Source organism: Mesorhizobium sp. M0140 (assembly GCF_040322475.1).
GTDB lineage: Bacteria > Pseudomonadota > Alphaproteobacteria > Rhizobiales > Rhizobiaceae > Mesorhizobium.
In genome coordinates, this window is the sequence record NZ_JAMYTM010000029.1 from 1 (window position 1) to 53,533 (window position 53,533).

The following is a 53,533-nucleotide window of genomic DNA, read 5'->3' on the forward strand; positions in this document are numbered from 1 at the left end:
GCCTCCAATCCAGCCAGCATCTTGAATCACAAACATCCGGCTTTGGGAATCCTACGATTCTCTCAAAATAGGAATCGCTCTAGCACCCGCGCCGCCGTCCGCCCGTGCCACAGATGGCGAGAACGTCAGCACGACCGGTGCAGCCATGGCGGCCCCCAGCGCGCTCGCGCATAGAAGACGGGTCAGAAGGGCCACGCGTGGACCGTCAGCTTGCCGAGGGCGGGTGAGATTGCGTGACGGCACCCGATGCGTCGGTTGCGAGACGGCAAGGGGGGCGCCCAGGCGCAGGATCTTTTCCTTACCCTTCTTGATGAGTTCAGTGGTTTCTTTCCGGCCCATGTCAATCCCATCGTGTCCGGCACAACCCGATTGCGCTGGAATCTCTCCAGCCTGCAGCATCCCGCGAAAGCCCGGCTCGCGATATCGTTGAAACTAGCTATGCCGGGGCTCAAGGCGGTTCGTCGCCTGCGGCAATGTCGAACCGCCTATCTCCTCGTTTTCACGCGAGTGCGAGCGGAAAACCGTTCATGCCATTCCTGGAATTGCGTCGGCGGGCACCCGCAGGGCCAGCACGGTTTCGCCGTGCCGCGACCGCGTTTCGAGCGTGCCGCCCAGCCGTCCGGCCCGCGCCCGCATCGAGCGCAGGCCGGTGCCCGGGACGGGCGCCTCCGAGGCGGCATCGAAGCCGACGCCGTCGTCGTGGATCATCAGGCTCAGCGTCTCGCCGCGCCGGTGCAGGTCGATGACGACGCAGCTTGCCTGGCTGTGCTTGAGCACGTTGGTCAGGCCCTCCTGCAGGATGCGGACGAGATCGAGGCTTCGCGCGAGCGACAGGTGGCAGTCCTCCAGCCCGGTCAGGTTCCACACGCAATCGATGTCGCGGCTTTCACATGCCAGCGTGTGGCGGCGGCGCAGCGGTGCGATCCACTCGGCCAGAGACTGGCCGCCCGTCTGGTCGTCGGCGGCGGTGTCGATGATCACCCGCAACTCGTCGCGCAGTTCCTTGAGGACGGACAGGAAGCGATCGGCCGGCAGGTTCTGCGGCGCATGTTCCAGCATGGCGATCGAATTGACCAGGGTGCCACCCATGCCGTCGTGCAGATTGTGCGAAAGGGACACGCGCTCGGCCAGCCTGGTGTTGGCCAGAATGACCTCATGCTGCTGATGCAGCGTGAGGGCGAGTTCTTTCCTGGCGGTTTCGATCTTGGCCGTGAGCTCATCGTTGAACCCCTCGATGCGGCGCATGTTGGCGACGAAGTTCCAGGCCAGCACCAGCGCCATGCCGACCATCTGGAACTGGGATGTCAGCGTGACGTAGTAGACATTGCCAAGAAGTATGCCGAGATATGTCATCAGGTCATGCAGGATGGCCACGATGGTGAACGCGTTGACGATATGGAGGACGATGTGGTCCAGGCGAGCGCTGCGCCAGGTCAGGCCGATCGACAGCAAACAGGCGCCGATATAAAGCAGCGACCAGGACAAGGCCAGCAGGTTGAGCATCGGGCCGAGCTGGGAATGCGGCGTGGCAAACAGGGCTGCGGCACCGATCGCCAGCGCGGTCCATAGCACGGCTTCCCCTTGGGGAAAGCGGCGCTCGGCAAAGCGGATGACAAACAGCACGAAGGCGGCGGCCATGACCATGAAGGAGAGCATGATGAAACGCTGCCATGTGTCGGTCGCCCCGAACGGCCAAGGGCTCGTCACCACGAAATTGAGCGAATAGCAAAACCACGCAATCGTCATCAGGGCGAACCAGCCATAGGCCTTCAGGCTTCGGCGCAGCAGCCAGACGACGAAAAAGAAGGTGCCAAGCGCCGCGGTGACGCCGAGATAGAAGACCGGCAGCTCGCGGCGAATCCAGAATTGCTGGACAAAATGAGCACGCGTCGCCGAAGGCGGGCCGATCAGGACCGGACCAAGGCCTGGCTGGTATGGCGCCAGGCCCGAGACCCTGATCAGCAGCGTGTTGGTGCCGGCATGCAGAACCGGGGCCGCGAGCTGCCAGTAGCGGGGCACGTTCCATGAGCGCGTCAACGGCTCGACGAGGAATTCGTCGCGGCCGAGTTCCGCGCCGTTGACCGAGATCGATCCGGCCAGTGTCCAGTAGTTCAGCGCGAGGCCCAGCGGTTCGGCCGCGTCGGGCCTGTCGAAGGTGAGGCGATACCAGACCACGCCGTCGAAACCGGGCCAGCGCGTCGTCCAGTCGTCGGGCAAGGTCACGCTGGTCCAGCCGGTGGCCGGCGGCGCGGCGGCGTCCCAGCCGGATCTCACGGCCTCGATCGTCTTGAACGGCACGGCCCCGCCGGCGGCAAAGGCGATGCCGCCCGGCACGAGGAGCAGGAATATCAGGGCAAGAAGCCTTGCGACCGCGCCTCGAAGATCGCTTCCGTCCGGGATTTGACCGACAGCTTCTTGTAGATGTTGCGAATGTGGCATTCGACCGTGAGCCTGGAGAGGGAAAGGACTCCCGAAATCTCTCGATTGGTAAGCCCCTTGGCAACGAGGTTGAGGATCTCGATCTCGCGCGGCGTCAAGGGAGGCGGCGGCGCAAGCGCGGGCTTGCCGCGCCCCGGCCTGTCGGTGGAAGGACGGGCACGCCCGGTCGGCGCCGGCGCCGACACCAGTTCCAGGATGCGCCGGGCGATGAAGGGATCGATCGGCGCGCCGCCGCGGATGGTGCTGCGGATCGAAAGCGAAAGCTCGATGTCGTCGCGCTCCTTCAGGAGGTAGCCGGTCGCGCCGGCACGTAGGGCCTCGAGGATGGTGTTTTCGTTGCTCCAGGCCGAGATGACGAGGATCGGCAGCGCCGCGTCATGCTCGTGCAGGGAGCCGATAAGGTCGATGCCGTTGCCATCGGGCAGGCCGACATCGACCAGCGCCATGGCAAAGGCTGGTCGACGAGCAGGGTCCTGGCCTGCGCGATCGACCCGGCGAAAAACAGCTCCTCCTGAGCATAGCCAAGGCCCTTCAGGATCGAGCGCAACCGCACCTGCATCATCGGCTCGTCCTCGACGACAAGCAGCGGGCTCGGCAGCAGTGCTTCCGATGGGGGCAGGTCGATGGCGGGATATTCCTTGTACGACATGAACCTCGACGCGAATGGCGGCTTTCACCGGTAGCAGCCGGGGCGGAAAATACCCAGCCGATCGTACCAGTCTGCCATGGATCGGTTGACGCCGACATAGCTGGGATCAGGTAGAGCGAGCCGGGGATGGCCGTTTGTAACAGGGGCCATGTAGCGGACCCGTTTCGCGACATCCGCCGGTTGCCTCCATGCCCGATCCTGCTGCAATCGGAGGAGAGACAATGCGTCAACATCTGCTGAACGGTTGGCTCGTGGCAGCCCTGGTGGCGACGACATGCCTGCTCGGCGTGACCGCTTACGCGGAGGTGAAGGAAGATATCTCGCGCAGTGCCTGCACGCATGGGGAACAGGCTCCCGGCGAGCAGGGCGCACGGTGTGATACCTGTGCCGCCGCGCGATGCGATGTCCGCACATCAGGAGCCTGAGCGGCAGCCGTCAGCGGACGGCATGAGCGGGAATCCACCAGCCAAAACGGCGCGTGCATTCGGGCAACGATCCGCGCAGCCGAGATAGAATTTCCGATCAGGCAAGCCGGATGTTGCGTGCGGGTCTGAAACCCTTGCAGCGCAAGGGTTTCAGACGCGGGCGTCGTCGAATTTTTCGCGCGCCGCCTTGACGCGCATGGTGTTCGCACGCGCCCATTCGCTCAGTGCGCTGACGGGGATCAGCAGCTCGTGGCCGAGTTCGGTCAGCTCATAATCGACGCGCGGCGGAATGGTTGGAAACACGGTGCGGGTGACGAAGCCGTCACGCTCCAGCCCGCGCAAGGTGGTGGTCAGCATCTTCTGCGAGATGCCGCCGACGGCAGCACGCAATTCGTTGAAACGCAGCGGTCCGTCGCCCAGCTTGCCGACGACCAGAACGGTCCATTTGTCGCCGACGCGCTGCAGGATTTCCGAGATGGCGCGGCAGTCCTCGGTGCGGTGTGGGTGCCTCGGTAACAAAAAAGTGCCTTCTTGTGCATCGCGTTTGCAGTATCTCATATAGCGCAGGTATCCAAATGATACCAGTACTTCGTGCAAGGAGAGCCCTTATGTCCAAACCCAAAATTGCTATCGTCGTCGGATCGACGCGCGCCGCTCGTTTCGCCGATGTGCCAACCCAGTGGATCGCCAAGATCGCCAAGTCGCACGCCGACATCGATGTCGAGATCGTCGACCTGCGCGACTTCCCGCTGCCGTTCTTCGACGAGGTCGCATCCTCCGCCTGGGCGCCGTCGCAGAACGAAGTGGCACAGCGCTGGCAGAAGAAGGTCGCCGAATTCGACGGCTTCATCTTCACCGCCGCCGAATACAATCATGGCCCGACGGCCGTGCTGAAGAACGCCATCGACTACGCCGCCAATGAATGGAACAAGAAGCCGGCCGGCTTCGTCGGTTATGGCAGCGTCGGCGGCTCGCGTGCCGTCGAACAGCTTAGACTGTATGCCGTCGAATTGCAGATGGCGCCGGTCAAGTCGGCCGTCCATATCGCCTGGGGCGATTTCCTCGCCGTCCGCCAGGGCGAGAAGAAGCTGGAAGACCTCGAGCATCTGAACCAGGCCGCCACCGCGCTGGTCAACGATGTTGCGTGGTGGGCCAAGGTGCTCAAGGCAGCGCGTCAGGCCGACGCCGTTGCCGAGGAAGTCAAGGCGGCCTGACCGCCAATTCGAATTATCCTCCCAAGGATCCGGGGCGGCGCTTGCGCCGCCCTTTTTCAATTATAGCGGCTCGAATTGAAAGCTGGCGCCGGATCGGACGACGCGGCCGATGCCGGGCGAATCCAGATGCGCGCCGGCGACGAAACAATGATCGTCGGCTGCAAGCGCCAGCAACCGCAACCGGCTTTCGCGCGCCTGGTCCTGATCGGCGTCGAATTCCCATGTCACCTCAGGTCGATCGAACTGAAGCGATGGGACGTGAACGGTGTCGCCCCAGATCAGAATGCGTTCGCCGCCGGCAGAAACACGAAAGCAGCTGTGTCCCGCTTCATGGCCATGAGCGCCGACAATGTCGACATGTGTCCCGATACGGTCTCCGGCTTCGAAGGGTTCCGCCATGCCGTGAAATCGTTCGAGCCGCGCTTCGGCGCGAAAAAAGCCGAGTTCTTCCCCGGGAACGAGCAAGCGCGCCAGGCGCGGGAAAGCGTCGCGGCCGTCGGCAAGCACAAGACCATGGATGTGGTCGAGATGCGTGTGGGTGAAGCAGACGGTACGGACTCGTCCTGCATCGATGCCAGCTTCGTCCAGCGCCTCGGGAAGTCGGCCCATGGTGGGATGCCAGGCGTTCGAGGCGCCGGTATCGATCAAGATGATCCCGTTTCCATCGTCAATCGCGAAGGCATTGACGGAAAGCCTGAGTTGACCACCAACCAACGCGACTTGTTGCGGCAATTCATCGCCAAATGGCTTGTCGCCGCGTTGCCGAAGCCGTCCGATCGGCATGTCGACATAGCCATCGCGCAAGGAGGTGATGCGCAAGTCACCAAGATCGTAGGTCTGATAAAGATCGCCTGAAGCTATGCGGCGCATTTTTTCGATCCGTTCTGTGGACATCGACAACCTGCGACGGGCAGCCCGCGTCGCCCCGTCAATTCGATTTATGCCATTTGTGCATGCGTCGCCTGCCTCGGCCGTATGATGCAGTCTGCGAGGCGGTTCGTCTCGTTCAACTCGTCGGCGTGGTGCTGGCCCCATTGGCAGAGCGCCAGCAGGATCGGCTCGAGGCTGAGGCCGAGGCGCGTCGCCGAATATTCGACGCGCGATGGCACTTCGGCGAAGATTTCACGGCTGACCAGGCCGTGCTCTTCCATTTCGCGCAGCTGCTGGATCAGCACTTTCTGGGTGATGCCCGGCATCAGCGTCTTGAGCGCCGACAGGCGCCGGGGACCATCGAAGAGATGGTAGAGGATAACCGCCTTCCAGCGACCCGCGATCACTTTCAGCGCCCGTTCCGCCGGCAGCATCGGCAGTCTTTTGATCGGCATTCTCTTGGGATCTGGCATGGTCACCTCCTGGTCAGCAGGGGACAAATGAGTGTGTAGTCGAGGCTCCGCAGATAGTGGCAAACCGCTGCCGATGCCAGTGCTATCGGAGTTTGCCATGAAAGCCATTCAACTCAGCCGCTTCGGTGGTCCCGAGGTGCTGGAGGTGGTCGATCTGCCGGCGCCGGTGCCGCAGTCCGGCGAGGTGCTGATCCGTGTCCACGCCGCCGGGATCAACTTCTTCGAAGTGCTGATGCGCGCGAACCGCTACGCGGTGACGCCGCAACTGCCGATGATCCCGGGCGTCGAGGCGGCGGGTGTCGTCGAGGCCGTCGGGCAAGGCGTGGATGCACAATTGCTGGGTCGCCGCGTGGCCGCGCCTTTGTTCATGTCGCAGCGTCCCCACAGCGGCTATGCGGAGCAGGTGACGATGTCAGCCGATCTCGTCGTGCCGCTGCCGGATGCGCTGCCGTTCGAGGCTGCCACGGCGCTGATGGTGCAGGGGCTGACGGCCCTTCATCTGCTTCGGCAAAGCCCGCCCGATGACAAGGCGGTGCTGGTGCCGGCCGCATCGGGCGGTGTGGGAACGCTGCTTGTCCAACTGGCTAGGCTGAAGGGCGCACGCCAGGTGATCGCAGCCGCCGGCGGCAAGGCAAAGCTGGATTTCGTCTTGTCGCTCGGCGCCGATGCCGCAGTCGACTATACCAAGCCGGACTGGCCCGCTCGCGTCCGCGACCTCACCGGCGGGGAGGGCGCCAACATCATCTACGACACAGTCGGCGGTGCGCTGACCGCTGCCTTGCTTGAGGCCTTGGCGCCTGGCGGCGAACTGGTGTTTGCTGCGCTCGGGCGCTTTGGGCTCGCTGCGTCCGATCTGGAGCAGTTGATCGGCCGCAACCAGTCACTCAGGGGTTTCGCGCTGCTGCCGCTGCTGTCTGCCGATGTGCTGAAAGCCAGCCTGTCCGAACTGTTCCAAATGGCGGCAAGCGGCCGGCTGCAGGTCACGATCGGCGGCCGATTCCGGCTCGACCAGGCCGGCGAAGCGCACCGGTTGCTGGATGAGCGCCGGTCGACCGGGAAGGTGGTGCTGATACCCTGATATGGCGATAGCCGCGAACACGACGCCAATCGGGGTTGGACTGCTACATCGACGGGACTGCCATCTGGTCGCGCCCTGTGGCCTGATATATCCGGCTGCAATCCGTCACATGAGTGAAGCCGTGAAGACATCCAGCCTGACCGGCGCCGTTTCCCCGATGATCCCGGTGCTCGTTTGCGCGCTTGCGATCTTCCTGCTGTCCGGGATGGATGCGGCGATGAAGATCCTGGTCATCGCGGTCGGCGTCTACAACACCTTGCTGTGGCGCAGCATGGTCGCGACCGTGGTCGCGGGCGCGGCCTGGTTGGCGGGACCGCGCCTAACGCCAACCGTTCCGGTGCTGAGGCTGCATGCGCTGCGTGCCGCGATTGTCGGCATCGTCCTGATATCCTTCTTCTGGGGCTTGGCCAGGCTGCCGCTCGCGGAGGCGATCGGGCTCAGTTTCGTGGCGCCCTTGTTTGCCCTGTTTCTCGCCGCGCTGCTGCTGGGCGAACGGATCCGGCGCCAGGCTGTGTGGGCATCTTTGGCCGGCATTGCCGGTGTCGCCATCATCATGGCCGGCCAGTTCGGGAAGGCAGACTATTCGCAAGATGCCATGCTCGGCACGGCAGCGGTGCTCGTGTCGACGGTGTTCTACGGCTACAATCTGATCCTCGCCCGGCAACAGGCGCAGTTGGCCAAGCCCATCGAGATCATGCTGTTCCAGAACCTTTGCGTTGCCATCCTCCTCGGCCTCGCAGCACCCTGGCTTGCCGTCGCCCTACCGAGCAATCTTTGGCTTCCTTTGGCCGGGGTGACGGTGCTGTCGCTTGCCGGGCAGTTCCTGATGAGCTGGTCCTACGCCCGCGCCGAAGCGCAATATCTGATCCCGACGGAATACTCGGCCTTTATCTGGGCGGTCGCGCTCGGCTGGTTCTTCTTCGGCGAGGAGGCGACCTGGACCACCTTGACCGGAGCGTGCCTGATCGTCGCCGGCTGCCTGATCGCCGCGCGGGCCAATCCCAGGCTTGCCGAGCCCATCGAAGTGGCGGTTTGAGCGCCGACGTTCAGCGCCCGGCAGGTTCGCGAAATACCCCAGTCTCCACCTCGTGGATGAAGTGAGCGATGAGAGCCGCGCATTGGCGATGATGCGTTTCGAGAAGCATGTGTCCGCTCTCAAAGACATGGATTTCGACTGCGTCGAGGTCGCGGCTGTAGGCCATGATCTCGTCCAGCGCGAAGAAGGCGTCGTGCCGTCCCCACAGCACGAGGCATGCTGGCTGTTGGTCGCGGAGATAGGCCTGGATGGCCGGGAAGCGGGCGATGTGCGAGCCATAATCGGTGAAGAGTTCGAACTGAATGTCGGTGTTGCCGGGCCTCGCCAGACGCTCCGTATCGAGATACCAACCCTCGGGCGGAAACAACACCTTCAGACGCTCGGGGAGACCGCCGATATATTGGTTCCGGGTCCCCTCGAAATTCATCCAGTCCGGCAGTTTGGCGCGGTTTTCTTCAGTCGGTTCGGCGAAGAACGCCTTCGGCGCGTCCCATTCCGGTCCCAGCCCCTCGTCATGAGCGTTGCTGTCCTGCGCGATCAGGCCGAGGATGCGATCCGGCCGCCGTGTGGCGAGATGATAGCCGACGGGCGTGCCGAAGTCAGTGATGTAGAGGAAGAATCGCTGGAGGCCGAGGGCCTCGATGAAGGCTTCTATCGTGTTGGCCAGGTTCTCGAACGTGTAGTCATAAGCATCGATGGAAGGGGCGGACGAAAAGCCGAAACCGGGCAGATCCGGCGCCACCACATAGGCTGTCTCCGCCAGCGGTTCGATGACATTGCGATAGACGTGCGACGAAGTCGGATATCCGTGCAGCAGCAGGATTGCCGGTCTGCCGGGATCGCCGGCATGACGGTAGAAGATGTCGAGGCCGTCGACATTGATGGTTTCGTGGCGGGTCTTGTAACGATTGCTGCACATCCTCTCTCTCCCAGGGGTTCCGCGCCGATCTGGGGTGGCTTTGACACCGTATATCGGTGTGATAGTGATTCATCTTGTAACCGTATAATGCAAGTAATGAGGTTATGTTCCGTGAGCCATGCACACACCGAATGGGTGCCGGATCACTTCATAGGCGGGCATCCCGCTTTGGACCTGTCGAACGCCGTGTTCGACCGGCGGGTGCCAGCAGCTGATAATGAACTGTTTAAGTCCGTCCGGGATGTTGCGAACTGGTTCAACGCCTCAGGGCTTGCCGACGATCGCCAGGCGCAGGCCGTCGCCGAGATAGCGGATGGGCGGTTCGTGGAACGGGTCCGCGAAGTGCGGGAGGCGTCATTTCAGGTTTTCGAGTCAATCGCCGCCGGCAAACCGTCCGCGGTCGAACCGCTAGATCATTTCACCGTTTCACGGAAACGGCGAGCTGCTCTAACTCTTTGTTTTGACGCAATCCCGGACGGAAAACCGCTTCACACTTTTCCTGGAATTGCTCTAGGCGTGTTATTCTCGCGCACGGCAAGCTCGCTTGCCGCCGGCTCTATCGAGCTGGATCGCACCAGACCGAAGCTTGCCCTTGCCCGGTGGCGGGACCCGGATGCCGTCACCGCCTTGCTGGCCATGCTGTCCATCGAAGCGTTCTTCACCCTGCCGCGCGACAGGCTGCATTCCTGCCCTCGCTGTGGCTGGCTTTTCCTCGATACGTCGCGAGGCGGCAAGCGGCGCTGGTGCAGCATGCGCACCTGCGGTAACCGCGAGAAGGTCTCGCGCCACCGAGATCATGCCCATGCCTAGATCCGGGTTAGCGCACCACTTCGCCTTTGCCACGGGCAGGCCGGATGCCGGCGCGTCACTCCGGAAGACCGGCCTTGCGAAAACCATCGACGAAATGCTCGAGCGTAGCGGCGTCGCGGAATGGCTCGGTCGTCGCCCAGTGATGGGTTGTGAAATGCGGGTTGCCGACGAGAAACAGCTCGGCCTCCGCGCGCGCCTCATCCAGCCGGCCGAGTTGCGCCAGGCTTGCCGCCAGGAAACGGCGTGAGCTTGTGCGATAGGTCTCGTCACGGCGCAACGTCTCGATAGCGGCTTGATAGTCGCGCGCCGCATATTGCGCCTGGCCGAGCGTCAGATAGTACCAGCTCGCCGGAAACGGGTTCAGCCGGAACGCCTTGCGAATGTGCTCAAGGCCCTCTTCGACCCGGCCGGCCAGAACCGCGATGTCGGACAATGCAGCCCAGGTGTCGGCCTCGTTCGGGTCGAGCTCGATCGCCTTGGCGAATTCGGCATCCGCCTCGGCGAAGCTGCGCTCATAGGCAAGCAGGTAGGCCAGGATCCAGCGACAGCCAGCATCGTTGGGATCGATCGCCACAGCCTTGCGCGCCAGCTCCAAGGCAACGCTGCGGGCAGCTTCGGTTGGTCCGCCCCAATGCACCTGTCCCATCCAGTGGTTCATGGCAAGCCAGCGATAGGGCTCGGCGTATCCGGGATCGAGCGACACCGCGCGCGTCAGCATCAGATGCGCTTCCTGCGCCATCTGCGGCGAGTCGTCGATCAGCTTGCGCGCCCGCACGCAGAGATCGTAAGCCTCGAGATTGCTGGGCCGGTTGCGCGGCGGCAGCGTGCGCAGACGGCCAAGCAATGCCTCCACGATCTTGGCCGTCACCTCGTCCTGAACGGCAAAGATGTCGTCCAGGCCGCGATCGAAGCGTTCCGCCCACAGATGATCGCCGCTCACCGCGTCAACCAGCTGTGCGTTGATGCGCACGCGCCCCGCGGCGCGTCTTGCGCTGCCTTCCAGCAGGTAGCGCACGCCAAGGTCCCCGGCGATCTCGCGCACGTCCATCGCTTTTCCCTTGTAGGCAAAGGTCGAGTTGCGGGCGATGACGAACAGGCCGGAGATCCTGGACAGGTCGGTGATCAGGTCTTCGGTCAACCCGTCCACGAAGGAATCCTGCTCGGGATCGTTGCTGAAATTTACGAAGGGCAGCACGGCTATCGATGGTTTGTCGGGCAGCGGCAAGGGTTTTCGCTTGGCCTGGCCGAGCTGTTCGACGGCCCCCGTGAAACGGTAGCCGACGCGCGGAACGGTGGATATCCATTCGCCGTTCTCGCCGACAGGACCAAGCAGCTTGCGCAACTGCGCGATCTGGACGGTGAGGTTGCCTTCCTCCACGGCCGTGCCCGGCCATGCAGCGTCCATCAACTCGGCCTTTCCCAAGATTTCACCGGGCCGCCCGACGAGTGCTGCAAGCAGGCTCAGCCCGCGATAGCCAACGGCAACGGGGACGTCGTTCCGAAGCAGCGTTCCCGCACCCGGATCAAGCACGAACGGACCAAAGGCAAAACGCGATCCCATAGACGCATCTATAGAGCAATTCCAGGAAAAGTGTGAATCGGTTTTCTGTTCGGAATTGCGTCAAAACAAAGGGTTAGAGTAGGTTACCGGTTCCGTGAACCGGTGAACTGCTCTAGCTCGTTTGGAAGTTTTGAGAACTATTTGGGAGGGCTTAATTACGGCGCCGTCCGTATCCTGCAGAATTCAACCTCATCGAGAGCCCTAGGCCCTCAAACCATATGGAGGTTGCCATGACCAATACACTTGCATCAGCCCAGCGTTGTGCAGCGCGACCGGGAACGCCCGTGCGGCCGGCATCGCGCCGGCTCCTGAAGACCCTGCGAAGCATCATAGCGAGCTGGCACGATCGGACCTGGCGCGAACGGATACGCTTTCGCTGGCAACTCAGGCAGATGTCGAAGGACAATCCGCATCTGATCGACGATATCGGCCTGACGATAGAGCAGGTCGAGGGAGAGATCGCCAAGTCCTTCTGGGAACGATAGAGCGAATGCCGCAATTGCTCGGGCGTCAGCGCACCGCCTCGCGATGGGCGCCTGCCAGGCGGGATGCGGCGGCCGTCGAGATCGCCACCTCGAAGCGCCAGCCCTGCGCGTCGACGCATTCGCCAGTCGCCGGCATGATGCATGTGCGCCAGCACATAGCCGGCGACGGAGCCCGGTGATGGGAGAATGCCGGCCGTTGTGGCGGTGCGAAACGGTAGTACTCGTCATGGACCAGCACCATCGGAACGCCTTTAATCTCGACAGGACATCGAGCGCGTCGCACCCCTGAAGCGTGTCCCGTACGAACGGGTTCAGGCGACCCGTTTTAGGTCCTCGTTTTTATGCATGTCGTTCTCCCAAACCGAGGTCGCTTTGGGCGACATGCATCAGAGGGCATCCATATGTACGCCATTGGCAATCTGAGTGCAGCCGGGCAGGCCGAATTGCTCGGCCCACAGACATAGTGAACCTGCTGCTGCGTTGAGCGCCGCGCCGCGTTCTGTCAGCGAATAGACTACCTTCGCTGGAACCACGGAAAAGACTTTACGGTCGACAAGGCCGTCGGCCTCCAGTTCTCGCAATTGTTGCGCCAGCATCTTTTCACTGATGCCAGAAAGCGCCTGTTTCAATCGACCAAATCTGCGCGACGCCGTTCCGAGCTCGCAAAGGATATCTACTTTCCACTTTCCTTCGACCATTCTGACGGCCGCTGCAAAGCCATTGTCCGCGGAATTGTTCATCGCGCGTTCCTTACCTTCTGGTGACCACTTACGCCCGGGTGCGTATCGCGCGCCGCTCGTTTTGACATACCTCTCAAGACGATCACAGCAAAACGCGGTCTGACGCCGCCAATTGATATGGAGTGTGGAATGAAGCTTTCAATCACGGTCATTGGAACGGGCCGTATGGGCTCGGCGCTCGCCGGCAGCCTGCTTCAGTCGGGATATCCGACGACTGTCTGGAACAGAACCAGACAGAAGACCGATCCACTCGCCAGGCTGGGCGCAATCGCCGCGTCCTCCGTGGAGGAAGCCGTGAACGCAGGCGAGATCATCATTGTGAATGTCAGCGACTATGAGGCGACAAAAGCGCTTCTCCACAGTGACGCCATCGCCTCAGCCATTCGCGGCAAGCTGATCGTGGAGTTGACTTCGGGGACGCCGAGTGGCGCACGGGAAGCCGCTGAATGGTGTACGAAGCACGGCGCAAACTACCTTGATGGCGCGATCATGGCGACGCCGGATTATATCGGCACGGACGCCGGGACCATCCTGCTTGCCGGGCCAAGGGAGGCTTTCGACACGAACCGCGATGTGTTTCGCGCCTTGGGTGGCAATGTCCAGCATGTTGGCGAAGAACCAGGGCGTGCGAACGCGCTCGATAGCGCACTACTGGCTATCATGTGGGGCGCTCTGTTCGGGACGCTCCATGCGATCGCCGTGTCGCAGGCCGAAGAGATCGAACTGGGTGAACTGGCGCGGCAGTGGTCCGCGACGGCGCCGGTCATTGACGGCCTGGTGACCGACCTCATCAAGCGGACGAGCGCTGGCCGATTTGCCAGCGATAACGAAACGCTCTCGTCGATCTCGGCGCACCACGGCGCAATGCAGCATCTGTTGGAGTTGATGCAGTTCCGCGGAATCGACCGTTCAATAGTCGATGGTTATGATGCGATATTCAAACGGGCCATAGCGGCGGGCCACTTGCACGATGATTTCGCCGCGCTCTCGCATTTTCTGGCGACAGGGAAGTAGCATGCCTTTGACGCATCTCATTGATAAGTATTGTGCATCGTGGTCCACCGAAAACGCCGAGAAGCGGCGGGCGTCGCTGCTATCGGTCTTGAGCGATGGCGCGACGTATACAGATCCAACCGTTCACGCTGTTGGTGCCAAAGAACTGCTAGCCCACATTGCAGGAATTCAGAGCAAGCATCCTGGTGCCTGCATTCTGCGGACCAGCAACGTGGATGTTCATCACGGCGTCGCGCGCTTCGCGTGGAAGTTTGTGATGCCTGACGGTTCGTCTTTACCCGAGGGCCTGGACATCGCTTTTCTAGATGAGGAGCAGAAACGGATAACGCGCATCATTGGCTTCTTCGGTTTGTTGAAACCAGTTCGACCTCTGGCAGAGGGCGGCGTCAGCTAACCGGTCAAAAGCTGACATTCGAACATGTCAGCGCACCGCCTCGCGGTGGGCGCCGGGCAGGCGGGTGGCGATCAGCTTGTCGATGCGGCGGCCGTCGAGATCGACCACCTCGAAGCGCCAGCCCTGCGCGTCGACGCATTCGCCAGTCGCCGGCAGATGGTGCATGTGCGACAGCACATAACCGGCGACGGTTTCGTAATCGCGGTTTTCCGGCAGGTCGATGCCGAGAATGTCGGCCATCTCGTCGGCCTGCATGTAGCCGGCGAGCAGCCACGAGCCGTCCTCGCGCTTGACCGCGTTCTCCTCGTCGCCGGCGTCTGTGTCCGCGCGGAACACGCCGGTGATGGCTTCGAGGATGTCGGCCGGGGTGACGATGCCTTCGAAATGGCCGTATTCGTCATGCACCAGCGCCATCGGCACGTCGGATTCCTTCAGCTTCTGCAGCACATCCAGCGCGTCGGCCTGGTCGTAGACGATGGGGGCTGCGCGAACATGCCTGCGCGGGTCGAGCACGCGGCCGGCAAGCAACGCCGCCAGCACGTCACGCGTCTGGACGACGCCGATCATGACATCGACGCCGCCGTCACCTGCCGGCAGGCGCGAATGCTGGGTTTCCATGAGCAGCTTGCGGATGGCCGCCTCGTCGGATTGCAGATTGATCCAGTCGACCTCGGTGCGCGGCGTCATCACCGCGCGCACGGCGCGGTCGCCAAGCCGCATGACGCCGGCGATCATGCGCCGCTCGTCGGATTCGATGGTGCCGTGATGCTCGGCCTCGGCGACCAGCATCTTGATCTCCTCATCGGTGACCTTCTCCTCGCTTTCGCCGCGCTGGCCGAGCAGCCACAATATGGTGCGGCCGGAGAAGTCGAGCAGGAAGACCAGCGGCGCCGAGATGGTGGCGAGGATGGTCATTGCCGGAGCGACCCTGGCGGCGACCCGCTCTGGGTCGCGCAAGGCAATCTGCTTGGGCACCAGCTCGCCGACGATCAGCGAGAAATAGGTGATGATGGCGACGACGATGCCGACGCCGAGCGGATCGGCGACGGTCTCGCGGATGCCGGTCGAGGCCAGGAACTGCGCCAGCCGTTCGCCGAGCGTGGCGCCGGAAAAGGCGCCGGAGAGGACGCCGACCAGGGTGATGCCGATCTGCACCGAGGAGAGGAACTTGCCGGGATTCGAGCCAAGCTCGAGCGCGCGGCCGGCGCCATTGATGCCGCGGTCGATCATCGCTTTCAGCCGGGCCGGTCGCGACGAGACGATGGCAAGTTCGGACATCGACAGAAGGCCGTTCACACAGATGAGGACGACCACGATAGCGATTTCTACGTATAACATGAGCGGTCAATAGCATTGCGGCGCGGTCTTCGAAAATAGTCTGACGTGATTTTTGAGAAATGACCGGCATTTCGGTCACGCGGCATCCCAGGGCGGCGTCGAAAAATGTTCGACGAGGGCGTCGACGACAACCCGTACCTTTGGCGTGAGCGCGCGCGTTACCGGCCAGACGGCATGCACGACGATGTTCTCGACCAGGCAGTCCGACAGCACCATTTCGAGATCGCCGCTTTTGAGGCTGTCGGCGGCCAGCCATGTCGGCAGGAAGGCGATGCCGCAGCCGGCGAGCGCTGCATCCAGCATCGGTTCGCCATGGCCGAGAACGAGTCGCGCCTTGGGCATGAAGGTTGCGAGATGGCCGTCGGAATGCCTGATCACCCAGGGACGGACGATGCCCTCGCGACCGTAGCCAATGACGCTGTGATCGGCGAGATCCTCGACCGATTGCGGCCGGCCATGCCTGTCGAGATAGTCGGGAGCCGCGCATATGGCCGAGCGCTGGGCGTAGAGGCGCCTGGCCGCAAGCGACAGGCTGTCGTCGAGTTCGCCCATGCGGATCGCCAGGTCGATGCCCTCCTCGATCAGGTCGACGCGGCGGTCATTGAAGGAGACTTCCACCGTCAGGTCCGGAAATTCCCTCGAAATCTCGAACAGCACGGGGGCCACGCAGCGTCGGCCGAAGGCCAGCGGCACGTCGATCCGAAGCCGGCCAGACGGGACCTGCCGGCGCGAGGCAAGCAGCGACTGTGCGGCTTCGATCTCGGCAAGGGCCCGGACGCAAGCTTCATAATAGCTGACGCCTTCGCTGGTCGGACTGAGGCTGCGGGTGGTGCGGTTCAGCAAGCGAACGCCGAGTCTCTGCTCCAGCTGCGCGATCGATTTGCCGATCGCCGACTTCGTCACATGCAGCCGCTCGCCGGCGCTGGTGAAGCTGCCGGCCTCCACCGCCTGAACGAACGCGACGATGCCTTGCAGGTCGGCCGTTTCCATGGCGATTTCCTATTGTCGACTTTTAGTCCGCAATCAGTGTCAAATTATACCGCACGAAAGCACTATTTTCTATAGTCGAAAGGCATAAATGTCTCGCCTGCATCAACGCACGGAGCGCGACGCGACATGAGCACCCCAATCAACAGATCCTGGCAGATGAGCGGTTTTGGCCTGTCGAGGCTAAGCCAGGTGGAAGGCAAGGTACCCGAGCCAGGGCCGCACGATTTGCTGGTGCGGACCAAGGCCGTGTCGCTCAACTACAAGGACAAGATGATCGTAGACGGCGTGCTGGTCCCCGATCTTGCCTTTCCCTTCGTGCCGACATCCGACGCGGTGGGTGAAGTGGTGGCCGTCGGCAGTGCGGTCAGCCGCTTTCAGGTCGGCCAGCGCGTGCTCGGCCAGGTGATCGCCGATTGGCCGGATGGCGACGCACCGCCAGTGCTGCATAAGCACACGCTGGGGTCGTCGCTGTCGGGCATGCTTTCCGATCATGTCATCTTCGGCGAGGACGCCGCGGTGCTGGCGCCGCCATCGCTCGGCGACATCGAGGCCGCGACATTGCCGATCGCGGCGCTGACGGCCTGGTTCGCCATGGCCGAAGCGACCAGACCGGTGCCGGGCCAGACCATTCTGATCCAGGGCACCGGCGGCGTGTCGCTGTTTGCGCTGCAGTTCGCCACCGCGTTCGGCCTGCGCGCCATCGTCACCTCAAGCAGCGACGAAAAGCTTGAGCGGGCAAGAAAGCTCGGCGCCTGGCAAGGGATCAACTACCGCACGCAACCGGCCTGGGACGAGGCCGCGCGTGAGCTGACGAATGGGCTGGGCGTCAACCACGTGCTGGAAATGGTCGGCGGCGACAATGGACGGCGATCGCTGAACGCGCTGGCCGCCGACGGCCGGCTGTCGATCATCGGCCTGCTGGGCGCGATGGAGCTCAGCTTCCCTATCGTGCCCTTCATGCGCAACCGCATCACCGTGCAGGGCCTGTCGGTCGGCCATCGCCGCGCCTTCGAACGTATGAATCAGGCGATCGAGGCGCTGGCGATCAAGCCGGTCATCGACAAGGTCTTTGGCTTCGACGAGGTGCCACAGGCCTTGCAGCATCTGGAGAAAGGGCCGTTCGGCAAGATCGTGATCACCACGAACTGACTTTTGCGATGGGTCATGGCAGCTGCTTCAACATGCCGACAATCGCCTCGCCGTCCGTGAAATAGGGATCGCCGCCGCCATTGCGGCCCGTACTGGTGGCGCCGACGCCCGATATGTCGCTGGTCGAGATCAGCGTGCCGGCGGTGGCCAGGTCGCGCACCAGGAAATCGCGCTCGGCGTCGATGTCGGGGCCGATATGGTGGGTGACGGCGCCGGTGTCGTGGCTGAGGCCGACGCCGCGATCGAAGCTGGCCGAGCCCAGCCACAGCGGCCGGCCATCGTCGCCGCTTGCCTCGGTCTGCCAGAAGCGCACATGATGCCGGCGGTCGGCGCTGAGGCCCTCCGGCTTTTCGAAGGCGAGATCCTGGGCGCGGCCATCGAACAGCAGCCTGCTGACCGGCGCATCGGGGTAGGGGTGGTCGAACAGCACGCTTTCACCGATTTCGATCGCGGTCTTCAGGGTCACGGCGTCGGCGGTGTCCCAGCCGGCGATGGCGAAGGCGTGGACTACTTCCTTTCGCGTACCGACAAGACCGACATTGATGGGATCGCCCGGAATGCCTTGCGGCGTGTGCGTCACCATCTCGAAGCTGTGCTTGCGAAAGCCGCGATCGTGAAACGTCCAGAATTCCGGTGCGGCGAAATAGGCGAGCGCCAGATAGGCGGCCAGCAAGGTCGCCACCCAGATTGCAACGCGTCGCCGAAAACTTCGCTGGCTCATGAACGCCGCCCGATCCGTGCGGTATCTTTTGCCCGAGGGACCCTGGAAATCAATGGCCAGCAGCGCGCCGCCGCTTTATCGTGGGCCATCGTTTCTTCGTGGGGGCAGCAATGGAGCGGAAGCTGGCAGGCCGCAAGCCAATGGCGTTGACCGCCGAGCTTGTCGCGCAAGTTGAGCGTGTCGAGCCTGATCCCGGGCCAGAGCCCGGAACCAGCGAGCACACCGATGCGGAGTTCGATGGCCTGGTCGAAAAGCTGCTTTCGCAGCATCGTCCCGACACGCTTTGGGTCTTTGCCTACGGGTCGTTGATCTGGAACCCCGAATTCGCCCATGTCGAGCAGCGCCCGGCCACGGCGCCGGGATGGCACCGCTCGTTTTGCCTGAAGCTGACCCGCTGGCGCGGAACCCGTGATTTGCCGGCCCTGATGCTGGCGCTCGATCGAGGCGGCAGTTGCAACGGCATCGTCTATCGGCTGCCCGCGGAAGACCATTTCGGGCAACTCGGCCAGTTGATGCGCCGCGAGATCGATGCCAACCCGCCAACCAACGTGCCATGCTGGATAAAGGTCAAGACCAAGGACGGGCCGCTGCATGCCTTGGCCTTCGTCGCGGCGCCGGATGGCAGGGCCTATGCCGGCCGGTTGCCATTGGAGCAGGTTGCCGACACTCTGGCACGGGCTGCCGGTCATTGGGGCTCTTCGGCGCAGTATTTGTTCAGGACCGTGAGCAAGCTTGAAGAGAGCGGCATCCGCGACCGGAATCTCTGGCGCATCCAGGACTTGGTCGCACGGCAAATCGCCGCTTCAACCGGTGGCGCCGACTAGGCTGATCTCTTTCTAACGGCAGGCGCGATAACCGTTCTTGCGGTTCTTGATGTCGAAATGGAAATGGTTGCGGTGGTCGTAATTGTAGCCGGGGCCGAGCACGGTGGTGAAATACTGGCAGCCGTCGGCGCGTACATTGTTGAGGAAGCCCCGGGTGCGGAAGGCGAACAGGCCGGGCTTGCGCACGTCGATGTCGTCGCCATTGTTGAGTTCGATGCTCATGACGTCGAGCGCATTGCCCTTGCCGTGCTCGGACAGTACACCTTCGCCGGCAATCCTGCGGCAGGAATAGCTGGAGCCCTGGTGGATGGTCTTGACACCGGAGAAATAACGCCAGCGGGCGGAGGGGACGAGCTCGTTCTTCGTCCAGCCGGCAAAGGTGGCGGCCATGTCGCAGGTGAGGGTCGCGGCGGGTTTCATCTGGATGTTGCCGATGGCCGAAACCTTGACCGGATAATCGATGCCGCACTGGCCTTCATGGATCGGCGCCAGGTCGGTGTAGGCGACATCGAGGCGCTTCAATTGCTGCCGGCAGTCGGTTTCGCTGGCCGGCATCTGCTCGACGGGCGACATCGGCTCGTCCATGCGCGGATAAGCGGCCTGCGTCATGTACGGATTGGAAGGGACAAGCTTCTGCATGCCGGCATATTGCGGCACGGCAGCCGTCTGCGCGCCGACGTCGACGGCCGGCTCCAGCGACAGCACACTGCCGGTGTTGCAGGCGGAAAGCGCCGCCAGCGCCAGGCCGGCGGTCAGCATTGCTGGATATTTTGACTGGCGCGCGGTGGCGAAAAACACGGCCCGAAATTTGCCGGCCATTGGCGGAATCCCGTTGATGGATATCCGGCATTTTAACGATCAAGGGTAAAGGAAAACTCAGCGCCCGCGTTCATGCCTGCGGCCGAATTGCGGCACGCGGCTGGATCAGCCATGTTCACTGGCAGAACGTCCCGCCGTGCCGGCGCGGTTCGAGATCGAGATGGAAATGCAGGGAATGATCAGGATCGGCGCCCGGACCGAGCACCGTCTTGAAAGGTCCGCAGGCCGCCTTGCGCACGGCATTGAGGAATTTAGCGTCTTTCTCCGGCGGCGCTGGGCCGACCTCGATCTTCTTGCCGTCCGACAGCGTGAAGCTGGCGATGTCGAGTGCGTTGCCGAACGCGTGTTCCGACAGTTTTCGTGTGCCGTTGCGTGGCCGGCAGACAAAAGCCGACGCCTGGCCGATCGATTTCAGGTCCGCACCGAATTCGGCTTTCGCAGCCGGCTGGATGACATCGGCGGCAAAACGCGCCATTGCCTCGGCCATCTTGCAGTTGAGCTCGGTGGCGGGGCCGATGGCGACGGACTTTCCAAGGGTCTTCAGCACGATGGGATAGGGGATCGAACAGCCGATTTCGGCCTGGCTTTCCGCCTTGTGTTCTTCGAATTCGACGCCGAGCATCTTCAGCCGTTCGCGGCATGCGACTTCCTCGGCCGGCATTTTTTCATCGGGCATGTCGGCCGAGCGCGGGTCTGGCAGCATCTTCTCGTCGTCTGCATCGGCCGGCTTTTGCGACGGCTGCGGGCCAATGTTGGGCGGCTGAGCCTCGGGCTCCGCGATGTCGGGTTTTGGTGTCGGCGTTGGCGCGACCGCGGGCGGCTCCGGTTCGCTTTCCGTATCGGCTGAGGGTTCGGGAGCCGGCGGCTCGGGAAGTGCCTGCTTTTCCTGGCGGGATTTTTCTTCATTGGAACGGTCGGGCGCGCCGGCGGTGTTCGCAGCGTCCGCCGGGCGTGGTTCCGGCACTGGAATGGCGGGTCCGGATCCCGAAATGCCGGGTCTGGGCATCGGCACATCGGCAGGCAAGGGTAGCGGCGGCAGCGTTTTCTGCTGTGCCTGCTTCGGCGTCACCGACCGGTGTCTTCGTGGTTTCAGGCGCTTTCCGCCTCGCGGTTTAAGGGACTGTTCGGCTCTTGGTGTCAACGGCTGCTCTATCCTCGGTGTCAACGGCTCGTGATGCCGATGGCGATGTCTCGCCTCGGCCGGCATCACCAGCAAGACCGTGACGGCCATGACGAACGCGATCCTGCATATTCGGGAAAAGACAATCGACCCCATCGCCGTCAACGGCGCCGACGCGAGGAAAGTTGCCTTGGCCCCATCACGAACGGTAACCGCGTCGTTACGCACCGATCGCTTCCAGCCCTTCCTCCAGCCAGTCGGCGAGCAGCGGCATGCCGAGCAGGTATTTCGCGGTGCGCTTGTTGGCGCGTTCGCGCGCTGCCGCCAGCGCGTCCGCCCATTCGGTGGCGTCGTAGTCGCCGCGACCGACCCAGGCCAGCGCGATCAGCTCGGCTGCTTCATCGACATTGAGGTCGTTTATCAGCTCGCGCAGCTCTTCCTCGGTCAGATTCTCCGAGCTTTCCTCGGCAAGGCCGTCATGGTGATGGTTGACATGGGACTCGCCGTCGAGTTCGACCTCGTGCTCGGCGCCATCTGCATAGTCTTCATTGACGGCCGCACTCAGCGCCTTGGCCTTGAGGATGAACAAGCGCACCGTGTCGGGGCCGATCGAAAGCTCCCAGTCCTTTTCAAGCCGCCGCTGCAAGGGCCGTCTCCCTCAGGTCGTTTGCCGGATGATAGCGGATTCGCAGCATCCGTCACCTGATGTTCTCCCGCACGTAATTTTCCGGGATGAAACGCAAGCCGACCGGCGTTAGTGTTGCATTCTCACCCCTCCAGGAGGTTTCGATGCATAAAAGAGTGCTGATCCAGGCGGCGACTGCCCTTGTCGCGCTGCAGTTCCTTGCCGTTCCGGTGTTCGCCGCCGGCGGTGACAGTGGCGGCAGCGATCAGACCGTCACCCAATGCAAGAAGGGCGAAGTCTGGGATAAGAAGAAGAAAAAGTGCGTCGCACCCCAGGAGGGCATGCTCGACGACGACAGCATCTATGATGCCGGCCATGCGTTGGCGATGGCCGGGCGCTATGACGAGGCGATCGCCGTGCTCAGCCTTGCCGCCAACAAGCAGGATCCGCGCATCCTCAACTATCTCGGCTATTCGCACCGCCATTCCGGCCGCGTCACAGTCGGCCTCGGCTATTACGAGGAAGCGCTGCGCATCGATCCGGACTACACGCTGGTGCGTGAATATCTCGGCGAAGCGCATCTGCAGATCGGCGATCTGGCCGGCGCCCAGCAACAGCTGATGGAAATCGAGAAGCGGACCGGCAAGGGTTCGCGCGAATACGGCATGCTGGCCGAGCAGATCGACCATTTTATGCGAAGCTGAAAAGATTCCAGGGCTCTTTTAAGCGGCCGCGAGCGATCGCGGCCGCTTTTGTTGCCCCCAGTCTCATTCACCGCCCCCGGCTGATGAATGCGGGGATGATTTTTACAAAACCGATTTTTGGGCGTGAAAAACCCGCGAAGATTGCTATATTCAGGGAAATTGCGGTGAAACGGTTCCGTTAGCCCGAGGCTGCCGGACCCGTTTTCTTTTTGTACCATCGACAAGGCTTTCCCCGAAACGCGGGGGTGGCAGCAGGAAAGGTCAGGCATCATGAACAAGGTCCCGATGACAGGCGAGGGGTTCGCGTCATTGAAGGAAGAACTGCGCTGGCGCCAGCAGGAAGAGCGGCCGCGCATCATCGAGGCGATCTCCGAAGCGCGCTCGCATGGCGACCTGTCCGAAAATGCCGAATATCATGCCGCCAAAGAGGCGCAGAGCCTCAACGAGGGCCGCGTCAACGAGCTTGAAGATTATATCGCGCGGGCCGAGGTGATCGACGTCAGCAAGCTCAGCGGCGACAAGATCAAGTTCGGCGCCACCGTGGTGCTGGTCGACGAGGATACCGAGGAAAAGAAGACCTACCGGATCGTCGGCGACCAGGAGGCGGACGTGAAGTCCGGCCGCATTTCGATCTCCTCGCCGATCGCGCGTGCGCTCATCGGCAAGGAAGTCGGCGACGCCATCGAGGTCAATGCGCCTGGCGGTGCCAGGGGGTATGAGATCGTCCAGGTGCAGTTCATCTAGGGAATTTGAGGGGGGAGCGGCTGCGACTTTTAAGCTGAGGTTTGCGCCGCCCCTCATTGCCCTGCCGGGCATTTCTCCCCGTATAGTGACGGGGAGAAAGATGCTCTCATCGACGATTTCGCCAATTTTCAACGTAGCAGAATAGACGCTGGCCTTGCGTTCAGATCCCTTCTCCCCGTCGTTATACGGGGAGAAGGTGCCGGCAGGCGGATGAGGGGCAGCGCCAGCCTTTCCGATTGACTTCAGTTCTTGCCAGCGTTGGCCTTGCCAAGGACCTGGAGTCCCGCCAGCCTTTCTGCCTCCGCCACCACCTCCGCCGGCATCACACGCTTCCCGGGCGGGGCCAAGAGCGTCGACGCATATTGCCCGCGAGGCCCCGTCAACCCTGGCTCGGTTGCCAGGAACACCGCAACCGTCGGCAGCCCGAAGGCGCTGGCAAGATGGGTCAGCCCGGTGTCGGCGCCGATGACCAGCTCCGAGCGGCCGATAAATGCAGCGATCTCGGCCAGCGGTGACTTTGGCACCACAACTGTTAACGGCACTGCCTTGGCAATGGCTTCGGCCACGGCCTTCTCGCGCTCGTTCGCCCATGTGGTGACCGGCGTCATCCCACGTTCAGCCAGCAGGCGGGCGGTTTCAATCCAGTCTTCGGCCGGCCATTTCTTGTCTTCGCGGCTGGTGCCGTGCAGCAGGAAGGCGGTTTTTCCAGAAGGGCCCGCCAGAGTGCCGGCGGGCGGCACGATGCCGGAGTCCAGGGTCGAAAGATCGGGCTGATAGCCGAGCGCCAGCCCGAACAGCCGCCGTGTCCGCTCGATGGCGTGCAGGTCGCGCGGCACGGGATAAGTGGCATCGTAGAACAGCGTCGCAGAAGGTTCGCGCGCGCTCGAACGGTCGAAGCCGGCAATGGGGGAGCCCACCTGTCTTGCCACCAGAGCCGATTTCAGGAGGCCTTGCGCATCGATGACGAGGTCGTACCGGCAATCGCGCAAGGTCCGCCGCAGGGCGGCCGCCTCGCGCCAGGTGGCGCCGTCGAGCAGCGCCTTGCGCCAGCGCCGGATCGCCACTGTATGAATCCGGTCGATCGCCGGGTGAAGCGCGACGATGCCGGCAAATGCCTCTTCGACGCACCAGTCGAAGGTCAGGTCCGGGCGGTTGCGACGGGCATCCTCGACGGCCGGAAAGGTGTGAATGACGTCGCCCATCGATGACGTCTTGACGATCAGCACCTTCATGCCGCTGCCGGGATGTCCAGCAGCCGCTCCGCCGCTGCCGCGACCTGGCCGACTTGCAGCGTCTTCAGGCAGTTGAGGTGGCCGAGCGGGCAGACCTTCTGGTGGCAGGGCGAGCACGACAGGCTAAGCCAGACCAGTTCCCGGTGCTCGGCCAGCGGTGGCGTGTTCTCGGGCGAGGTCGAGCCGTAGACGGCGACGATCGGCGTGCCGACGGCGGCCGCGACATGCATCAGCCCGCTGTCGTTGGACACGGCCAGCCTTGCGGCGGATATCAGGTCGATGGCGTCCTCCAGCCGCGTCTGTCCGGCGAGATCGACGACGCCGGGCGCCAGGGCCGCGATCTCCGCCGTCACGTCGCGGTCGTTCTTCGAGCCGAACAGAGCGACCTTCAAGCCTTTGCCCATGAAATCGCGGGCAAGCCCGGCATAGCTTTCGCTGGGCCAGCGCTTGGCCGGGCCGAATTCGGCGCCGGGCATCAGGGCCACGAATTTCTGCGGCGCTAGGCCGAACCGGCCGAGCAGGTCGACCTGGTTTTTCGTGTCCACGCTAAGCCGTGGCGCTCGGAAACCACCGCCCTGGGCAAGGCCGAAATAGGCCTGCGCGGTGCGTCGTTTGATGCTGTCGGGCAATGGCACGATGTCGGTCAACAGGCCATAGCGCATCTCGCGCAGGTTGCCGACCCGGCGCGGAATGCGGGCAAAGAACGGGATTAGCGCCGACTTCCAGCTGCCCGGCAGGACATAGGCGATGTCGTAGCGGCCGCGCAGCAGGCGGCCGAAGCGTCGCCGATGGGTGAATTCGAGCGCACCGGGTTTGAGCGGAAAGTCGATCTGCTGGCGGATTTCGGGCATGCGGTTGACCAGCGGCGCTGCCCAGGTCGGCGCCAGCACATCGATGGCGGCGTTGGGATGCAACTCCTTCAGCGCCGAAAACAGGCACTGCGCCATCACCATGTCGCCCACCCAGCGTGGGCCGATCACGAGGATCGTTGGGCTTTCAGCCATTCGACATAGTCTCTGACACCGGTTTCCACTGTCCGGAATTGGCCATTGTAACCGGCCGCGCGCAAACGGGACATATCAGCTTGCGTAAAGCTCTGGTAGCTGCCCTTGAGATGGTCGGGGAAGGTGATGAACTCGATCTCGCCCTTGCCCAGCGTGTCGATCACTGTTTCGGCTATGGCGCGGAAGGGCTGGGCACGGCCGGTGCCGCAATTGAAGATGCCGCTTGAGCCCTGTTTCCACAGCCACAGATTGACGTCGGCGACGTCGCCGACATGGATGAAGTCGCGGCTTTGTTCGCCGGGCCCGAACCCGTCATGGGCGCCGAACAGTTTCGGGTTCTCGCCGCGTTCGACCTGGTTGAACAGATGGAAGGCGACGGAGGCCATGGCGCCCTTGTGCGCCTCGCGCGGGCCATAGACGTTGAAGTAGCGCAAGCCCACGACCTGTGAATGGTCGGTATCGAAGGCGGTGCGCCCGGCGAACACGGTTCGCCTGACGAAGTCGTCGAACAGCTTCTTGGAATAGGCGTAGACGTTGAGCGGCCGCTCGAGCGCCGGATCCTCGCGAAACTCCGAGCCGCCGCCATAGACGGAAGCCGAGGAGGCGTAGAGGAAGGGCACGCGCAGCGCCTGGCTTGCGTGCAGCAGCCGTTTCGAGAAGGCGTAGTTCACCTCCATCATGAACTTGCCGTTCCACTCGGTGGTGGTCGAGCAGGCGCCCTGGTGGAAGATGGCCTCGATGCGGCCGAGCGAGCCTGCCTCCATGCGGTCCAAGAAATCGTCCTTGTCGAGATAGTCGGCGATCTTGAGATCGGCAAGATTGGCGATCTTGTGACCGTCGGTAAGGTCGTCGACGACGAGGATGTCGTCATGCCCTTCGGCATTCAGCGCGGCGACGATGTTGGAGCCGATCATACCGGCGCCGCCCGTGACGATGATCATGAAGGGCCTCTGGTTGCTTGCGATTCCGGCCCTTATAGGGGAGGCTAGGCGGGCTGTCGATAAAGCCAGGCATGTGCCTGTCCTGCCATTTTTATGGGCTTGTCTGTTTTGTCTGTTTTGTCTATTATGGACAAAACGGGACATCCCATGAAAAACTATCCATCGACCGATCTGAAACAGAATCTTGGAGATGTGCTTGCAGCTGCCAGCCAGCAGCCGGTCTCCATCACTCGCCACAACAAGCCGAGATACGTCCTGATGAGCATCGAGGCCTACGAAGCGCGCTTCGGCAACGACAGCCGCCGCGTCTACGCTGCGGAGGATGCCCCGACCGAACATGTCGAGATGCTTGAGGAGTACGCCGCGGAATTGGACCGTGATTAAACCCGCCGCTGCGGACGTCTGGCGATATCCATATCTTTGGCATCGCCAACACGGAGACGGCGAGACCGAAGGCCGGAAGTCACGGCCTGTAGCCTTTGTGGCTGTCCTTCCTGGGAAAGCCGGCGGTACGAACCTCTTCATCCTTGCAATCACTTCCACGCAGCCGGGCCGTGATCGCGTTGCCGTCAGCATCCCGGAAATTGAACGCCACCGTGCGGGCCTCGACCCTATGCCCCTTTGGGTCATGGTCGACGAGTACAATCATGATATCCTGGAAGCGTCAGCCTATTTCGAGCCGGGTGCGCGAATCGGCGCGTTCAGCCCGTCATTTCACAAGAAAATTATGTTCGCTTTACTGCGGTTGTCCGCACGGGTCAGTCCAAAGCCATCCCGCCCCGCGCGCGGACTGAATCGACAGAACAGAGCATGATCGTGAGGGACCAAAAATGCCATCGACCGAACTGCTCATCGCGTTTTTCGCCACCACGGCGATCTTCGCCTACATTCCAGGCCCGGCCATGCTCTATGCCGCCGCGCAGACGATGGCGCGCGGCCGCTGGTCCGGCCTGACGGCGGCACTTGGCATCCATCTGGGCGGCTACGTGCATGTTTTCGCCGCGGCTGCCGGGCTGTCGGTGCTGTTTCATGCCGTGCCGACGCTCTACCTGGCGGTCAAGCTGGTCGGCGCGCTCTATCTGATCTGGCTTGGCGTCTCGCTGTTTCGCAAGCGCGCAGACGGCGATGCGGCGCTGCCTGCCATCGAGCGCAAATCAGCGCGGCGCGCCTTTTTCGAGAGCATCACCGTCGAGGTGCTCAATCCGAAGACAGCGATCTTCTTCATGGCGTTCCTGCCGCAATTCATCGACGCCTCGGCGGCGTTTCCGGTCTGGCTGCAGTTCGTCGTGCTCGGCACGATCGTTAATCTGATGTTCTCCTCGGCCGATATCGTCTGTGTGTTCCTGGCGGGCGCCGTGATCGGCCGTTTGCGGCGTTCGAGCCGGGCACAGCGGCTGATGCAACGGGCGGGAGGGGCCGTGCTGGTCGGGCTGGGCGTCCATGTCGCCCTGCAGAAGAGCTGACCGCCCGAGCCTGCCGGGATCATGCCTGCCGTTGCGCTGCGTGAATTTGCGGTATATCGGCTTTCGCCATGAGCGATCCGACCAGTCGATTGATGAGCACTTATGAGATTGAAATCGGCCTTTTCCCTGTGTTGCCAGTGACATGATCAAGCACAATCCGCCTTCTCCCGAACCGTTGCACCGCGCCATTGCGCGGTTCGGCCAGGCCACCGTGCTGGTGGTCGGCGACTTCATCCTCGATCGTTTCGTCAACGGTGTCATCGAGCGGATCTCGCCGGAGGCGCCGATCCCGGTGCTGCACGGGCGCGGCGAGACCTCGACCATGGGCGGTGCCGGCAATGTCGTGGCCAACATCGTTTCGCTTGGTGCTGCCGCTGTTCCCGTCTCGGTCATCGGCACCGATGTGGCAGGCGATAGCCTGGTGCGGATGCTCGGCGAGCTTGGCGCCGATACGGCGGGCCTCGCGCAGGAGCGTGGTCGCATGACCTCGTCCAAAAGCCGCTTCAGCGCGCTCAACCAGCAGGTGCTGCGCTTCGACGAGGAGGAAATCAAGCCGTTGGGTGCTGCGGAGCGAGCCGGCCTGATCCGGCATTTCCGCGCCGCACTGACGCGCGCCGACATCGTCATCCTGTCCGACTACGGCAAGGGCATCCTGCTCGACGGCGTCGCCGGCGACTTGATCGCCATCTGCCGCGAGGCTGGAAAGCCGGTGCTGGTCGACCCGAAGGGCCGCGATTATGCGCGCTATGCCGGGGCGACCGCCATCACCCCCAACCGCAAGGAACTCGGCGAGGCCGTCGGCCATGCGGTGTTCGCCGATGACGAGATCGTGGCTGCCGCACGCGAGCTGATTTCGGCACATGGTTTCGATTTCGTCGTTGCGACGCGCAGCGAAAAGGGCATGAGCGTGGTCGGTCCCGACGAGGCGCGCCACATCGCCACCCAGGCGCGCGAAGTGTTCGACGTTTCGGGCGCCGGCGACACGGTGATCGCGAGCTTCGCGCTGGCGCTGGCCGTGGGCGCCGATACGGTCATGGCCGCTTCGATCGCCAATGCCGCTGGTGGCGTCGTGGTGGGCAAGCGTGGCACCGCGCGGCTGACGGTCGAGGAACTCACCGGCGCGCTGTTCCGTTCACATGGGCCGACCGCCCACAAGGACGCCATCCTCGATGCCACATCGGCCGCCCGCATGGTGGCGGCGTGGAAGGAAGAGGGCCTGAGCGTCGGCTTCACCAATGGCTGCTTCGACATCCTGCATGCCGGCCATGTCAGCTTGCTGCACGCGGCGCGCAGCCAGTGCGACCGGCTGGTGCTCGGCCTTAACAGCGATGCCTCGGTGCGGCGACTGAAGGGCGCCGGGCGCCCGGTCAACGACCAGCACGACCGCGCCTGCGTGCTGGCAGCACTTGCCTCGGTCGATGCGGTCGTGGTGTTCGAGGAAGATACGCCGCTGGCGCTGATCGAAGCGCTGCTGCCCGACATACTGGTCAAGGGGGCCGATTACACGGTCGACACCGTGGTCGGCGCCGATGTGGTGCAGAAGGCCGGCGGACGCGTCGTGCTGGTCGATCTGGTCGCCGGAAAAAGCACCACCAACACCATTGGCAAATTGCGCGCCGGCGGCACCACAAACTGAGGGTTTCATGTCCGAGTTGAACGATTATCTTGTCCGCTCCGCGGCTGCCATATCAGCCATGGTCGAACGGGACCTGACCGGTGAGATGGGGCGGGCAGCGAGCGCGGTGGTGACGGCGCTTTCGTCGGGGAAAGCCTTGCTCATCGCCGGCAATGGCGGCTCGGCCAGCGACGCCATCCACATTGCCGGCGAACTGGTCGGCCGCTTTCTCAAGGAGCGCAAGGCCTACAATGTCATCGCGCTGCCGGCCAATGCAGCGGTGCTGACCGCCTGGGGCAACGACTATGGATTCGACACGGTTTTTTCGCGCCAGGTCGAGGCGCATGGCGCCGCCGGCGGGGTGCTCCTGGCGATCTCGACCAGCGGCAATTCGCCGAGCATCCTTGCCGCCGCCGAACAGGCGCGGAGGATGGACATGACGGTGATCGGCATGACCGGCGACACCGGCGGCAAGCTGAAGCCTCTGTCCGATATCCTGCTCAACGTGCCGTCGACCTCGACGCCGATCATCCAGCAGGGGCATCTGTGCCTTTACCATCATTTGTGCGAGGTGGTCGAAGCGCGCCTCAGCAATGGCTGATCCCCCGACCTCTGGCCGCTATCCGCTGGCGGAGCCTGGCCTATGGGTCGAGCAGGTCGGCTCAAGGCTGTTCGCCGCCGGCTCGCCGGCGCTGTTCCTCGATCGCGACGGCACCATCAATGTCGATACGGGCTATCCGGATGATCCTGCCGAAATGGTGCTGCGCGCGGACATAGCCGCGGTGATAGCCGCCGCCAACCGGGCCGGCATTCCGGTCATCATCGTCACCAACCAGTCGGGCATCGCGCGTGGCTATTTCGGCTGGGGCGATTTCGCTGCCGTCAACGGCCGCGTGCTCGAGCTGCTGCGCGCCGAAAATGCGTTCGTCGATATGGTCGTCGCCTGCGCCTATCACGAAGCTGGCACCGGTGTGCTTGCGGTCGCCGATCATCCGATGCGCAAGCCCAATCCGGGCATGTTGCTGGAGGCGGCCGGGCGCCTCGGGCTCGATCTGCGGCGTTCGCTGATCGTCGGCGACAAGGAGGCCGACATGGAGGCGGGACAACGCGCCGGCCTCGCGCAGGGCTGGCTGGTAGACGGGCAAGCAGCTGTCCGATCGGGCTTCACAATTCAGCCTTGGTGCGCCCGCGCGGATTTCGACGGCCTGCTCGCCGCAATAGCTGCGCTTGGCACCGCCTCGGGCGCGCCGTGACGGCTTACATCCGATCTTTGTCTCGCCAGGCTTCATAAAGCTTGGCCTCTGTCGCGAACGAATACAGCATCACCAGCATCGAATAGACGAATCCGTGCCGGCCGCACAGGAAGTAGCGCTTGGCCAGGTAGAACTTCAGGAAGTTGCCGAGAGGCGACAGCACCAGTCTTATCAGGCCGGGCTTCTTGGCTCGTTCGACCAGCGTGGCAACCTTGAGGCTGGAGTAGGTGTTGGCTCTTGCCAGATCCTCGGCAATGGTCATTTCGCGGCGATGCAGCAGCACGCCATTTTCTATCGTGCCGGTTTCGCCTGGCACCTCGAACGACTCATGGACCCGCAGATTAAGGTCCATCGTGGCCTTGTCGCGGCGGAAAAGACGCAGCAGCCTGTTGTGAAGCACCCAGCGGTGCGCATAGCCATAGCCCTTCAGCTTGTCGCGGCGTCTGATGTACCATCCGTCGAAGGCGTCATTCCCAAGCTGGGTCACATTCATGATTGACTGCCTGAGCACGTCGTCGATGGCCTCGTCGGCTTCAATCGAAAGGCACCATGGTTGCGTGGCCTGATCGAGCGCGAATTGCCGCTGACGAGGAAAGCCCGGCCAATCGTTGTGAAACAGCCTTATCGGGTAGCCTTTGGCGATGTACCCATTGACGACGTCCAGAGTGCTGTCCGTCGAGCCCGAATCGACGACGATGATCTCGGCGCAGAAATCGACGCTTTCCAGGCACTCGCCGATCATATCGGCCTCGTTCATGCAGATGACCAGCGCCGAAACCGGGCTAGAAAATCGAGTCATCGTCCCACCCCACGGCACACTGTTCTCGGAATTGGGCTGCCCTGCGCCACCTGTTTACGCAATCCCGAAAGCGCTATGCGCTTTTCCCGGGAAAACCGTTACATACTTTTTCTGGAATTGCTCTAGGAAACCAACAAGACGGCTACGGCAGAAATTCCGGCTTCACAGGAGAGCTATCGAACGCCAAAGCGGCGCTGATATGGCGAGGCGTTCAAGCCGCATCGGCGAAGCCCGCTGCGGTTCAACCGGGTCAAGGCTGTGCGAACGAGACCAGCCCTTCGTCCTTGACCCGGCGGATGGTGAGCGCTGTTCGCACCGTGTCGACATTCGGGGTCGAGGTCAGTTCCTCGATGACGAAGGTCTGGAAGGCGCCAAGGTCGCTCGCCACGCAATGGAGCAGGAAATCGGATTCGCCCGACACCATCCAGGCGTCGCGTACGATCGGCCAGCCGCGGGTGCGCTCGGCAAAGATGCGCAGCTCGGCATCGGCCTGATGATGCAGGCCGACCAGGCAGAAGGCAACGACATCGAGGCCGAGCGCTGGCGCATTGAGCAAGGCGCGGTAGCCACGGATGATGCCCGCTTCCTCCAGGCGCTTGACGCGGCGCAGGCATGGCGGAGCCGAAATGCCGACGCGGTTCGACAGTTCGACATTGGTCATGCGGCCGTCGCCCTGCAATTCGCGCAGGATCTTCCAGTCGATGGCGTCGAGGTCGGCCTTGAGCGGCATGGGGGTTCTCGATCATCAGGGGCAATACGCAAGAATCTTGCGTGATTTTGTAATTAAACGACTTCGCTGTCCATTCCTCCTTCGCCCGGAATATTTCACGGGATCAGCGGGCGACAGGTGTGACAAAGCTTTCCGGGGACGAACTCCAACTTGCCTTGCTGGCGTCGTGGGCAACACTTACATTACGCGCGACAATGATCGAGTTTTCCATGCCGCAATTGCCGGCAGCCCTCCGCAGAGGCTTTAGATGACCACCAAGCACGCGCCCGTTCTCATCATCGGTTCCGGTCCGGCCGGCTATACGGCGGCGGTCTATGCCGCCCGCGCCATGCTGAAGCCGATGCTGGTCGCCGGCCTGCAGCAGGGCGGGCAGTTGATGATCACCACCGATGTCGAGAACTATCCCGGCTTCGCCGACCCGATCCAAGGTCCGTGGCTGATGGAGCAGATGCTGAAACAGGCCGAGCATGTCGGCACCGACATCATCAACGACATCATCACCGAGGTCGACCTCAACGTGCGACCGTTCCGTGCCAAGGGCGATTCCGGCACCACCTATACCGCCGACGCGCTGATCATCGCCACCGGTGCGCAAGCGAAATGGCTGGGCATCCCGACCGAGCAGGACTTCATGGGTTTTGGAGTCTCGGCCTGCGCCACCTGCGATGGTTTCTTCTACAGGGGCAAGGATGTCGCGGTGATCGGTGGCGGCAATTCCGCGGTGGAAGAGGCGCTCTATCTGTCCAATCTCGCCAAGAGCGTGACGGTCATCCACAGGCGAAGCGATTTTCGCGCTGAACGTATCCTGCGCGAGCGGCTTCTGAAGAAGGACAATGTCCGCATCATCTGGGACACGATCGTCGATGAGATCACCGGTCGACCCGGCAAGACGCCGCTGCCGCCCTCGGTCGAGGGGCTGAAGCTCAAGCATGCGGTGACCGGCGAGGTGTCGCACCTCAAGGTCGACGGCGTGTTCGTGGCCATCGGCCATGCGCCGGCGGTTGAACTGTTCGCCGGCAAGCTCAAGCAGAAGCCGAACGGCTATCTGTGGACGGCGCCGGATTCGACCCGCACCGATGTGCCGGGCGTGTTCGCGGCCGGCGATGTGACCGACGATATCTACCGCCAGGCGGTGACGGCAGCGGGGCTCGGCTGCATGGCCGCGCTCGAGGCGGAGAAGTATCTGGCCGGCATCGAAGTGCATCGCGAAGCGGCCGAGTAGAGAGTTCAGAGAGCGGCTTAGAAACGCCGTGTAAAAGCCTGATTTTTCATTCAGACGCCAAAACAGAACGAGGGGAATCATGGCGTTGGACTGGGACAAGCTACGCGTGTTTCACGCTGCGGCGGAGGCGGGGTCGTTTACCCATGCGGCCGAGACATTGCATCTGTCGCAATCGGCGATCTCGCGGCAGGTCAGCGCGCTCGAGCATGATGTCGGCGTGCCGCTGTTCAACCGCCACGCCCGCGGGCTGGTGCTGACCGAGCAGGGTGAGATGCTGTTTCGCACGGCGCATGACGTGCTGATGAAGCTGGAGACCATCAAGTCCCGGCTGACCGAGACCAAGGATCGCCCGTCGGGCGTGCTGCGGGTGACGACGACGGTGGGGCTGGGCGCCGGCTGGCTGACCGAGCGGGTACAGGAATTCATCGAACTCTATCCCGAAATCAGCCTGCAGCTGATCCTCGCCAACGAGGAACTCGATCTCACCATGCGCCAGGCCGATTGCGCCATCCGGCTGCGCCAGCCGCAGCAGCCGGACCTGATCCAGCGCCGCCTGTTCACCGTGCATTTCCACCTCTACGCGGCCCCATCCTATGTCGCCAAGCATGGTAAGCCGTCTTCCGTCGCCGAGCTGAAGGCCCATCGCATCGTCACCTTCGGCGTGCCGGTGCCGTCGCATCTGTCGGAGCTGAACTGGCTGGAAACGGTCGGTGATTTCGAAGGCGGACAAAGGGTGCCGACGCTGCAGATCAACGACATATTGTCGATCAAGCGTGCGGTGCAGGGCGGTGCCGGCATCGCCATGCTGCCCGACTATGTGATCAGCAAGGACTCCGATCTGGTGCAGCTGCTGCCGGAGACCGAGGTGCCGTCTTTCGACACCTATTTCGCCTATCCCGACGCGATGAAGAACCAGGCCAAGCTGCATGTGTTCCGGGACTTCATCATCGCCAAGGCCCGAAGCTGGTCCTTCTGAGGGCATGCCGATATTCAAGTGAGGCCGGCCCGCGAATGGCCGCTTCCTGCGCTTCCCCGTCTACCGCATCGCGGTAGAACTGTGCTCACGTACTTAAGTACGCTCCGCTCCGGTTCTCGGCAGCCACCATTCTCGACTCGGCCTGACCTGAATCTCAACGCGCCCTGCGATGGTGGCTCAACCACGCCAGGGCGACAGTCGAGGCAGCCAGCCCGGGACGTTGCGGCGGTAGGTGTCGTATTCGGCGCCGTAGCGGTGAGCCAAGGTCGGCTCCTCGTAGAACCGCACGAAAGAGCCCATGACGATCGCGCCGATGACTGCATAGGCGACAAGCGCCCAGCTCGAGAACAGCAGCGCCTGGCCGAGGATGATCGACAGCACGGCGACATACATCGGGTTGCGGACATGGCGGTAGATGCCACCGATCACCAGCCTCTCGGTCGGGGCGACCGGTGCGGGTGTGCCCAGGCCCTCAAGCGCAAAACGGCCGAAGGCATGCAGGAGTGCCGCGACCGCGGCGACGATCAGAAGCCCGCCGACAGGGACAAAGCCCGGCAGACCAGACCACGGCAAGCCCCAGCGATCGGTCAACAGCCAAGGCACCAGCCCGGCAACCACGCAGGGCGCCGCGATGAAGAAGGCCGCACTGCCCGCGATCGCCGAAAACGTCCGCATTGGCTGCTTCCTCCCCGATTGCCTTAGAAATGCACGCCTGCTGCCCGCTTCCACATCATTGCCCAGTTTTGGCATTTCGAGCCGACAGCCAGCCGAGATTGGCGATTCTGTAGTTGCAATTGCCCGATTCAGCGCTCCATTTCGACGATTTTGCTGGTCCTATTGGCTTCTGGAATGGGTTAGACCACAGCCTGCGTCTTTTTGCATGTGTGTGTTGCAAAATAGATGCTTGTTTCTTGGGCATGATGAGCACATATATAGATCATCTCCTGGGCGCGTTCTCCTCCCATTAGCGCCCTCGAGTGTTCCCCTCTGGAGGTTAGCCTTAACAGGCACTCCAATCAAACTCAGCCGGATCTTCATTGATCCGGCTTTTTTGTTGCCTGTGCCCTGCTGGGCCGGCCAAAAATTCCATCACAATTGCCACGTAACGGTGACATGTAACCTCTGGTAACATATCCCGGACGCTCGCGACCTGCTATGTAGATCATAGGACGCGGTGTGGTTCGGACGGGAGATGGGGGCATCACTCGTACGGCCCGGGCTCAGGCGGCTACCGCGTCCGAACCGTTTTTCCGCCGAACACGGCGGTACCAAATGCGGCGGACCTGACGTTTTACCTCCCAAGGAAACGGTCCGCGAACAAAACGACGTCCGGCCCCGCCGGACGTCGTTTTCTCTTGTTCCCCCGAATCAGGTTCGAGAGGAACGCCACGCCATCAGGCAGCCTTGCCGTTGGTGTTCATCGCCTCGTCGGCCAGACGGCCGGTGAGTTCGGCCATGTGGTCGAAGACGGCACGATAGCTGGCAACGCCCGCGGTCGCGGAGCGCAACTCGATGATCAGGTCGCCGATCTCGGCTTGCGGCATGGTTGCCTCGACGACATCCCATCCCGGCCAGTCGGGCCGCGCGTCGTAGCCGAGGATCTGACCGCGCCGCTGCGGGATGAGAGCGATGATCTTCGAGGTGGCGTCGGAGGGGGTGACGATCTCGACCTTCATCACGGGCTCCAGGAGCACCGGCAAGCACGCGGCCATGCCTTCCTTCATCGCCAGCCTGGCCGCCATCTGGAAGGCCATGTCGGAGGAATCGACCGCATGATAGGAGCCGTCCGACAGGTTGACTGCGACATCCACGACCGGAAAGCCCAGCGGCCCGAATTTCAGATAATCGCGCACCCCGGTCTCGACCGACTGGATGTAGGTCTTGGGCACGACGCCGCCGGTAATTGTATCGGTGAACTGGAAGCCGGAACCGCGCGGCAGCGGCTTGATCTCGATCACCACGTCGCCGAACTGGCCATGGCCGCCGGACTGTTTCTTGTGACGGCCGCGCTGCTGCGCCGATTTGCGGATCGTCTCGCGATAGGGCACCGCCGGCGGATGGCCTTCGACCGGTATCTGGTTCTTGCCTTCCAGCCGCTCGCGCACCACGCGCAGATGCATCTCGCCATGGCCCGACAGCACGGTTTCGGCCGAGTCCTGATTGTGGCGCAGGCTGAGCGAGGGGTCCTCCTCGGCCAGCCGCTGGATGGCAGCCGACATCTTCACTTCGTCCTTGCGCTCCTTGGGGCGGAGCGCGAAGGCGAAGACCGGCTGCGGCGGCTCGAACTGGACGAGCGGCTTGGTGCCGCCCTTGGCCGAGCTCAGCGTCTGGCCGGTCTTGACCTCGTCCAGCTTGCCCAGTGCCACCGTGTCGCCGGCCTTGGCGATGGAGAGCTTGGACTGGTCCTTGCCGAGCATCCGGTAGATGCCGGAAACCTTGGCGGTGTCGCCGCCGGGCAGCCAGAGTTCGGAACCGTCGACGACCTGACCGGAGAGGATGCGCGACACCGACAGCTTGCCGCCATGCGAGGTGTGGATGGTCTTCATCACCTGGACCAGGGTAGCCGCGCCGTCGGGTGCACCGAGCCGTTTGCGGGTCGCCTCGATGTCGGGCGCGTCGTGGCGAATCGCCTTCAGGAGGCGCAGCACGCCGTTGCCTTTCTCGGCGGTGCCGATCAGCACCGGGATCACCGCACCGTCGCGCAGGTCGGCGGCGAGGTCGTCGAAGATCGCGTCCTTGGGCGGCTCGATCTCCTCGAGCAGCTGTTCCATCAACTGGTCATCATGGTCGGCCAGCGTTTCCAGCATCGAGAAACGCGCTTCGAGCTCGCGCGCCTTGTCGTCGCCGGGAATCTGCGCCACCTCGCTTTCGGCATATTCGCGATAGATGTAGGCGCGCTCCAGCGCCAGGTCGATCGAACCAATGACGACGCCGTCCTTGCGCAGCGGAATCTGGCGCAGCAGCAACGGCACGGCACTGGCCGGCTGCAGCATCTTCAGCGTGTCGCGCACACCGATGATTGCCTTGTCGACCTTGTTGAGGAACAGAATGCGCGGCACGCCGAGATCGTCGAGCTTGCGCATGATCAGTTGCAGGGCAGGGATCTTCTTTTCGTCGGCCTCGGCTACGACCACCGCGAGGTCGCAGGCGGCCAGCACCGGCTCGGCCTCGAAGGAGAATTCGATGGAACCGGGACAGTCGACGAAGGTGATCTGCTCGCCCATGAACTCGGTCGTGGCGACCGTCGCCTCGACGCTCATGGCGTGGGCGCGCGCCTCGGGCGAATGATCTGAAACGGTGTTACCTGATGAAACGGGATTTTGTCGGGGAATTGAGCCCGTACGGGCCAATATGGCTTCGAGAAGTGTCGTCTTACCGCTTGCGAAGGGACCGACTATGGCAATGCATTTCGGTCCCGTGCGTCGTCCTCCGGCGCGAGTACCCATGACTGACCTCCACTCAGGCGTTTCCCGTAGGACCGACTGGCATGTATGGTTCAGGCTTGGTCAATCGGTCCTGAGCGGCGGCCGGCCTGTTCGACCGTCGCGGGCGGGTTCTTTTCAAGTGCCACCTGCCCAAAGCCATCGTCCCACTTGTTTGCCGGCAGGGCAAGAAAAATAGAAACCCTTTGCTCGGCCGTGGACCGTGCGGATCATATGCTGGGCTGGCAGCCGGAAGCTGTTGCACGTCGACCGATATCGGCCGAAACTGAAAACAGGCGATCCGTCGCCCGCTGTTTGAAGGACCATCGACCCATGAAGATCATTGCCTGCGGCAGCGTGCCGACCGTCATCGCACCGGAAAAATACTTTACCGGCCGGGTGCTGCAGACGCCGATCATCGAGAAAGAGGCGCCGGCGCGGCTGCGGGCCACGCTGGTCAGCTTCGAGCCGGGCGCGCGCACCCACTGGCATACGCATCCGCTTGGCCAGACGCTTTACGTGACGGTGGGCGCCGGGCTTGCCCAGACGTGGGGCGGCCCGGTCCAGGAGATCAGGGCCGGCGACGTCATCTCGTTCGCGCCTGGCGAAAAACACTGGCATGGCGCGGCGCCGAAATCGGCGATGACGCATATCGCGATGCAGGAGGCGCTCGACGATGTCCATGTCGATTGGCTGGAGGGGGTGACATCGGAACAATATGGCGGCTGAATGCTCAGTCCGCAGGAAGCCGGCTTCTCTTCCAGCCGCTACATTTTTAGAAGAGGGCGACTCGCGGCGAGTCCCGTATCGTGGCGCAGGCCATGCTCAATCGCCGGATCGACAGCGCCATGCCGCCCGTTCAACTGACCGTCGGTCAGTGATGATTGCGAAACTCACGTCCGGACGTAGCCATGTCAAAGCACCGTCTGCCCCTGGTCGCCGCTGTCTATCTTGGTTCGTTCGTGGCTCTGCTCGACGTCAGCATCGTCAATGTCGCGCTGCCGACCATCCAGCAGGCGTTGCAAACCGATTTCGGCGGCCTGCAATGGGTGGTCGACGCCTACACGCTGTGCCTGTCCGCCTTCATGCTGTCGTCCGGCCTGATCGGCGACCGCTATGGCCGCAAGCGCTCGTGGCTGGCCGGCGTCGGCATCTTCGTGGCCGGCTCGCTGATCTGCGCCGTCGCGCCCAATCTGCCGGTGCTGCTGGCCGGCCGAGTGGTACAGGGCATCGCCGGCTCGCTGCTCATTCCAGGCGCGCTGTCGATCCTGACGCAGGCCTTTCCCGATGCGCGCCAGCGCGCCGGCGTCATTGGCGGCTGGGCGTCGTTCGCTGCCATCTCTCTGCTCGTTGGTCCCGTCCTCGGTGGCATCCTGGTCGAGACCGTCGGCTGGCAAAGCATCTTCCTGATCAACCTGCCGCTTGGCTTGATCACGATCGCGCTCGGTGCTGCTTCGATCAACGAGACGGCGCATCCCGAACATGCCCATCTCGATCTCGTCGGCCTGGCTCTCAGCATCCTGTGGCTGGGGGCGCTGACCTTTGGCCTGATCTCGGCCGGCGAGAATGGCTGGGGCGAGCCAAGGACGGTCGCGGCGCTCATCGCCGGCGTCGTCGGCCTGGCTGCTTTCCTCGGCTTCGAGGCGCGCACGGCACGGCCGATGCTGCCGCTTGGCCTGTTCCGTGACGTTCGCTTCGCCGTCGCCAATGTCGCTTCGTTCGCGCTCGGCTTCACCTCCTATTCCAGCGTCTTCTTCTTCTCGATGTTCCTGCAGCAGGTGCAGGGCTGGTCGCCGACGCAGACCGGCCTGCGCATGGCGCCGGCCTTCATCGTTCAGATCGTGGTGTCGCCATGGATCGGCAGGCTGAGCGCGCGCTATGGTCACTCCGCGCTGATGACCATCGGCTATGTTGCTATCGGCCTGTCCATGCTCGGCATGTGCTGGGCCGGTCCTTCGACGCCCTATGCGATGCTGTGCCTTCTGTTCGCCATTGGCGGCCTCGGCAATGCGCTTGCAATCCCGACCGGCAGCGCTGCCGCCATGTCCTATGCGCCGCGCGAACGCTCGGGCATGGTGTCGGCGGTCATCAATGCCACCCGCCAGAGCGGTCTTGCCATCGGCATCGCCTTGCTCGGCGCCTTGATGAGCATGCGGGCGACCAACCTTTTGACCGGGTATCTCGGCGACGCCGGTGTCGCCGACGCGGAAGCGGTGGCTCGTGCTGCAATTTCGCGGCATGATTTCGCAACCGATGCGGCGATGGGCGAAAGCGGCGTGCATGAACTCTATGCTGCCGCCTATGCCGGCGGCTTCCACGCCGCGATGCTGACGGCAGCGATCGGCGCGTTCCTCACCGCCGCACTGCTGGTTGCCGTGTTGGCGCCGGCCGAGGCGCGCTCTGCCAAAGAGACCAAGCACGAGGCGTGAGGCTGACGACCCATTAAAAACGGCGGTGATGAACTGACCCCCGAAAGTTGGATACAACCTTCGGGGTTTCGCGTTCATAGTGCGTCGGTCAGGTCAGCGAAGCCGTAAAACGCTGGATGCGTGTGCAGGCTTCTTCCAGAAGCCTCTCCGAGGTCGCGTAGGAGATGCGGAAGTTGGGCCCAAGGCCGAAGGCCGAGCCGAACACCACCGCGACGCCCTCGGCTTCGAGCAGTTCCGAGCAGAAGGTCTCGTCGGTGTCGATCAGCCTGCCAGCTTTGGTCTTCTTGCCGATCAGCTGGGCGCAGGAGGGATAGACATAGAAGGCGCCTTCCGGCGACGGACAGGTGATGCCGCGTGCCTGGTTGAGCATCGACACGACAAGGTCGCGCCTGCCTTGAAAGATCGCCTTGTTTTTGGCGATGAAATCCTGCGGGCCATTCAGCGCCTCGACGGATGCCCATTGCGCAATGGTGCAGGCGCCCGATGTCTGCTGACCCTGGATCATGTCCATCGCCTTGATCAGTTGAACCGGACCCGCCGCATAACCGATGCGCCAGCCGGTCATTGCATAGGCTTTCGACACGCCGTTCATGGTCAGCGTGCGCTCGTAGAGCTTAGGCTCGACCTCGGCGATGGTTTTGAAGACGAAATCGCCATAGGTCAGGTGCTCGTACATGTCGTCGGTCAGCGTCCAGACATGCGGATGCCTCAACAGCACGTCGGCCAGTGCGCGCAGTTCGGCCTCGGTATAGGCAGCGCCGGACGGGTTCGACGGCGAGTTCATCAGCAGCCATTTGGTCTTCGGCGTGATCGCCTTTTCCAGCACGGAAGCGGTCAGCTTGAAGCCATCGTCGATCGAGGTGTCGGCAAACACGGAGGTGCCGCCGCAGATCGCCACCATCTCGGGGTAGCTGACCCAGTAGGGGCGAGGAATGATGACCTCGTCGCCGGGGTTCAGCGTCGCCATGAAGGCGTTGAACAGGATCTGCTTGCCGCCGGTGCCGACTATGGTCTGCTCGGGCTTGTAGTCGAGATTGTTCTCGCGCTTGAACTTTTTTGCGATCGCCTCGCGCAGCGGCACGATGCCCGAAACCGGCGGATACTTGGTTTCGCCACGGTGGATTGCCTCAATCGCCGCATTCTTGATGTTGTCTGGCGTGTCGAAATCCGGTTCGCCGGCGCCAAGCCCGATAATGTCACGGCCGGCATTTTTCAGCTCGCGCGCTTTCTGCGTCACCGCGATGGTGGCGGAAGGCTTCACGCGGGAAAGGGTGTCGGCAAGAAAGGCCATGAGCTTGACGTCTCCATGGAAGATCGGCGCGGCCAGGAGCGACCGCGGCGCTTCTCATGTCGCATGATTTCGCGCAACGCAAGCATTGTCGGCTGATCCAGGTCTCAAGGAGCCGTGATCGGGACCCGGTCGGCAACAATAAATTCATTAACGAGCGGTAGAGGCTTGAGTGGCAGGATCGCAGACCAATTGCGGAGCGAGGAACCGTGTCGCGCAGCGTCGGGCTTGCCCACATCATCCGTCAGGACGACGGCACCTCCACCGGTGTCTGGGGCATCTACACGCTGCAAAGCGCCTTCCAGCCGATCTTCGCCTTCAAGGAAGGCAAGCTGTCGGTGGTCGCGTTCGAAGGGCTGATCCGACCGTTCCGCGACGGCGAGCCACAATCGCCGATGAATTTCTTCTCGACCTGTCCGGCCGCCGACCGGCTGCATATCGAGGCGCTGACCAGGACGCTGCATCTTCTCAACGCCGGTGCCTGCCTGCCGCGGGAAGCGTCGATCTTCGTCAATTTCGACCCGTCGGTGTTCACCGAACGCACTGTTGCCGACGCTGCCTTGCGCGACATGCGGCTCGTGCTGCACGAGGCCGGCATCGACCCGCGTCGCGTCGTCTGCGAGGTGACCGAGCAGCGGTCGGCGTCGCAGGAAGCCTTGCACGGCTTCGTCGCGGCACTGAGGGCCAACGGTTTTCGCATCGCCGTCGACGATTATGGCGCCGACGATTCCGACATCAATCGGGTCAAGGAGTTGAAGCCGGATATCGTCAAGTTCGATGCCTACTGGATCACGCAGCTGATGGAGTCCGGTGCCGGCTTTGCGTTGCTGACCGCCATGGTGAAGAACTTCGAGGAGCAAGGCATCCATACGGTGTTCGAAGGCATCGAGGAGGGCTGGCAACTGGAGCTCGCCGAGAAATCGGGTGCGTCGATGGTGCAGGGTTTCGTGCTGGCGCGGCCCGAATTGGCGCCGACCAGCTTTGGCGTCTTCGACAAGGCCAGGCAGGCGCCTGTCGCTGCTGCCGTCGACACGGTTCCTGCCGTGGCAACGCCTTCGGCGCGGCCGGTCAAGGCCTTCGGGCGCCGTGTGGCGACATGAGAGATGATCGGCGGCGCAATGTCGGCGATGCGATCCAGGTCGACGAAGTCGGCATCGAATACGGCATATATGGCGAGTTCCGGCTGCGCAGCGCCTACCAGCCGATTTTCGCGCCGCGCGGCCGGTTCCTTCACGCGGTCGCGGCCGAAGCCCTGATCGAGCCGCACCGTGCCGGCCGCCCCGGCGCGCCGAAGGTATTCTTTGAAAGCGTTGCCGTCTCGGACCGGCTGTTTGTGGAAACCATGTGCCGGGCGCTGCATCTCAGGAATTTCCGCAACATCGGCGTCGACGGCCTCGACCTGTTCTTCAACTACAACCCGTTGATCAACGACCATGCCGGGCGGGCACTGGCCGAAATTCGCCTGATGACCAGGCATCTCGGCGAGTTCGGCCTGGCGTCGGCCATGCTGGTCTGCGAAATCACCGAACAGGCGGCCGACGATGCGCTTCTCACGCGGCTGGTGCGCGAAATGCGGCGCGACGGCATGCGCATCGCCATCGACGATTTCGGCACCGGGCACTCGACCGAGGAGCGGGTGAGCCTGCTCAAGCCCGACATCGTCAAGATCGACGGCACCTGGTTCGCGGAGTTCTGCCGCCACGCTGCCGCCGAACGGTTCTTCCGCCCGCTGGTTTCCAGCCTGCATGACCGCGGCGCCAAGGTGCTGGTCGAAGGCATCGAGCAGCCCACCCATCTGCGCGTCGCGCTCGAAGGCGGCGTCGACCTGCTGCAGGGTTTTCTCCTCGCCCGTCCCGCGCTTGCCGGCACGGTATTCGAGGAAAAGCCGCTGGTCATCGATGCGCTGCTGGGCCGGGACAGCAAGGTCGTGCCCCTCTTTGGCTAGGGCATGCCGACAATTGGTGCCGTGAGCGTCCTTGGACGCTTTGCATCAGCGGCGCTGATCGTCGTACCAAAACAAATCATTGGTTGAGGCCGCCGCCGCTGCGATAATCGCGCGGAGACAGTGCTCCGGAGAACAGCCATGATACTCTACGGCATGATCGACAGCGGCAATTGCTACAAGCCGCGCCTGCTGATGGCCAAGCTTGGCCTTGCCTTTACCAATGTCGGAGTGAGTTCGCACACAGGCGACACACGCAAAGCCGATTTTGTCGCCAAGAACCCGAACGCCATGGTGCCGCTGCTCGAGTTCGACGATGGCCGGCGGCTGGCCGAATCCAACGCCATCCTGCTCTATCTCGCCGAAGGCACACGCTTCCTGCCGGCGGACAGGTATGAGCGTGGGCTCGCCTATCAATGGCTGTTCTTCGAACAATACAGCCACGAGCCCTACATTGCCGTGCGCAAGGCGCTGCTGACCTTCCCCGAACGTGCCGGGGATGCGACCCCGGAGCGGCTGGCGGTGACGCTGGAGCGCGGCAACAAGGCGCTCGGCGTGATGAACAGGCATCTGGAAAACAATGCTTTCTTTTCCGGCAGCACGCTCAGCGTCGCCGACATCGCGCTGTATGCCTATACGCATACGGCGGAGCAGGGTGGTTTCCAGCTCGACGCCTATCCGGCGGTGGCGGCCTGGCTTGGCCGGGTAGAGGCCGATCCGGGGCATGTGCCGATCGATTGGGTGGAGTAAGTAACGCCGGTGGTCGTATCGCCTGCGGCGCCGATCTCCAGACAGCAAAAAGGCGGGATAAATCCCGCCTTCCATGCTTGGTAGCCTGATCGGGAGCGTCGGGTCCGGGCTGGCAGCTATCTGCTGATCCAGCTTGTCGGGTCTTTCCGCTCCAGCGCGCTTCTCGCGCGACTGTCAGTACATCCGTGACTTGCCGCGCGCCCCGAGCTCTCGCCCGGCGCGCGCACTTCGCAAAATCAGGCTGCCTTGCTCAGAGATCCCGCGGACGACTTGCCAGTGCGGCGGTCCTGCTCGATCTCGAAGTTGATCTTCTGGCCTTCGACCAGGGTCGACAGTCCAGCACGCTCGACAGCGGAGATATGGACGAAAACGTCCGCGCCGCCCGCGTCAGGCTGAATGAAGCCGAAGCCCTTGGTGGCGTTGAACCACTTGACCGTTCCTGTTGCCATTTTAGATAGTCCTTCAACATTTGCTTTAGATTGACCGGACCGAAGTCCAGCCGGTGTGCATCGAGATTTTGGAGATAGACGTCAGCAAACGCGAAGATCGCGAGGCCCGGATCGATCGGCCGAAATATCAATGGAAGGCATATAGGCTGGTTTCGCATAAAATACAAGACTGCGTGAGAAAGCCGTGATCGAGCGCTGCCCAACGGCTGCCCCAATCTGCTGAAAACGTTGCGGCAGATCACGCTGTTCTCGAGCGGCGGATCAGGGGAGACGACCATGAAAATCATTCTGCTTGCCGCCTGCCTCACGCTTGTCGCCGCTCAGGCGCAGGCGATCTCGCGCTACGACCCGACGCGTATGAGCTGCGGCAAGGTTCAGGGGACGATCGCCCGGCAAGGGGCCGTCATCCTGCGCTATCAGTCGAAGCGGGTGCCTGGGCTGCCGCTCTACGACCGCTATGTACAGAGCCAGCGATTCTGCAGCATGGGCGAGGTGAGGACACGGGCCTACGTGCCGAGCGCCGACACAAAGTCCTGCCCGGTCTACAACTGTAAGCGGCCGGACAATGACCGGCATTTCCGCCGGCGGTTCTTCCACAACAACTAGCGCTTATCGACCGGCAGCCATTGCTCTCTATCCCGGATGTGTTCTGTGAGCATGGACACAAATTGCGTCACCTTTTGCGGGCGAAAGCGCGCTGCCGGATAGACCACGTGAATGCCGCCGGAGGGCAGCACCCAGTCGGGGAGCACGTGGACGAGGCGGCCTTGCGATAGGTGGTCGACGACCAGATAGTCCGGCAGAACTGCCAGTCCGCCCCCGGCGAGCGTCGCTTCCAGCACAGCCGGCGTCGAGTTGATGGAGAATGCCTCGCGCAGGGTGATGGTGCGCGGCTCGAAACCGCCTCGGGTGAAGTTCCAGGTGAACGGCTTGCGAAGCACGGCATTGGCAACGAGCGGTAAGGAAGAAAGGTCTTCTGGCTTGTCTACTCTGATCCCGGCGGCGAAATCCCGCGACGCGACCAGGATTTGCCGGAAGGTGCCGATGCGGCGCGCCTGCTGGCTGGAGTCCTCCAGCCAGCCGACCCGGATGGACAGGTCTATCTTGTTGTCGATCAAGTCAATTATGGCATCGGAAATGAGCAGTTCGACGCCGCAGGCAGGAAATTTCTGGCGAAAGCGGGCGGCGATCGGGGCCAGCACGATCGCGCCATAATCATTGGACGCGGAAACACGCAGCACACCGGCCACCTCGGCGTTGGCCTCGCCAACCTCGGCGATCGCTTCTTCGACATCCCGCAGGATCAGAACGCAGCGTGCATGCAGAAGACGGCCTGCTTCCGTCGGCTCGACCCTTCGCGTCGTGCGCACGAGAAGCGTGGTTCGCAGCTCAGCCTCAAGGCGCGCGACCTGTTGGCTGACAACTGTTTTCGTGATGCCGAGCCGCTCGGCCGCGCGGGTGAAGGAACCCGCGTCGACCACCGTGGCAAAATAGGCGAGGCGATTGAGGTTTATCGATTCCACCACGAAGGCTCATTGTAAGCTTTCAACATACAGTTTGTATTATTATAGCCAATTTATTGATTAATCCAAAGAGCCTACCGTGCCGTTCCACCGTCCGTCCTGCGGCCGGCGGGTGCGCAGCCGCATCCGATCCCTTTCATTCAACGGAGATATTCCATGTTCACGAGGAGACAGATCATGAAGACCTCATTGGCCCTCGGCGCAACCGCCGCTTTCGCTCCCATCGACAGCGGCCGAGCCGCCGGCGCCAAGCTTGGCTGGAAACACTTCCCGGCGGGTCCAAACGGCTTCTTCCGTGCGCCGGTGCTGCTGTCGGGGCCGAGCGAAGCCCTGTTGATCGATGGCGGCTTCACCTATCCGGACGGCAAAGCGCTCGCCGATGCCATCAAGGCCAGCGGCAAGAAGCTGACCACCATCTACGTCACTCAGTCCGATCCCGATTACTACTTCGGCCTGAAGCCGGTGCGGGACGCCTTCCCGGAGGCGAAAGTGATCGCCGCCTCCGCCACGCTGGAAGCCATCAAGGGCAATGTGGAGAAGAAGCTCGCCGTCTGGGGTCCGCAATTGAAGGAAAATGGCCCGCAGGCGCTGTCCGACATCGTCTTCCCCGAGGCATTCGACGGCGCAACGCTGACCGTCGATGGCGAGACTGTCGAGATCGTCAATGCGGAAGAAGGATTGGCCAACCGCCGCTATCTGTTCGTGCCGTCGCTCAATGCCGTTTTCGGCGGAGTGATGATCTTCTCGGGCGTTCATGTCTGGACCGCCGACACGCAGACCAGGGAGAGCCGCGCCGCTTGGATCAAGACGCTGGACGCGATTGCCGCCCGCAAGCCCGCTGTCGTGGTGCCTGGCCACATGGCCCCCGATGCCGCGATCGGTCCTTCGGCGGTGGAGTTCACCAAGTCCTATCTCATCACCTTCGAGGAAGAACTGGGCAAGGCGGCAGACAGCGCCGCGTTGAAGGCGGCCATGGAGGCCCGCTTCCCCGGCCTCGGTATGGGCGTCGCCCTCGATGTCGGATCCAAGGTCGCCAAGGGCGAGATGAAGTGGGGCTGAGATGGCGACGAACCTCGATTTGATCCGTAGAACCTACGAGGGAACTTCCGAGGAGAACGGCCGCAATCTGCTGGCCGTTCTTTCCGCCGACATCGAATGGACCGAGGCGGAAGGGTTTCCCTATGCCGGCACCTATATCGGCGTCGAGGCCCTGATGCAGGGTGTTTTCAAGCGGCTCGGCTCGGAGTGGACCGGATACCACGCCGCCGTGCACAGTTTCATTGCCGATGGCGACCGGGTGGCGGCCTTCGGCGTGTATTCCGGTACATACAAGGCGACGGGAAAATCCATGACGGCCCCCTTCGCTCATCTCTACGAACTGCGGGACGGCAAGATCATCCGCATGCGGCAGTATGTCGATACGGTCCTCGTCGCGCGCGCACTGACCTGACACCGACGCAACCAGGGAGACATCCATGCTGCAACTTAAACCCGACGATGACGGACGGTCGCGACTCGGTCAGGCAGCTTCTGGAAAAGATGGGAGTTGCCCATTGGCCGAAACAGGCGGTCGACTTCAAGCGGGTGATCGCCCAAGGCGATCTTGTCATGCCCCAGGTCGTTCAGCCGAAAACGGCTGACACGCCAGAGACGGTCATCGTGATATTTTCCGCCGAGCATTGGGACGTGATGCAGCCGGTGCCCGCCAACCCGGTCAACAGGCGATCGATGTACTGATCCCGGCTTACTGCCAGCACCGGCCGCCGTTCAAAACCCGAACGACACCTGCGCCGGTGGCAGCGGGCCGACGCGCACGCCTTCCATGGCCAGCATCTTCTCCTTGGTGATCGATCCGCCGGGCGCCGAGAAGCCGCCGATCTTGCCGCCGGCGGCAAGGATGCGATGGCAAGGGATGACCAGCGGCACCGGATTGGCGCCAAGGGCGGCCCCGGTTTCGCGGGCGAGCCCGGCATGGCCGGCGGTTTTGGCGAGCTCACCATAGGTGGTGGTTTCGCCGAAGGAGAGTTTTCGCGCCGCGTCGTAAATGGCGAGGCGGAAATCGTCGACGCCGTCGAGATCGACCGGCACGGCGGAGAAATCGATGTCCTCGCCCGCCGCATATGCCTTGATCGCTGCGATCAGCTCGACCACCCATGGCGGCTGCGCCGTGGAGGTGGAAACGCCGCCATGGCGCAGCAGGCGCCGCTCCACCGCTTCGCGGCTGCGTTCGGGCAGGCAGAGCCGGATCAGGCCCTTTTCGCTCCAGGCAATGCCCATGAAACCGATCACTGTTTCTAACACTGCGTGGCCGGCCGTGATCGAAGCTGTCGTGACCATGATGCGTTCCTTCCCGCAAAGTGGCGAAATCCGGGATTCGTCCCAGTACATATCCGGAACAATATGGCACCACCGCCTGCGTCTCGCCACCCGAAAACCACCTGATCGCCCCGATTGCCCGGCCTGAATCGCTGGTGTAAGGGATTTCTTAACAACCCGACAAACCGGACCCGAGCGCGGCTTGCCAGCAAAACTCAACCTTATCGCGATCGGCGTGATCCTGGCCGCCGCCGGCATCAGCGGCTGCACGTCGACCTCGCAGATGAAGTCCGCGCCTGCTCTCACCGAAACAGCGACCGTCGCCGGCACTGACGCCGGCTTCACCGTGCCTCTGCCGGAGACGGTTTCGGTGCTGCCGGAATCATCGGGAATCGCCCCCGCTCAGACGGCCGAACTGCCGCTCGATCCCGCCGCACAGCCGGCTGCCGCGACCGCCGCTTTTGCCGGATCGACACCGGCGGCACCAGCCGTGCCCGCGGTGATGACCGCCAATGCCTGGCAGGCGCCGCCGCCGGCAAAGGCGAGCGAGCCGGTCAAGGCGGCCGAGACCTATACGACCGCGGGGCTGGTCATACCGGCAACCGCCAAGGGCGATCGCATGCCGGGCGTCCAGCAGGTCGCCTATGTCGTGCCGCAGAACCCGGCGGCCCTGGTCCAGTTCCCGGCAGGGCCCGTGCAAGAAGAACACACGACGGGCGTGCGTGGCGATGTCGAGCGGCTGATCGAGAAATATGCGGCGATCTATCAGGTGCCGGTGGATCTGGTGCGCCATGTCGTCAACCGCGAGAGCACCTTCAACCCGAAAGCCTACAACAACGGCCATTGGGGACTGATGCAGATCAAGCACGCGACGGCGCGCGGCATGGGCTATGACGGGCCGGCCAAGGGCCTGTTCGACGCCGATACCAATCTGAAATACGCGGTGAAATATCTGCGCGGCGCCTGGCTGGTGGCCGGCGGCAACGCCAAGAAGGCCGACTGGCTCTACCAGACCGGCTATTATTACGACGCCAAGCGCAAGGGCCTGCTCGAGGCGACCGGCCTTGGCCGCGACCGCCAGCGCCGCCGCCTGCAGCCCGACGCCTGAGCGCGATGCCTGAACCGCGCCCGCCGGCTTTGAACGACATCCGGCTGCGCAAAATCCTCGACGAGACGCTGGTTCCGCCGCACTGGCCGGAGGGTTTTGTCATGCGCAGCTTCGAGCCCGGTGACGCGCCCGCCCTGCATGCGCTTTTGACTGAAGTGTTCGATGACGACGCCGATGGTCCGTTCGACGAGTGGTGGCCGCGTATCGCGGACGATCCCGAATTCGACCCGGCGCTGTGCTTCCTCGTCATCGACGTCAAGGGCCGGCTGGCGGCGGCGGCGTTGTGCTGGACCCGCGGCTTCGTCAAGGACCTCGCCGTTCATCCCGAGGCGCGCGGCAGGGGTGTTGCCGAAGCGCTGATGTGGCACGTCTTCGCCGTTTTTCGCGAACGCGGCGCCGATCATGTCGACCTCAAGACCAACACGGTCGAGAATCCCGCCGCCGTCCGGCTCTATGAGCGGCTGGGGATGATGCCTGTCGCCTGGGAAGGCTAGGTGTGCGGATATTCAGATGATGCCGGCCTGCAAGCGACGGTTCCCTGCGCTTCCGGCCTTCGCCGGCCGAAGCACCCATAGTTGCCTGACCTGAATCTCAACACACCCTGATGCATGTCGCCCAAGCCGGAACGGCATGATTTGGGAACCCAAAAGCGCCGCTTCGCATTTAATGGGAGGTGAGGGCCTGACAAGCTGCCGGCGCGTGGGAGGATTTTCCGTCACCGGCTGCGGAGGGACATCCACCACCATGAAGTTTTCTCACGCATTCCTTGCGGTCGGCGTCGCTGCCATGCTCGCTGGCACGCCAGCATGGGCCGTCGATCTGTCGATCGTGTCGGGCGATACCGGCGATGGCATCAAGGTGCTGCGCGAGATCCTCGACCGTTACGAGAAAGACAGCGGCAACAAGGTCGGCATCGTCGTCATGCCGACGTCCGGGACCGACCAGTTCGGACAGTACCGGCTTTGGCTTGCCGCCGGAAACAGCGACATCGACGTCTACCAGACGGACGTGATCTGGGCGCCGCAGCTCGCCAGCCAGCTCGTGGATCTGACCGCAGCGACCAGGGACATCGTGGCTGAGCATTTCCCGTCGATCATCCAGTCGCAGACCGTCAACGGCAAGCTCGTCGCCTTGCCGATCTTCACCGATGCGCCGGCGCTCTACTACCGCAAGGATCTCCTCGACAAATATGGCGCCAAGGTGCCGGCCACCTGGAAGGAACTGGCCGACACCGCCAGGCTGGTCATGGACAAGGAGCGTGCGGCTGGCAATCGGGATATCTGGGGCTTCGTCTTTCAGGGCAATGCCTATGAGGGGCTGACCTGCGACGCGCTCGAATGGGTGATGTCGAATGGTGGCGGCCAGATCATCGAGCCTGACGGCTCCATCTCCATCAACAATCCGAAAGCGGCGGCGGTGCTCGACATGGTCAAGGGCTGGGTCGGGACCATCGCGCCACCCGGCGTGCTCGCCTACCAGGAAGAGGAATCGCGCGGTATCTGGCAGACCGGCAACGCGGTGTTCATGCGCAACTGGCCCTATGCCTACGCGCTCGGCAACGGCGAGGGCTCGCCGATCAAGGGCAAATTCGACGTGGCGCCGCTGCCGGCCGGCACGGGCGAGGGCGCCCGACCGGTCGCGACCCTGGGCGGCTGGAATCTCGCCGTCTCCAAATATTCGAAGCATCCGGATGCCGCGATCGAGCTGATCAAGTTCATCGCCTCGCCCGCGATGCAGAAATACCGCACGCTGAAGACGTCCAACCTGCCGACCATCCAGGCGCTGTATGACGATGCCGACATCGCCAGGCAACAGCCGATCGTTCCGCGCTGGAAGCAGATCTTTCTCGATGCGGTGCCGCGCCCCTCGGCCGCGACCAGGATCAAATACAACGAGGCGTCGAGCCAGTTCTGGAACGCCGTTCACAACACGCTGTCGGGCGACGGCACTGCCGCCGACAATCTGGCCGACCTCGAAGCGATGCTGAGCAAGTTGAAGGGCCGAGGCTGGTGACGATACTGGGACAGCCACCCGGCGGGACCGCAACGAGCGGAGCGAGATGACAGGGACGGAACCGGAAACAGCCAGGGCCGCGCACTCGCAGTTGACGGCGCAGCGCGTTCGCTCGGCGTGGCTTTTCCTGGCGCCAATGCTGCTGGTGCTCGCCGCGGCGGCCGGCTGGCCGCTTGCCCGCACGGTCTATTTCAGCTTCACCGATGCCTCGCTGGCCGATCTCGATGCGCGCCAATGGGTCGGCTTCGCCAATTATTTCTCGGTGTTCAGCATGCCGAGCGGCAGGACCCTCTATGACGGGTTGCTCGTCGATCCGGTCTGGTGGCGTGCCGTCTGGAACACGGTTCGTTTCACAGTGATTTCGGTGACCTGCCAGACCATCCTCGGCACGATCGTTGCCCTGGTTCTCAACGCGGAATTCGCCGGCCGCGGAATCGTCAGGGCAGCGATCCTGATCGCCTGGGCGATCCCGACGATCGTCTCGGCGAAGATGTGGCAGTGGATGCTCAACGACCAGTTCGGCATCATCAATGTCGTGCTGCTCAATCTCGGCCTGATCAGCACCAAGATCGCCTGGACGGCCGACGCCGACACGGCGATGGCGGCCGTCCTCATCGTCGATATCTGGAAGGCGACACCATTCATGACGCTGCTCATCCTGGCCGCGCTGCAGATGCTGCCGAGGGAGATCATCGAGGTCGCCAGGCTCGACGGCGCCAACCCCTGGCAGATCTTCTGGCGGGTGACCTTGCCGCTGATCCGCCCGGCCCTGATGGTGGCCGTGATCTTCCGCGCGCTCGATGCGCTGCGCATCTTCGACCTGATCTATGTGCTGACGCCCAACAATGTGCACACCAAGTCGATGTCGGTGTTCGCCCGCGAAAACCTGTTCGAGTTCGACAAGTTCGCCTATGGCTCTGCCGCCTCGACCTTGCTTTTCCTGATCCTCGCTCTGCTCACCATCGTCACCATCCGGATCGGCCGGATAAGCCTGGACGGAGGCCGCTGACATGTGGATCGTGAAGCGCACGGCCTTTTACCTGCTGGTCGCGGTCATCGTCTTCGTCGCGGTGTTCCCGTTCTACTACGCCATCGTCACCAGCCTGAAATCGGGGACCGATCTGTTTCGGGCCGATCTGTGGCCGACAACGATCAGCCTTGCCAACTACCGGAATGTGCTGACCGAAGGCAGCTTCGTGCGCAACTTGCTGAACTCGCTGTTCGTCTCCGGCGCGGTGGTTGCGCTTTCGCTGTTGCTCGGCGTCACATCAGCCTATGCGCTGGCGCGCATTCGCTTTCGCGGTCGCTCGGCCCTGCTGTTCATCATCCTGTCGGTGTCGATGTTCCCGCAGGTGGCGCTGCTGGCCGGGCTGTTCGAACTGGTCCGCCTGTTCGGCCTCTACAATTCGCTGTTCGCGCTGATCTTCTCCTACATGATCTTCACCTTGCCGTTCACCGTCTGGGTGCTCACCACCTTCGTCCGCGACCTGCCGGTCGAGGTCGAGGAGGCGGCGATCCTAGACGGCGCGACGCCGTGGATCATCATCACGCGGGTCTTCCTGCCGCTGATGTGGCCGGCGCTGGCGACCACCGGCCTGCTGGCTTTCATCGGCGCGTGGAACGAGTTCCTGTTTGCCCTGACCTTCACCTCCAACAACGCACAGCGGACCGTGCCGGTAGCGATCGCGCTGCTCTCCGGCAACTCGCAGTTCGAGATCCCTTGGGGCAACATCATGGCGGCCTCGGTGATCGTCACGGTGCCGCTGGTGGTGCTGGTGCTGATCTTCCAGCGCAAGATCGTCTCCGGCCTCACCGCCGGCGGGGTCAAGGGGTGAGGGGGCGAAACGCTCAGATGTCCGGTGCGTTGCCGATCCTCTGCTTGAGCTCCAGCGCCCAGGCGCGGCCTTCGTCGCCGCC

At 63.0% G+C, this 53,533-nt stretch carries 61 protein-coding genes (1 of these 61 cut by a window edge); 33 read left to right on the plus strand and 28 right to left on the minus strand.

The window, feature by feature from the left end:
• Nucleotides 1-525 precede the first annotated feature (525 nt).
• Both NKJ37_RS24700 and NKJ37_RS24705 read right to left on the minus strand, forming a co-directional pair.
• Entirely contained in the window at nt 526-2,334 is a 1,809-nt protein-coding gene (locus tag NKJ37_RS24700) for a sensor histidine kinase (RefSeq protein WP_352775354.1), read from the minus strand.
• A 14-nt stretch (nt 2,335-2,348) separates the two neighbouring features.
• On the minus strand, nt 2,349-2,885 hold the full coding sequence (locus NKJ37_RS24705) for a LuxR C-terminal-related transcriptional regulator (RefSeq protein WP_352775357.1): 537 nt from the start codon (nt 2,883-2,885) through the stop codon (nt 2,349-2,351).
• A gap of 424 nt (nt 2,886-3,309) precedes the next feature.
• On the opposite strand from NKJ37_RS24705, the gene NKJ37_RS24710 reads away from it, so the two are divergent.
• A complete protein-coding gene (locus NKJ37_RS24710; RefSeq protein WP_081734779.1) occupies nt 3,310-3,513 on the plus strand; it encodes a hypothetical protein in 204 nt (67 codons plus the stop codon).
• 150 nt (nt 3,514-3,663) lie between these two features.
• Here the strand turns inward: NKJ37_RS24710 and NKJ37_RS24715 are convergent, their stop codons facing one another.
• Entirely contained in the window at nt 3,664-4,032 is a 369-nt protein-coding gene (locus NKJ37_RS24715; protein WP_023809764.1) for a winged helix-turn-helix transcriptional regulator, read from the minus strand.
• 89 nt (nt 4,033-4,121) lie between these two features.
• On the opposite strand from NKJ37_RS24715, the gene NKJ37_RS24720 reads away from it, so the two are divergent.
• Nucleotides 4,122-4,727, plus strand: coding sequence for an NADPH-dependent FMN reductase (locus NKJ37_RS24720; protein ID WP_023809763.1), 606 nt, complete (start codon nt 4,122-4,124; stop codon nt 4,725-4,727).
• Between the two features lie 60 nt (nt 4,728-4,787).
• Here NKJ37_RS24720 and NKJ37_RS24725 read toward each other — a convergent pair whose 3' ends face one another.
• Both NKJ37_RS24725 and NKJ37_RS24730 read right to left on the minus strand, forming a co-directional pair.
• Entirely contained in the window at nt 4,788-5,762 is a 975-nt protein-coding gene (locus NKJ37_RS24725; RefSeq protein ID WP_352689277.1) for an MBL fold metallo-hydrolase, read from the minus strand.
• Nucleotides 5,666-6,070 (minus strand): winged helix-turn-helix transcriptional regulator, encoded by a 405-nt coding sequence (locus NKJ37_RS24730; protein WP_023809761.1) that lies wholly within the window; start codon nt 6,068-6,070, stop codon nt 5,666-5,668. Before NKJ37_RS24730 ends, NKJ37_RS24725 begins: the two co-directional genes overlap by 97 nt.
• Before the next feature lie 97 nt (nt 6,071-6,167).
• On the opposite strand from NKJ37_RS24730, the gene NKJ37_RS24735 reads away from it, so the two are divergent.
• Both NKJ37_RS24735 and NKJ37_RS24740 read left to right on the plus strand, forming a co-directional pair.
• A complete protein-coding gene (locus NKJ37_RS24735; protein WP_352775360.1) occupies nt 6,168-7,148 on the plus strand; it encodes a quinone oxidoreductase family protein in 981 nt (326 codons plus the stop codon).
• A gap of 109 nt (nt 7,149-7,257) precedes the next feature.
• Nucleotides 7,258-8,184 (plus strand): DMT family transporter, encoded by a 927-nt coding sequence (locus NKJ37_RS24740; RefSeq protein ID WP_023809759.1) that lies wholly within the window; start codon nt 7,258-7,260, stop codon nt 8,182-8,184.
• A gap of 10 nt (nt 8,185-8,194) precedes the next feature.
• Here the strand turns inward: NKJ37_RS24740 and NKJ37_RS24745 are convergent, their stop codons facing one another.
• Nucleotides 8,195-9,103 carry an alpha/beta fold hydrolase gene (locus NKJ37_RS24745; RefSeq protein ID WP_128303794.1) on the minus strand — a complete coding sequence of 303 codons (909 nt, stop codon included), beginning with the start codon at nt 9,101-9,103 and terminating at the stop codon, nt 8,195-8,197.
• 111 nt (nt 9,104-9,214) lie between these two features.
• Here NKJ37_RS24745 and NKJ37_RS24750 point away from each other — a divergent pair, with 111 nt between their 5' ends.
• Nucleotides 9,215-9,913, plus strand: a complete 699-nt coding sequence (locus NKJ37_RS24750; protein ID WP_032908926.1) for a CGNR zinc finger domain-containing protein — start codon at nt 9,215-9,217, stop codon at nt 9,911-9,913.
• 55 nt (nt 9,914-9,968) lie between these two features.
• Here the strand turns inward: NKJ37_RS24750 and NKJ37_RS24755 are convergent, their stop codons facing one another.
• Nucleotides 9,969-11,474 carry a winged helix-turn-helix domain-containing tetratricopeptide repeat protein gene (locus tag NKJ37_RS24755; RefSeq protein ID WP_023809756.1) on the minus strand — a complete coding sequence of 502 codons (1,506 nt, stop codon included), beginning with the start codon at nt 11,472-11,474 and terminating at the stop codon, nt 9,969-9,971.
• Nucleotides 11,475-11,704: 230 nt separating this feature from the next.
• Between NKJ37_RS24755 and NKJ37_RS24760 the strand changes: the two genes are divergently transcribed.
• Entirely contained in the window at nt 11,705-11,959 is a 255-nt protein-coding gene (locus tag NKJ37_RS24760) for a DUF1127 domain-containing protein (protein ID WP_023809755.1), read from the plus strand.
• Nucleotides 11,960-11,984: 25 nt separating this feature from the next.
• Here the strand turns inward: NKJ37_RS24760 and NKJ37_RS24765 are convergent, their stop codons facing one another.
• The gene (locus tag NKJ37_RS24765) at nt 11,985-12,200 is read right to left on the minus strand and encodes a hypothetical protein (protein WP_352775363.1); all 216 of its coding nucleotides are present in this window, start codon (nt 12,198-12,200) and stop codon (nt 11,985-11,987) included.
• Between the two features lie 145 nt (nt 12,201-12,345).
• Complete coding sequence (locus NKJ37_RS24770) at nt 12,346-12,699, minus strand: winged helix-turn-helix transcriptional regulator (RefSeq protein WP_128309195.1); 354 nt, start codon at nt 12,697-12,699, stop codon at nt 12,346-12,348.
• Nucleotides 12,700-12,828: 129 nt separating this feature from the next.
• On the opposite strand from NKJ37_RS24770, the gene NKJ37_RS24775 reads away from it, so the two are divergent.
• Together NKJ37_RS24775 and NKJ37_RS24780 are read left to right on the plus strand one after the other, a co-directional pair.
• Nucleotides 12,829-13,713 carry an NAD(P)-dependent oxidoreductase gene (locus tag NKJ37_RS24775; RefSeq protein ID WP_023809753.1) on the plus strand — a complete coding sequence of 295 codons (885 nt, stop codon included), beginning with the start codon at nt 12,829-12,831 and terminating at the stop codon, nt 13,711-13,713.
• A 1-nt stretch (nt 13,714) separates the two neighbouring features.
• Complete coding sequence (locus NKJ37_RS24780) at nt 13,715-14,107, plus strand: hypothetical protein (protein ID WP_023809752.1); 393 nt, start codon at nt 13,715-13,717, stop codon at nt 14,105-14,107.
• Between the two features lie 27 nt (nt 14,108-14,134).
• Here NKJ37_RS24780 and NKJ37_RS24785 read toward each other — a convergent pair whose 3' ends face one another.
• Together NKJ37_RS24785 and NKJ37_RS24790 are read right to left on the minus strand one after the other, a co-directional pair.
• Nucleotides 14,135-15,445: a hemolysin family protein gene (locus NKJ37_RS24785; RefSeq protein ID WP_023809751.1), complete on the minus strand. Its 1,311-nt coding sequence runs from the start codon at nt 15,443-15,445 to the stop codon at nt 14,135-14,137.
• A 75-nt stretch (nt 15,446-15,520) separates the two neighbouring features.
• Nucleotides 15,521-16,435, minus strand: a complete 915-nt coding sequence (locus tag NKJ37_RS24790) for a LysR family transcriptional regulator (RefSeq protein WP_023809750.1) — start codon at nt 16,433-16,435, stop codon at nt 15,521-15,523.
• Between the two features lie 126 nt (nt 16,436-16,561).
• Here NKJ37_RS24790 and NKJ37_RS24795 point away from each other — a divergent pair, with 126 nt between their 5' ends.
• Complete coding sequence (locus NKJ37_RS24795) at nt 16,562-17,584, plus strand: zinc-dependent alcohol dehydrogenase family protein (RefSeq protein WP_352775368.1); 1,023 nt, start codon at nt 16,562-16,564, stop codon at nt 17,582-17,584.
• A gap of 13 nt (nt 17,585-17,597) precedes the next feature.
• Here NKJ37_RS24795 and NKJ37_RS24800 read toward each other — a convergent pair whose 3' ends face one another.
• Nucleotides 17,598-18,305 (minus strand): LssY C-terminal domain-containing protein, encoded by a 708-nt coding sequence (locus NKJ37_RS24800; protein WP_023809748.1) that lies wholly within the window; start codon nt 18,303-18,305, stop codon nt 17,598-17,600.
• A 110-nt stretch (nt 18,306-18,415) separates the two neighbouring features.
• Here NKJ37_RS24800 and NKJ37_RS24805 point away from each other — a divergent pair, with 110 nt between their 5' ends.
• Nucleotides 18,416-19,129: a gamma-glutamylcyclotransferase gene (locus NKJ37_RS24805; RefSeq protein WP_023809747.1), complete on the plus strand. Its 714-nt coding sequence runs from the start codon at nt 18,416-18,418 to the stop codon at nt 19,127-19,129.
• A gap of 12 nt (nt 19,130-19,141) precedes the next feature.
• Here NKJ37_RS24805 and NKJ37_RS24810 read toward each other — a convergent pair whose 3' ends face one another.
• The 3 genes from NKJ37_RS24810 to NKJ37_RS24820 form a co-directional block, all read right to left on the minus strand.
• Nucleotides 19,142-19,948 (minus strand): extensin-like domain-containing protein, encoded by an 807-nt coding sequence (locus tag NKJ37_RS24810; RefSeq protein ID WP_128303802.1) that lies wholly within the window; start codon nt 19,946-19,948, stop codon nt 19,142-19,144.
• A gap of 115 nt (nt 19,949-20,063) precedes the next feature.
• On the minus strand, nt 20,064-21,101 hold the full coding sequence (locus NKJ37_RS24815; protein WP_031212699.1) for an extensin-like domain-containing protein: 1,038 nt from the start codon (nt 21,099-21,101) through the stop codon (nt 20,064-20,066).
• 187 nt (nt 21,102-21,288) lie between these two features.
• On the minus strand, nt 21,289-21,714 hold the full coding sequence (locus NKJ37_RS24820; RefSeq protein WP_013530064.1) for a DUF3775 domain-containing protein: 426 nt from the start codon (nt 21,712-21,714) through the stop codon (nt 21,289-21,291).
• A 143-nt stretch (nt 21,715-21,857) separates the two neighbouring features.
• Here NKJ37_RS24820 and NKJ37_RS24825 point away from each other — a divergent pair, with 143 nt between their 5' ends.
• Together NKJ37_RS24825 and greA are read left to right on the plus strand one after the other, a co-directional pair.
• Nucleotides 21,858-22,397, plus strand: a complete 540-nt coding sequence (locus tag NKJ37_RS24825; protein ID WP_023809744.1) for a tetratricopeptide repeat protein — start codon at nt 21,858-21,860, stop codon at nt 22,395-22,397.
• Nucleotides 22,398-22,667: 270 nt separating this feature from the next.
• Nucleotides 22,668-23,141 (plus strand): transcription elongation factor GreA, encoded by a 474-nt coding sequence (gene greA / locus NKJ37_RS24830; RefSeq protein WP_013530066.1) that lies wholly within the window; start codon nt 22,668-22,670, stop codon nt 23,139-23,141.
• A gap of 242 nt (nt 23,142-23,383) precedes the next feature.
• Here greA and waaC read toward each other — a convergent pair whose 3' ends face one another.
• From waaC to rfaD, 3 genes are read right to left on the minus strand one after another with little or no spacing between them, the layout of a single operon-like run.
• A complete protein-coding gene (waaC, locus tag NKJ37_RS24835; protein WP_023809743.1) occupies nt 23,384-24,373 on the minus strand; it encodes a lipopolysaccharide heptosyltransferase I in 990 nt (329 codons plus the stop codon).
• Nucleotides 24,370-25,377, minus strand: a complete 1,008-nt coding sequence (waaF, locus tag NKJ37_RS24840) for a lipopolysaccharide heptosyltransferase II (RefSeq protein ID WP_023809742.1) — start codon at nt 25,375-25,377, stop codon at nt 24,370-24,372. Before waaF ends, waaC begins: the two co-directional genes overlap by 4 nt.
• Complete coding sequence (gene rfaD, locus NKJ37_RS24845) at nt 25,350-26,318, minus strand: ADP-glyceromanno-heptose 6-epimerase (protein ID WP_352440410.1); 969 nt, start codon at nt 26,316-26,318, stop codon at nt 25,350-25,352. Before rfaD ends, waaF begins: the two co-directional genes overlap by 28 nt.
• A gap of 147 nt (nt 26,319-26,465) precedes the next feature.
• Between rfaD and NKJ37_RS24850 the strand changes: the two genes are divergently transcribed.
• Nucleotides 26,466-26,702, plus strand: coding sequence for a type II toxin-antitoxin system Phd/YefM family antitoxin (locus NKJ37_RS24850; protein ID WP_023809741.1), 237 nt, complete (start codon nt 26,466-26,468; stop codon nt 26,700-26,702).
• Nucleotides 26,703-26,781: 79 nt separating this feature from the next.
• Here NKJ37_RS24850 and NKJ37_RS24855 read toward each other — a convergent pair whose 3' ends face one another.
• Nucleotides 26,782-26,967: a hypothetical protein gene (locus NKJ37_RS24855; RefSeq protein ID WP_023809740.1), complete on the minus strand. Its 186-nt coding sequence runs from the start codon at nt 26,965-26,967 to the stop codon at nt 26,782-26,784.
• Nucleotides 26,968-27,148: 181 nt separating this feature from the next.
• Between NKJ37_RS24855 and NKJ37_RS24860 the strand changes: the two genes are divergently transcribed.
• The 4 genes from NKJ37_RS24860 to NKJ37_RS24875 all read left to right on the plus strand — a co-directional run bounded on the left by NKJ37_RS24860 (nt 27,149) and on the right by NKJ37_RS24875 (nt 30,649).
• Nucleotides 27,149-27,781, plus strand: coding sequence for a LysE family translocator (locus NKJ37_RS24860; protein ID WP_013530072.1), 633 nt, complete (start codon nt 27,149-27,151; stop codon nt 27,779-27,781).
• A gap of 142 nt (nt 27,782-27,923) precedes the next feature.
• Nucleotides 27,924-29,417, plus strand: coding sequence for a D-glycero-beta-D-manno-heptose-7-phosphate kinase (gene rfaE1 / locus NKJ37_RS24865; RefSeq protein ID WP_023809739.1), 1,494 nt, complete (start codon nt 27,924-27,926; stop codon nt 29,415-29,417).
• Nucleotides 29,418-29,424: 7 nt separating this feature from the next.
• A complete protein-coding gene (locus NKJ37_RS24870; protein ID WP_023809738.1) occupies nt 29,425-29,997 on the plus strand; it encodes a D-sedoheptulose-7-phosphate isomerase in 573 nt (190 codons plus the stop codon).
• Nucleotides 29,990-30,649 (plus strand): HAD family hydrolase, encoded by a 660-nt coding sequence (locus NKJ37_RS24875; RefSeq protein WP_352440413.1) that lies wholly within the window; start codon nt 29,990-29,992, stop codon nt 30,647-30,649. Before NKJ37_RS24870 ends, NKJ37_RS24875 begins: the two co-directional genes overlap by 8 nt.
• Before the next feature lie 4 nt (nt 30,650-30,653).
• Here the strand turns inward: NKJ37_RS24875 and NKJ37_RS24880 are convergent, their stop codons facing one another.
• Together NKJ37_RS24880 and NKJ37_RS24885 are read right to left on the minus strand one after the other, a co-directional pair.
• Nucleotides 30,654-31,448 (minus strand): glycosyltransferase family 2 protein, encoded by a 795-nt coding sequence (locus NKJ37_RS24880; RefSeq protein ID WP_127318541.1) that lies wholly within the window; start codon nt 31,446-31,448, stop codon nt 30,654-30,656.
• A gap of 250 nt (nt 31,449-31,698) precedes the next feature.
• A complete protein-coding gene (locus NKJ37_RS24885; RefSeq protein ID WP_023809735.1) occupies nt 31,699-32,178 on the minus strand; it encodes an Lrp/AsnC family transcriptional regulator in 480 nt (159 codons plus the stop codon).
• A gap of 247 nt (nt 32,179-32,425) precedes the next feature.
• On the opposite strand from NKJ37_RS24885, the gene trxB reads away from it, so the two are divergent.
• Both trxB and NKJ37_RS24895 read left to right on the plus strand, forming a co-directional pair.
• Entirely contained in the window at nt 32,426-33,400 is a 975-nt protein-coding gene (gene trxB / locus NKJ37_RS24890) for a thioredoxin-disulfide reductase (protein ID WP_128303811.1), read from the plus strand.
• Between the two features lie 79 nt (nt 33,401-33,479).
• Nucleotides 33,480-34,376 (plus strand): LysR family transcriptional regulator, encoded by an 897-nt coding sequence (locus NKJ37_RS24895; protein WP_023809733.1) that lies wholly within the window; start codon nt 33,480-33,482, stop codon nt 34,374-34,376.
• Between the two features lie 177 nt (nt 34,377-34,553).
• On the opposite strand, the gene NKJ37_RS24900 is transcribed toward NKJ37_RS24895, so the two are convergent.
• Both NKJ37_RS24900 and NKJ37_RS24905 read right to left on the minus strand, forming a co-directional pair.
• Nucleotides 34,554-35,051 carry a methyltransferase family protein gene (locus tag NKJ37_RS24900; RefSeq protein WP_023809732.1) on the minus strand — a complete coding sequence of 166 codons (498 nt, stop codon included), beginning with the start codon at nt 35,049-35,051 and terminating at the stop codon, nt 34,554-34,556.
• Nucleotides 35,052-35,770: 719 nt separating this feature from the next.
• Nucleotides 35,771-37,822 (minus strand): elongation factor G, encoded by a 2,052-nt coding sequence (locus NKJ37_RS24905; RefSeq protein WP_352610420.1) that lies wholly within the window; start codon nt 37,820-37,822, stop codon nt 35,771-35,773.
• A gap of 309 nt (nt 37,823-38,131) precedes the next feature.
• On the opposite strand from NKJ37_RS24905, the gene NKJ37_RS24910 reads away from it, so the two are divergent.
• Both NKJ37_RS24910 and NKJ37_RS24915 read left to right on the plus strand, forming a co-directional pair.
• Entirely contained in the window at nt 38,132-38,527 is a 396-nt protein-coding gene (locus NKJ37_RS24910; protein WP_128303813.1) for a (R)-mandelonitrile lyase, read from the plus strand.
• 182 nt (nt 38,528-38,709) lie between these two features.
• Nucleotides 38,710-40,227, plus strand: coding sequence for an MFS transporter (locus NKJ37_RS24915; protein WP_352629971.1), 1,518 nt, complete (start codon nt 38,710-38,712; stop codon nt 40,225-40,227).
• A gap of 88 nt (nt 40,228-40,315) precedes the next feature.
• Here the strand turns inward: NKJ37_RS24915 and NKJ37_RS24920 are convergent, their stop codons facing one another.
• Complete coding sequence (locus NKJ37_RS24920; protein WP_128303815.1) at nt 40,316-41,518, minus strand: pyridoxal phosphate-dependent aminotransferase; 1,203 nt, start codon at nt 41,516-41,518, stop codon at nt 40,316-40,318.
• A 206-nt stretch (nt 41,519-41,724) separates the two neighbouring features.
• Between NKJ37_RS24920 and NKJ37_RS24925 the strand changes: the two genes are divergently transcribed.
• The 3 genes from NKJ37_RS24925 to NKJ37_RS24935 all read left to right on the plus strand — a co-directional run bounded on the left by NKJ37_RS24925 (nt 41,725) and on the right by NKJ37_RS24935 (nt 44,207).
• On the plus strand, nt 41,725-42,615 hold the full coding sequence (locus NKJ37_RS24925; RefSeq protein WP_352440418.1) for an EAL domain-containing protein: 891 nt from the start codon (nt 41,725-41,727) through the stop codon (nt 42,613-42,615).
• Nucleotides 42,612-43,460, plus strand: a complete 849-nt coding sequence (locus NKJ37_RS24930; RefSeq protein WP_128303817.1) for an EAL domain-containing protein — start codon at nt 42,612-42,614, stop codon at nt 43,458-43,460. Before NKJ37_RS24925 ends, NKJ37_RS24930 begins: the two co-directional genes overlap by 4 nt.
• A 138-nt stretch (nt 43,461-43,598) precedes the next feature.
• Complete coding sequence (locus tag NKJ37_RS24935; RefSeq protein ID WP_128303818.1) at nt 43,599-44,207, plus strand: glutathione S-transferase family protein; 609 nt, start codon at nt 43,599-43,601, stop codon at nt 44,205-44,207.
• A 236-nt stretch (nt 44,208-44,443) separates the two neighbouring features.
• Here the strand turns inward: NKJ37_RS24935 and NKJ37_RS24940 are convergent, their stop codons facing one another.
• Nucleotides 44,444-44,656, minus strand: coding sequence for a cold-shock protein (locus NKJ37_RS24940; RefSeq protein ID WP_010910991.1), 213 nt, complete (start codon nt 44,654-44,656; stop codon nt 44,444-44,446).
• 276 nt (nt 44,657-44,932) lie between these two features.
• Here NKJ37_RS24940 and NKJ37_RS24945 point away from each other — a divergent pair, with 276 nt between their 5' ends.
• Nucleotides 44,933-45,262, plus strand: a complete 330-nt coding sequence (locus NKJ37_RS24945; RefSeq protein WP_023809723.1) for a hypothetical protein — start codon at nt 44,933-44,935, stop codon at nt 45,260-45,262.
• Here NKJ37_RS24945 and NKJ37_RS24950 read toward each other — a convergent pair.
• Nucleotides 45,259-46,179: a LysR family transcriptional regulator gene (locus NKJ37_RS24950; RefSeq protein ID WP_352775374.1), complete on the minus strand. Its 921-nt coding sequence runs from the start codon at nt 46,177-46,179 to the stop codon at nt 45,259-45,261. The genes NKJ37_RS24945 and NKJ37_RS24950 overlap by 4 nt on opposite strands.
• A 156-nt stretch (nt 46,180-46,335) precedes the next feature.
• Between NKJ37_RS24950 and NKJ37_RS24955 the strand changes: the two genes are divergently transcribed.
• The 3 genes from NKJ37_RS24955 to NKJ37_RS24965 are packed head-to-tail and all read left to right on the plus strand — an operon-like array spanning nt 46,336 to nt 47,916.
• Nucleotides 46,336-47,238, plus strand: coding sequence for an MBL fold metallo-hydrolase (locus NKJ37_RS24955; protein ID WP_023809722.1), 903 nt, complete (start codon nt 46,336-46,338; stop codon nt 47,236-47,238).
• Between the two features lies 1 nt (nt 47,239).
• A complete protein-coding gene (locus tag NKJ37_RS24960) occupies nt 47,240-47,629 on the plus strand; it encodes a nuclear transport factor 2 family protein (RefSeq protein WP_128303820.1) in 390 nt (129 codons plus the stop codon).
• Between the two features lie 47 nt (nt 47,630-47,676).
• On the plus strand, nt 47,677-47,916 hold the full coding sequence (locus tag NKJ37_RS24965) for a nuclear transport factor 2 family protein (RefSeq protein WP_352775377.1): 240 nt from the start codon (nt 47,677-47,679) through the stop codon (nt 47,914-47,916).
• Nucleotides 47,917-47,946: 30 nt separating this feature from the next.
• Here the strand turns inward: NKJ37_RS24965 and NKJ37_RS24970 are convergent, their stop codons facing one another.
• Nucleotides 47,947-48,516: a methylated-DNA--[protein]-cysteine S-methyltransferase gene (locus NKJ37_RS24970; RefSeq protein ID WP_023809720.1), complete on the minus strand. Its 570-nt coding sequence runs from the start codon at nt 48,514-48,516 to the stop codon at nt 47,947-47,949.
• 181 nt (nt 48,517-48,697) lie between these two features.
• Between NKJ37_RS24970 and NKJ37_RS24975 the strand changes: the two genes are divergently transcribed.
• From NKJ37_RS24975 to NKJ37_RS24995, 5 genes are all read left to right on the plus strand, one after another.
• Complete coding sequence (locus tag NKJ37_RS24975; RefSeq protein WP_352629966.1) at nt 48,698-49,603, plus strand: transglycosylase SLT domain-containing protein; 906 nt, start codon at nt 48,698-48,700, stop codon at nt 49,601-49,603.
• Nucleotides 49,604-49,608: 5 nt separating this feature from the next.
• Complete coding sequence (locus NKJ37_RS24980; RefSeq protein WP_352775380.1) at nt 49,609-50,097, plus strand: GNAT family N-acetyltransferase; 489 nt, start codon at nt 49,609-49,611, stop codon at nt 50,095-50,097.
• A 250-nt stretch (nt 50,098-50,347) separates the two neighbouring features.
• Entirely contained in the window at nt 50,348-51,616 is a 1,269-nt protein-coding gene (locus tag NKJ37_RS24985) for an ABC transporter substrate-binding protein (protein ID WP_352775383.1), read from the plus strand.
• Nucleotides 51,617-51,662: 46 nt separating this feature from the next.
• Nucleotides 51,663-52,625, plus strand: a complete 963-nt coding sequence (locus NKJ37_RS24990) for a carbohydrate ABC transporter permease (protein WP_352775386.1) — start codon at nt 51,663-51,665, stop codon at nt 52,623-52,625.
• 1 nt (nt 52,626) lies between these two features.
• Nucleotides 52,627-53,451, plus strand: coding sequence for a carbohydrate ABC transporter permease (locus NKJ37_RS24995; protein ID WP_128303824.1), 825 nt, complete (start codon nt 52,627-52,629; stop codon nt 53,449-53,451).
• Between the two features lie 13 nt (nt 53,452-53,464).
• Here NKJ37_RS24995 and NKJ37_RS25000 read toward each other — a convergent pair whose 3' ends face one another.
• Nucleotides 53,465-53,533 carry the end of a hypothetical protein gene (locus tag NKJ37_RS25000; protein ID WP_352759609.1) on the minus strand. The gene runs 267 nt beyond the window's last position, so only the last 69 of its 336 coding nucleotides appear in the window; its start codon lies beyond the right edge, outside the window; the stop codon is at nt 53,465-53,467.

Bases quoted from the DNA above. Each gene is read 5' to 3' on its own strand.
- NKJ37_RS24705 (WP_352775357.1), bottom strand. From the start codon at position 2,885: ATGGCGCTGGTCGATGTCGGCCTGCCCGATGGCAACGGCATCGACCTT.
- NKJ37_RS24710 (WP_081734779.1), top strand. From the start codon at position 3,310: ATGCGTCAACATCTGCTGAACGGTTGGCTCGTGGCAGCCCTGGTGGCG.
- NKJ37_RS24720 (WP_023809763.1), top strand. From the start codon at position 4,122: ATGTCCAAACCCAAAATTGCTATCGTCGTCGGATCGACGCGCGCCGCT.
- NKJ37_RS24725 (WP_352689277.1), bottom strand. From the start codon at position 5,762: ATGGGGCCAGCACCACGCCGACGAGTTGAACGAGACGAACCGCCTCGC.
- NKJ37_RS24730 (WP_023809761.1), bottom strand. From the start codon at position 6,070: ATGCCAGATCCCAAGAGAATGCCGATCAAAAGACTGCCGATGCTGCCG.
- NKJ37_RS24735 (WP_352775360.1), top strand. From the start codon at position 6,168: ATGAAAGCCATTCAACTCAGCCGCTTCGGTGGTCCCGAGGTGCTGGAG.
- NKJ37_RS24740 (WP_023809759.1), top strand. From the start codon at position 7,258: ATGAGTGAAGCCGTGAAGACATCCAGCCTGACCGGCGCCGTTTCCCCG.
- NKJ37_RS24745 (WP_128303794.1), bottom strand. From the start codon at position 9,103: ATGTGCAGCAATCGTTACAAGACCCGCCACGAAACCATCAATGTCGAC.
- NKJ37_RS24755 (WP_023809756.1), bottom strand. From the start codon at position 11,474: ATGGGATCGCGTTTTGCCTTTGGTCCGTTCGTGCTTGATCCGGGTGCG.
- NKJ37_RS24760 (WP_023809755.1), top strand. From the start codon at position 11,705: ATGACCAATACACTTGCATCAGCCCAGCGTTGTGCAGCGCGACCGGGA.
- NKJ37_RS24765 (WP_352775363.1), bottom strand. From the start codon at position 12,200: ATGGTGCTGGTCCATGACGAGTACTACCGTTTCGCACCGCCACAACGG.
- NKJ37_RS24770 (WP_128309195.1), bottom strand. From the start codon at position 12,699: ATGAACAATTCCGCGGACAATGGCTTTGCAGCGGCCGTCAGAATGGTC.
- NKJ37_RS24775 (WP_023809753.1), top strand. From the start codon at position 12,829: ATGAAGCTTTCAATCACGGTCATTGGAACGGGCCGTATGGGCTCGGCG.
- NKJ37_RS24780 (WP_023809752.1), top strand. From the start codon at position 13,715: ATGCCTTTGACGCATCTCATTGATAAGTATTGTGCATCGTGGTCCACC.
- NKJ37_RS24785 (WP_023809751.1), bottom strand. From the start codon at position 15,445: ATGTTATACGTAGAAATCGCTATCGTGGTCGTCCTCATCTGTGTGAAC.
- NKJ37_RS24790 (WP_023809750.1), bottom strand. From the start codon at position 16,435: ATGGAAACGGCCGACCTGCAAGGCATCGTCGCGTTCGTTCAGGCGGTG.
- NKJ37_RS24795 (WP_352775368.1), top strand. From the start codon at position 16,562: ATGAGCACCCCAATCAACAGATCCTGGCAGATGAGCGGTTTTGGCCTG.
- NKJ37_RS24800 (WP_023809748.1), bottom strand. From the start codon at position 18,305: ATGAGCCAGCGAAGTTTTCGGCGACGCGTTGCAATCTGGGTGGCGACC.
- NKJ37_RS24805 (WP_023809747.1), top strand. From the start codon at position 18,416: ATGGAGCGGAAGCTGGCAGGCCGCAAGCCAATGGCGTTGACCGCCGAG.
- NKJ37_RS24810 (WP_128303802.1), bottom strand. From the start codon at position 19,948: ATGGCCGGCAAATTTCGGGCCGTGTTTTTCGCCACCGCGCGCCAGTCA.
- NKJ37_RS24825 (WP_023809744.1), top strand. From the start codon at position 21,858: ATGCATAAAAGAGTGCTGATCCAGGCGGCGACTGCCCTTGTCGCGCTG.
- greA (WP_013530066.1), top strand. From the start codon at position 22,668: ATGAACAAGGTCCCGATGACAGGCGAGGGGTTCGCGTCATTGAAGGAA.
- waaC (WP_023809743.1), bottom strand. From the start codon at position 24,373: ATGAAGGTGCTGATCGTCAAGACGTCATCGATGGGCGACGTCATTCAC.
- waaF (WP_023809742.1), bottom strand. From the start codon at position 25,377: ATGGCTGAAAGCCCAACGATCCTCGTGATCGGCCCACGCTGGGTGGGC.
- rfaD (WP_352440410.1), bottom strand. From the start codon at position 26,318: ATGATCATCGTCACGGGCGGCGCCGGTATGATCGGCTCCAACATCGTC.
- NKJ37_RS24850 (WP_023809741.1), top strand. From the start codon at position 26,466: ATGAAAAACTATCCATCGACCGATCTGAAACAGAATCTTGGAGATGTG.
- NKJ37_RS24855 (WP_023809740.1), bottom strand. From the start codon at position 26,967: ATGATTGTACTCGTCGACCATGACCCAAAGGGGCATAGGGTCGAGGCC.
- NKJ37_RS24860 (WP_013530072.1), top strand. From the start codon at position 27,149: ATGCCATCGACCGAACTGCTCATCGCGTTTTTCGCCACCACGGCGATC.
- rfaE1 (WP_023809739.1), top strand. From the start codon at position 27,924: ATGATCAAGCACAATCCGCCTTCTCCCGAACCGTTGCACCGCGCCATT.
- NKJ37_RS24870 (WP_023809738.1), top strand. From the start codon at position 29,425: ATGTCCGAGTTGAACGATTATCTTGTCCGCTCCGCGGCTGCCATATCA.
- NKJ37_RS24875 (WP_352440413.1), top strand. From the start codon at position 29,990: ATGGCTGATCCCCCGACCTCTGGCCGCTATCCGCTGGCGGAGCCTGGC.
- NKJ37_RS24880 (WP_127318541.1), bottom strand. From the start codon at position 31,448: ATGACTCGATTTTCTAGCCCGGTTTCGGCGCTGGTCATCTGCATGAAC.
- NKJ37_RS24885 (WP_023809735.1), bottom strand. From the start codon at position 32,178: ATGCCGCTCAAGGCCGACCTCGACGCCATCGACTGGAAGATCCTGCGC.
- trxB (WP_128303811.1), top strand. From the start codon at position 32,426: ATGACCACCAAGCACGCGCCCGTTCTCATCATCGGTTCCGGTCCGGCC.
- NKJ37_RS24895 (WP_023809733.1), top strand. From the start codon at position 33,480: ATGGCGTTGGACTGGGACAAGCTACGCGTGTTTCACGCTGCGGCGGAG.
- NKJ37_RS24900 (WP_023809732.1), bottom strand. From the start codon at position 35,051: ATGCGGACGTTTTCGGCGATCGCGGGCAGTGCGGCCTTCTTCATCGCG.
- NKJ37_RS24905 (WP_352610420.1), bottom strand. From the start codon at position 37,822: ATGGGTACTCGCGCCGGAGGACGACGCACGGGACCGAAATGCATTGCC.
- NKJ37_RS24910 (WP_128303813.1), top strand. From the start codon at position 38,132: ATGAAGATCATTGCCTGCGGCAGCGTGCCGACCGTCATCGCACCGGAA.
- NKJ37_RS24915 (WP_352629971.1), top strand. From the start codon at position 38,710: ATGTCAAAGCACCGTCTGCCCCTGGTCGCCGCTGTCTATCTTGGTTCG.
- NKJ37_RS24920 (WP_128303815.1), bottom strand. From the start codon at position 41,518: ATGGCCTTTCTTGCCGACACCCTTTCCCGCGTGAAGCCTTCCGCCACC.
- NKJ37_RS24930 (WP_128303817.1), top strand. From the start codon at position 42,612: ATGAGAGATGATCGGCGGCGCAATGTCGGCGATGCGATCCAGGTCGAC.
- NKJ37_RS24935 (WP_128303818.1), top strand. From the start codon at position 43,599: ATGATACTCTACGGCATGATCGACAGCGGCAATTGCTACAAGCCGCGC.
- NKJ37_RS24940 (WP_010910991.1), bottom strand. From the start codon at position 44,656: ATGGCAACAGGAACGGTCAAGTGGTTCAACGCCACCAAGGGCTTCGGC.
- NKJ37_RS24945 (WP_023809723.1), top strand. From the start codon at position 44,933: ATGAAAATCATTCTGCTTGCCGCCTGCCTCACGCTTGTCGCCGCTCAG.
- NKJ37_RS24955 (WP_023809722.1), top strand. From the start codon at position 46,336: ATGTTCACGAGGAGACAGATCATGAAGACCTCATTGGCCCTCGGCGCA.
- NKJ37_RS24960 (WP_128303820.1), top strand. From the start codon at position 47,240: ATGGCGACGAACCTCGATTTGATCCGTAGAACCTACGAGGGAACTTCC.
- NKJ37_RS24965 (WP_352775377.1), top strand. From the start codon at position 47,677: ATGACGGACGGTCGCGACTCGGTCAGGCAGCTTCTGGAAAAGATGGGA.
- NKJ37_RS24970 (WP_023809720.1), bottom strand. From the start codon at position 48,516: ATGGTCACGACAGCTTCGATCACGGCCGGCCACGCAGTGTTAGAAACA.
- NKJ37_RS24980 (WP_352775380.1), top strand. From the start codon at position 49,609: ATGCCTGAACCGCGCCCGCCGGCTTTGAACGACATCCGGCTGCGCAAA.
- NKJ37_RS24985 (WP_352775383.1), top strand. From the start codon at position 50,348: ATGAAGTTTTCTCACGCATTCCTTGCGGTCGGCGTCGCTGCCATGCTC.
- NKJ37_RS24990 (WP_352775386.1), top strand. From the start codon at position 51,663: ATGACAGGGACGGAACCGGAAACAGCCAGGGCCGCGCACTCGCAGTTG.
- NKJ37_RS24995 (WP_128303824.1), top strand. From the start codon at position 52,627: ATGTGGATCGTGAAGCGCACGGCCTTTTACCTGCTGGTCGCGGTCATC.